The organism is Luteibacter sp. SVR4-7G, from assembly GCF_056755555.1.
In genome coordinates this window covers 1-50,887 of sequence record NZ_JBPGXO010000034.1, presented here as the reverse complement: position 1 = coordinate 50,887, position 50,887 = coordinate 1, and the positions used below count along the sequence as shown (strand labels likewise).

Sequence of the window (50,887 nt, the reverse complement as noted above, 5' to 3'; positions counted from 1 at the left end):
CTACAAGGAAGGCGACGACAGCCAGGCGCTGCTGAAGAAGATCGCGTGGGAAATGTACGCCGTGGCGCGCCCCAAAATGTAGGAGCGCGCTTGCGCGCGACAGCTTTTGGGGCCGTGAGCAACAGGGCCTGCTGCTTCTCGCGAAAAGCTGTCGCGCGCTACGCACGCTCCTACCAAGGGCCGTCGTGCGCAGGCGGGGCTCCTGCACCCCGGCAGCGTTCCGCCGCGACGCAGCAAGGCCGTCACGTGCCGGTGCGCTAAAATGGTCCTCTTTACGCGGAGAGTTCCATGGCACAGCAATCCTCGCCCGGCGCCCGTTTCCGGGCCGCGCTCGCGGCGGAACGGCCGCTGCAGGTGATCGGCGCGATCAATGCCAACCACGCCCTGCTGGCCAAACGGGCGGGCTTCCGTGCCATCTACCTGTCCGGCGGCGGCGTGGCCGCCGGCTCGCTGGGCCTGCCGGACCTGGGCATCAACACGCTCGATGACGTGCTCACCGACGTCCGCCGCATCACCGACGTCTGCGACCTGCCGCTGATGGTCGACATCGACACCGGCTTCGGCCCAAGCGCATTCAACATCGCGCGCACGGTGAAGAGCCTCATCAAGTTCGGCGCCGCGGCCTGTCACATCGAGGACCAGGTGGGTGCCAAGCGCTGCGGCCACCGTCCGGGCAAGGAAATCGTCACGGCCGGCGAGATGGCCGACCGGGTCAAGGCCGCCGCCGATGCGAAGACGGACCCCGATTTCTTCCTCATCGCCCGCACCGACGCCATCGCGGTGGACGGCGTGGACGCCGCCATCGAGAGGGCGATCGCCTGCGTCGAAGCCGGCGCCGACGCGATCTTCGCCGAGGCGGCCTACGACCTGCCCACCTACAAGCGCTTCGTCGACGCCGTGAAAGCGCCGATCCTCGCCAACATCACCGAGTTCGGCCAGACGCCGCTGTTCAGCACCGATGAGCTGGGCAGCGTGGGCGTCGGCATCGTGCTGTATCCGTTGTCCGCGTTCCGCGCCATGAACAAGGCGGCGGAGAACGTCTACACCGCCATCCGCCGCGACGGCCACCAGCGCAACGTCATCGACACGATGCAGACCCGAGAAGAACTCTACGACCGCATCGGCTACCACGCTTACGAACGTCACCTCGACGAACTGTTCTCCAAGAAGGGTTAAGGAGTCACGCAATGAGCGACACCACCACCACCAACCAGCCCAAGGCGAAGAAGTCGGTCGCCCTGTCGGGCGTGGCTGCCGGCAATACGGCGCTGTGCACGGTCGGCCGCAGCGGCAACGACCTGCATTACCGCGGTTACGACATCCACGACCTGGCCGCCAAGGGCTCCTTCGAGGAAGTGGCCTACCTGCTGGTCCACGGCGTGCTGCCGAACTGGATGGAGCTGAACGCCTACCGTGCCAAGCTCAAGCGCATGCGCGGCTTGCCGGCGCCGGTGAAGAACGCGCTCGAACTGCTGCCCGCCGCCACGCATCCGATGGACGTGATGCGCACCGGCGCCTCGGTACTCGGCACCGTGCTGCCCGAAAAGGACGATCACAACGTCACGGGCGCCCGCGACATCGCCGACCGCCTGATGGCGAGCTTCGGCTCGATGCTGCTGTACTGGTACCACTTCAGCCACAACGGCAAGCGCATCGAAACCGAGACCGAAGACGAGTCGATCGCGGCGCATTTCCTCCACCTGCTGCACGGCCGCAAGCCCAGCGACCTGCACTCGCACGCGCTGGACCGCTCGCTGGTGCTGTACGCCGAGCACGAATTCAATGCCAGCACGTTCACCGCGCGCGTCATCGCCGGTACCGGTTCGGACATGTATTCGGCCATCACCGGCGCGATCGGCGCGCTGCGCGGCCCGAAGCACGGCGGCGCGAACGAGGTGGCGATGGAGATCATCGCGCGCTACCGCAATGCCGCTGAAGCGGAAGCCGACATCCGCGCCCGCGTGGAGCGCAAGGAAATCATCATCGGTTTCGGGCATCCGGTGTATACCGTGTCCGATCCGCGCAACGAGATCATCAAGGAGATCTCGCGCAAGCTCTGCACCGACGGCGGCAACCCACGCCTGTTCGAAGTCTCGGAGAAGATCGAGAAGCTGATGTGGGAACTGAAGAAGATGTTCCCGAACCTGGATTGGTACTCCGCGTCCGCTTATCACATGATGGGCGTGCCGACGGCGATGTTCACGCCGCTGTTCGTCATCGCACGTACCTCCGGCTGGAGCGCGCACGTGATCGAACAGCGCGAGGACGGCAAGATCATCCGCCCCAGCGCCAACTACACGGGCCCGGAAGACCAGGCCTATACGCCGATCGAGAAGCGCTGATGAGCCGATGCCGCGGGTGACCCCGCGGCATCGCCCTGTAGGAGCGCGCCTTGCGCGCGACAGCTTTTGGGGCCGTGCGTAACCGGCCCTGCTGCTCTCACGCGAAAGTCTGTCGCGCGCAAGGCGCGCTCCTACAACGCCGCGGCCAGGCGCGTCGCCTGGTCGATTGCCCGCTTCGCATCCAGTTCCGCCGCCACGTCTGCGCCACCGACGAGGCGCACGTCCACGCCCCGTGCCAGCAGCGCGTCGTGCAGGTCGCGGTTCGGTTCCTGGCCGGCGCAGACGATGATGTTGTCGACGTCCAGCACCTGCGGCGTGCCGTCGACGACCATGTGCAGCCCGGCGTCGTCGATCCGCTCGTAGACCACCCCGCCGATCATCTGCACGTGCTTGTTCTTCAGTGTCGCGCGATGGACCCAGCCCGACGTCTTGTTGAGCCGCCCGCCCGGCCGTCCCGCCGTGCGCTGCAATAGCCATACCTGTCGCTCCGGCGTTTCCGGCTGCGCGGGCATCAGGCCGCCGGGCGTCGACATGGCCATGTCCACACCCCATTCCTTCGTCCAGCGCGCGATATCCGTGGTGGGGGAGGGGGCATGCTCGGTAAGGAACTCCGCGACGTCGAAACCGATGCCGCCGGCACCGACGATCGCGACCTTGCGGCCCACGGCCGCGCCGTTCTGCAGCACGTCGAGGTAGCTCAGCACCTTCGGATGGTCCGCGCCCGGTATGTCGAGCATGCGCGGACGGACGCCGGTGGCGAGGACCACGGTGTCGAAGCCCCCGGCAGCGAGAGCCTCGACCGGGGCATCCGCGCCGAGCCGACGCTCGACGCCGGTGGCATCCAGGCGATGGTCGAAATAACGCAGGGTTTCGTGGAATTCTTCCTTGCCGGGGATGCGCTTGGCCATGTTGAACTGACCGCCGATCGCCGGCGCACGGTCGAACAGCGTGACGGCGTGGCCGCGCTCGGCCAGGGTCGTCGCCGCGGCCAGTCCCGCGGGCCCGGCGCCGACGACGGCGATGCGCTTTTTCGCCGGCGCGGGCGCGACGATCAGTTCGGTTTCATGACACGCGCGCGGATTCACCAGGCAGGAGGCACGCCGGTTCTGGAAGACGTGGTCGAGGCAGGCCTGGTTACAGGCGATGCAGGTGTTGATCGATTCCGGGCGCGCGGCGCGCGCCTTGTTCACCCACTCGGGGTCGGCCAGGAACGGGCGGGCCATGGAGACCATGTCGGCATCGCCGCGGGCGAGGATCGCCTCGGCCACATCGGGCATGTTGATCCGGTTGGTCGTTACCAGCGGGATGGACACCGCGCCCTTCATCCGCCGCGTGACCCAGGTAAACGCGCCGCGCGGCACGCTGGTGACGATGGTGGGAACGCGCGCTTCGTGCCAGCCGATGCCCGTGTTGATGATCGTCGCACCGGCGGCCTCGATGCCCTTGCCCAAGGTGACGATGTCGGTCCACGACTGGGCCTCGTCGACGAGGTCGAGCATGGATAGCCGGTAGACGATGATGAAGTCCTTGCCTACCGCCTCGCGCATGCGGCGCACGATCTCGATGGGGAAGCGCATGCGATTCTCCGCGGAGCCGCCCCAGCGATCGGTACGCTTGTTGGTCCGCGCCGCGAGGAACTGGTTGATCAGGTACCCCTCGGAGCCCATTACCTCGACACCGTCGTAGCCGGCGTCGCGGGCGAGCTTCGCGCTGTTCACGAAGGCGTCGATGCTGCGTTCCACCCCACGTGCGGACAGGGCGCGCGGCGTGAATGGCGTGATCGGCGACTTCACCCGCGACGGCGCCACCGAGAAGGGTTGATAACCGTAACGGCCCGCATGGAGGATCTGCATGCAGATCTTCCCGCCCTCGGCGTGCACCGCGCGGGTGACCTTGCGGTGCCGGCCCACGTGCCACGGCATCGACATCGTTCCCGACAGTGGCTTCAGCCAGCCCCTGATATTCGGCGCGATGCCGCCGGTGACGATGAGGCCCACGCCGCCACGGGCGCGTTCGGCATAGAAGGCCGCCAGCTTGTCGAAGTCGGCTGCCTTGTCTTCGAGACCGACATGCATGGAGCCCATGAGTACGCGGTTGGGCAGGGTAGTGAAGCCGAGGTCGAGCGGGGCGAGCAGGTGCGGGTAGGCCACGGAAGGCTCCGTTCAAACGATCGTTCGAATGATGGTCGGAACCGCCGCGGAGGGCAAGCCTTCACGAAATCATCCGCATTAGTGGCGTTACGGCATGTATCACCGCCGTTACAGCGCAAACCGTTCATGAGCGGGGCGAGCACCTGTAAACCCGCGTGGCAGCACGTCTCGCGGTGCGCGCGACGGAAGGCACGCAATTTGCTCCCTGGATTGGACCCGGTGCGTTGGCAGGGCGCCCGGTCATCCCGAAAAAACAGGGGTTTCGCGTCGCTCACAGGAGACTCTCCCATGCGTAAGACTCTCATCGCCACGGCGATCTGCCTCGCTACCGGACTGGCCTTGCCGGCCATGGCGGACGACACCCAGACCGGAGGTGCGGGCGCCAGCGCGCAACGCCGGTCTGTAGCCATCCAGTATTCCGATAGCTCAACCAACACCAACACCAATACCAGTTCGTTCAACACCATCTCGACCACGGCAGTGGCCGAAAGCACCCTCAACGGCACCGTGACGGGCAATACCGTCCTCAGCCTCGGCAACGTCGCCGTCAATCTCGGCAACGCGAACGGCGCGCGCGGCGGAGCGGGCGGTGACGGCTACGGCGCGGTCGGCCGCGGCGGCGCCGGTGGCGACGGCGGAGACAGCGGCAATGCACGTGCGCGCGGCGCGGTTGGCGGCGACGCCACCGAGAGCAGCGGCGGAGCACTGGGCGTCAGCGTCGCCTACGGCGGCGACACCAGTGGCGACGGCGGCAACTCCAACGGCGACGGCGGCAATGCGAATGGCCGGGGCAGGGGCGCGGATACGGCGACCGGCGGATCCACCGCGGGCACTGGCGGTGCGTCCGCCAGCACGGGCGCGACCTCGACATCGGGCGATGCCTCGCCGACCTCCACGGGCGGAACGGCGACCGGCGGTGCGGGCGGTACCGCGACGGCGATGTCGGGCGACGGCGGTGCCGGCGCGACCGGCGGCGACGGCACGGGCGGCTCCGGCACAGGCGGCAGCGGCGGTTCGGGCGGGGCGGGCGGTTCCAACAGCGTCGGCACCGGCAGCTACAGCATGGCCAACAACATGGGTAGCGCGGGTTCCACGCTGGCCGGTATCGGCAGCTTCGCGGCCAACTCGGGCGCGTCCTCGCTGATCCAGCAGAGCGTCAACGTGCAGGCCAACCTGAGCGTCGGCGGTGCCACCCCGTAACGAAGCACGGTAGCGAGAAAGAAGCCACGGGGCGCGAGCGCGCCCCGTGGCATCCCGAGGGGATCCCCAACTCCAGGAGAACGCTCATGCCGATGTTTCGACCCCACACCGTGCTCATGACGCTGGCCTTGCTAGGCGCTCCGTGCCTGGCCGCCGCCCAGTCGGCACCGGCGAGCGAGCCCCCGCCGCCTTCCTTCGGTGCGCCCACCTCTGTGGAGGCGCTGCAAGGCATGACCGGCGGCACCGACGCGCACGTTACGAACAACCTCAACACGCAGGAATCCAATGGCACGGTGAGCGAGAACACGGCGAAGGGCACCTATAGCGGTGCGAACTTCGTCGGCGACTCGGCATTCGGCAATGCGGCGGGCCTGCCCACCGTGATCCAGAACTCCGGCAACAACGTGCTCATCCAGAACAACACCATCGTCAACCTGCGGATGAACCCGTGAGATCGATGCGTGCCCTCATCCTCGCGCTGTTCGCGGCGCTGGCCGCGCCGTGCGCCATGGCGGACCGGGTCGAGGTGCAGACGAGTCCCGGCACCTCGTATCCGCTGAGGATGACGAGCCTCAAGGAGGCGCGCTTCCGCAATACGATCCGGCAACAGTACGACTTCAGCTGCGGCTCCGCCGCGGTGGCCACGCTGCTTACCTACCAGTACGGCTACCCGGTGAACGAGCAGATCGCCTTCGACATCATGTACACCCACGGCGACCGCGCGAAGATCGGCAAGGAAGGCTTCTCCCTGCTCGACATCAAGCGTTTCCTCGCCTCGCGCGGCTTCGAAGCCGACGGCTTCGAAGTGCCGCTGGAACGGCTCGACGCGGAGGGAATCCCTGCCATCGTGCTGATCAACGAGCGCGGCTACCACCATTTCGTCGTAGTGAAGGGCTACAAGAACGGTCGCGTGCTGGTCGGCGATCCGGCCCGCGGCACGCGTGCCATGTCGAAGCGGCGCTTCGACGCCATGTGGACGAACCGCGTCGTCTTCGTCATCCACAACCGGCGCGAAAGCGCCATCTTCAACAGTCCGCGCGACTGGGCGGTCGCTCCCGCGGCACCCATCGGCGAAGGCATCGAGCGCAACGGGCTCGGCCCCATCGTCATGCCCAAGCGCGGACCGGGGGACATATGAAAACCCGAACCCTATTGATCGCCGCCATGCTTGGGGCCGGCGCCTGTGCCGGCGTGGGCGCGACGGATTTCCCTGTGAACCGGGCGATTCCCGACGCCCGGCTGGATCGCATCCGCGGCGGCTACGATTTCGGCGACAACCTGCGTGCCTCGTTCGCGCTGCAGCGCACGGTGCTCATCAACGGCATGGAAGCCATGCGCACCACCATCAGCGTGCCCGACATCGCGAAGATGTCGGCGGAACAGGCGACCGCGCTGCGCGATGCCTTGCGCACCACGGTGATCACGAACGGTGCCGGCGGTGCCGAGAGCGCGGTACCGAGCGTACCCGCCGTCGCGCAGACGCCTTCCGGGACACCGGATACGAGCGCGGCGACGAACGTGCCTGCCGCGGCGGCGCCCCCGGTATCCGCGGCACCGGCATCCGCGCCCGCGGCGTCGCCCATGCCCATGCAAGCGCTGCCGCAGGCGGTCGTCGCCACGTTGCCGTCGTCCGGGCTGCCGGGACTCATCGTGCAGAACTCGCTCGACAACCAGGCCATCTCGGCCACCACCACCATCGACGCTTCGGTCAACACGGCGAACATGTTGCAGAACATGCGTGTCGCGGAGTCGATCCAGAACGCAGTGATCCAGTACCGGGGGAACTGACGCATGTATCGCAATGGCAGGGTGATGCAGGCAAGGACGTGCGCGGGCGCGCTGGCACTTGCCACGCTTCCGTTGTGGGTGGGCGCCTGTCTCGCCCAGGAGTCGCCGGTCGATCCGGCATTGCGCGAAAAGATCGAGGCGCAGGGCAAGCGCATCGACGCGATGCGCAGCCGCATGGCGGAACAGCTCGCGGAACTCGAGCAGATGAAGCGCGAGCTCGCCGCGCAGGAAGTCCAGTACAACGACCTGCGACGGGCAATCGGGCTCAACGCGCTGGAGGAGGCTCGCGGCGGGTCCGCCGCGCTGGCCAATCCGAGGGCGCAGGCCGATCCTGCCCAGGAGCCACCGCCGGCGCCGCCTCCCGGCGCTCCGTCAGCGCCGGCTTCCGCGCCCGTGGCGGCCACACAGCCCGTGGGCAGGCGCCCCGAGCAGGACGAGCGCCCGCCGGAGGTCGCACCGATCTTCGACCAGCCTGGCGTGCTCACGCCGCGCGGCAAGCTGATCGTCGAGCCTTCGTACCAGTACGGCTACTCGTCGAGCGACCGCGTGGCGCTGGTCGGCTATACCGTGATCCCTGCGATCCTCATCGGACTCGTCGACGTCCGGCAGGTGAAGACCACCACGCAGACGGGTGCCGTCGCCTTCCGCTACGGCCTCACCAACCGGATGGAACTCGAAGTGCGCGTCCCTTACGTGGATACGCATACGGACACGATCAGCCGCGAGATCTTTACCGGCACGGCGCAGGATCGCCTGTTCACCACCAGCGGCAAGGGCATCGGCGACGTCGAAGCCACGCTGCGCTACCAGATCAACGACGGCGGGGCGGACAAGCCGTATTACATCGGCTGGTTCCGCGCCAAGTCGCGCACCGGCCGCGATCCGTTCGAGGTCACCAGCGACTGCGTCACGCGCTGCGTCGAAAACTTCACCGGGACCGGCCTGCCGCTGCGCAGTCCGACCGGCACGGGCTTCTACTCCGCGCAAGTCGGCGTCACCTGGCTGTATCCGTCCGATCCTGTCGTGTTCTTCGGCAACCTGAGCTATCTGCACAACTTCGAACGCAAGAACGTAAGCCGTAACATATTAGGCGCGGGACAGCAGTTCCTCGGCGACGTCAAGGCAGGCGACATCGCGGACATCAGCATCGGCATGGGCCTTTCGTTGAACGAGAAGGCGTCGATCAGCATCGGCTACGACCAGGCCTTCGTCGGACGTACGTCGCAGAACGGCCATCCTTTGCCAGCCTCCGCGCGTGCGACGCTCGGCTCATTGCTGATCGGCGGCTCGTATCGCTTCAACGACAAGGAGACACTGAACGTGACCCTGGGCGTAGGCATCACGCGGGATACGCCTGATACGACCGTCACGGTGCGCGTGCCGATCACGCTCTGAAGGTTCACGCTCGCTTCACTCCGACCTGAACGCGTTTCAAACACGCGGAGGTTCATGTGCACACGATGCACACGTAAGGGCTCATTAAGATTTCGTCCGGGGGTACGAACGAAAACTTAATTGCAGGGAGTTTTTCGAATGCGCACACGTTCACATCGTCATGCCAAGGCCGCGGCGGGCCTGGCCATCGCTTCGCTCGCCGTTCTTGGCGCCGCCGCGCATGCACAGGACAGCGGGAAGAAGTCGCAGTCGCCCGCGCTCGACAACGTCAGCATCTGGGTCGGCGGTTACTACACCAACAACGACACGACACTCGGCGCCCATACGGGCATCCTCAATTCCAGCGGTGACGTGAACCTCGAGGACGACCTCGATTTCAAGAAGCACAAGACCGTGCCTCGCGTCCGCCTCGACTTCCTCATCGGCGAGCACCAGGGCTTCTCCTTCGATTACTACGAAGTGGACCGCTCGCACTCGAAGACGCTTTCCGAGCAGATCAATTTCCTCGGCAATCCCATCGACGCCACGGCCCGGGTCAAGGGCGACCTGAAGTTCACGTTCGGCAGTGCCGCGTACAAGTGGTGGTTCGGCACCGGCAACGACGTATTCGGTCTCGGCCTCGGTGCGGCCTACTACAAGGTCCACGGAAGCATCTTCGGTTCGGCGACGGTGAATGGGCAGTCCTTCGCGGAAGGCTCGAGCACGAACACCAGTGCCTGGGCGCCCAACCTGCAGCTCGGCTGGCGGCACGCCTTCAACGACCAGTGGCGCATGTACGTCAACGCCAACGGGGTGAAGAAGAACGGCGGCAGGCTCAACGGCCACATCTGGGATGCCGCGGTCGGCGTCGAGTGGTTCCCGTGGCAGAACGTCGGCTTCGGTGCCGAATACGCATATACGCGGATCAAGTTGAACCAGGACAAGCGCAACTACGACCTGAACCTCGACATGAAGCTGCACGGTCCGGCGGCCTACGTCCGCTTCCGCTTCTGACCCGTGTAGGAGCGCGCCCTGCGCGCGACAGCCTCTGAGGCCGCGAACGACAGGGCTTGGTGCTCATCGCGAAAGCTGTCGCGCGCAGGCGCGCTCCTACAGCGCGCCTGCGTGCACCTCTACAGGAGCCCTCGGGTCAGGCCAGCGCCTTCCGCTGGCTCCTGCGCGCCCACAGCCAGCCACCCCCGCAGATCCCCAGCACCAGCAGCACGTCGAGCAGCCAGGGAGCCCACGGGCGCGCCTCGAACCAGGGGGCGACGAGGTGGTCGTGGGCGATCATCCGCGCGGCCGTCCAGGCGATGGCGGCGGCGCCGATGTAGATGATCACCGGGAAGCGATGGATGAGCTTCAGGATCAGGGTGGAACCCCAGACGACCAGTGGCACGCTGATGGCCAGGCCGAGTATGACGAGGCCCATGTGGCCCTTTGCCGCGCCGGCGATCGCCAGCACGTTGTCCAGGCCCATAAGCGCGTCGGCCACCACGATCGTGCGGATGGCGGACCAGAAGCTGGACGCGGCGGAAATCTCCGGGTCGTGCTCGCCCGGCTTCAACAGCTTCCACGCGATCGGCAGGAGCAGGATGCCGCCGGCGAGCATGAGTCCGGGCAGCTTGAGCAGCCAGATCACCGCGAAGGTGAGGGCGACGCGTACGGCGATGGCGCCGAACGTGCCCCAGAACACCGCCTTCTTCTGCAGATGGGGCGGCAGGTTGCGGGCCGCCAGCGCGATCACGATGGCATTGTCGCCGGCCAATACGAGGTCGAGCAGGATGATGGCTGCGAGGCCGGAGAAGAATTCGGGAGTGAGGAAATCCATGCGGTATGTGGCCCTTGCGCGCTGATGGACCATGCGGCGGCGACGGGTACGCGCGCCCGTCGTCACCGCAAAAGTCTCGTTCCCGGCGCAAAGCCGCCATGACGACCGGGGCGCATTGGCACCCGTACTGACGATCGCCACACACGGGCCGGGATGGCCCGCGGAACTACTCCCCTTCGGGTGGTAGTGGCGGGCATTGTCCCAGTTGGGATGCAGCGCGGCAAGACACTGACCCCGGGTGACCGGTTAAAATCGCCGGCTTTCCCAACCCCTCGCGAGTGAAGTCATGAGCGCACACGACATCCGTTCCGCCACGCGTCCCGATCCGGACCAGCCGCTGGTGGACATCGCCAACTACGTGGCCGACTACACGGTCGACTCGCAGGAGGCCTATGACACCGCGCGCTACATGCTGCTCGACTCGCTGGCCTGCGCGGCGCTGGCGATGAAGTTCCCGGACTGCGTGAAGCATCTGGGCCCCATCGTTCCGGGCGCGACGCTCGCCGGCGGTTCGCGCGTCCCGTTCACCTCGCACGAGCTGGATCCGGTCCAGGCGGCGTTCGCCATCGGCACGCAGATCCGTTATCTCGACTTCAACGACACCTGGCTCGCCGCCGAGTGGGGCCACCCGTCCGACAACCTCGGCGCGATCCTCTCGGTAGCCGACTACCTCTCGCGCAAGGCGGTCAAGGAGGGTGGCACGCCGCTCACGGTCCGCGACGTGCTGGGTTACGCCATCAAGGCCCACGAGATCCAGGGCTGCTACGCGCTGAAGAACAGCTTCAACCGCGTGGGCCAGGACCACGTCATCCTCGTCCGTCTCGCTTCCACGGCCGTCACCACGGCCATGCTGGGCGGCGACAAGGAGCAGATCGTCACGGCCGTCTCGCACAGCTGGATCGACAACGGCGCGCTGCGCACCTACCGCCACGCGCCGAACACGGGTCCGCGCAAGAGCTGGGCGGCCGGCGATGCCTGCCGCCGCGCCGTCACCCACGCCATCAACGCCGTTTACCGCAACGTGGCGGGCTACCCGTCGGCGCTCTCGGCGAAGACCTGGGGCTATTACGACGTGGCCTTCAAGGGCAACGCGTTCGAGTTCGAGCGCCCGTTCGGTAGCTACGTGATGGAGAACGTGCTGTTCAAGATCAGCTTCCCGGCCGAGTTCCATGCCCAGACCGCGGTGGAGTGCGCCATGGCGCTGCACGCCCAGGTCGGTGGCCGCCTCGACGAGGTGGAGAAGGTGGTGATCGAGACCCAGGAAGCGGGCTGCCGGATCATCGACAAGACCGGCCCCCTGGCCAACTACGCCGACCGCGACCACTGCATCCAGTACATGGTGGCCGTGCCGCTCATTTTCGGCAGGCTGACCGCCGACGATTACAACGATTCCGTGGCTGCCGATCCGCGTATCGATGCACTGCGCGACAAAATGACCGTGGTCGAGAATCCGCAGTTCACCAAGGACTATTTCGATCCCGAAAAGCGCTATATCGGCAATTCGGTCCAGGTGTTCTTCAAGGACGGCTCGTCGACGGAAAAGGTCTCCATCGACTTCCCCATCGGCCACCGCAAGCGCCGGGCCGAAGGCATTCCCGTGCTGCTGAAGAAGTTCGAATCGGCGCTGCGCGCCGAGTGGCCCGCCGAGCGCGTGGAAAAGCTTCTGGCGGTCACCTCGTCCCCCGAAAAGCTGGACGCCATGCCCATTCACGAATTCATGACGCTCTTCACGGCTTGATAATTGCTGTGACTCGAGTATGAACGGCGGTTTGGGGCATGTGCCCAATTGTTTGATTTTTGCTAAACTGCCGCCGCCCGTTGAAGGGGTATGAAAGCGAGGGACGGCTGAAGTCCCCGGATTCGACAAGAGTTCTACGCGCGATTTCCGTCTGGGGTGGAGCGCGGACGCGAATACCAATAATGAGGAGACACCGATGAAACGTAAGGGCTTGTTTTTGCTGATCGGCTTGGCCCTGGGCGGCGTGGGTGCCGTTCACGCGCAGGAGTCCGCTGACACCGCGGGTAACGGCTATGACGGCCGCTGGTACATCGCCCCCACGGTTGGCGGTTACTACAACGATACCGACCGCAACACGAACAGCCGCCAGGTTTACTACGGCCTGGGCTTCGGCAAGTTCATCTCCAACAACGCGTCGATCGACATCTTTGCCGACCGCACCAAGCGCGACAACGACGGCGTTGGCCACTGGTCGAACAACAGCTACGGCGTTGCCGCCCGCTTCTACGCCGGTGCGTGGGACAGCTGGCGTCCGTACCTGCTCGCCGGCGTGATGGGTTCCTACCACCACAACCCGTCGGACAACGGCTGGTCCCCGGCCGCCCAGCTCGGCGTCGGCGTGTCGAAGACCATCACCGACAGCTCCGACTTCCGCGTGGAAGCCGGTTACCGCTACGACTGGGACGACAAGACCACCGACAGCGAGAACGGCTACGGTGACTGGTTCCTGGGCTTCTCGATCGTCTCGCGCTTCGGCGAGCCGCCGGCTGCTCCGGCTCCGGCCGCTGCTCCGGCCCCGGCTGCTCCGGACTGCTCGACGCTCGACACCGACGGCGACGGCGTGAACGATTGCGACGACAAGTGCCCGGCCACGCCGGCTGGCACGATCGTCGGTCCGGATGGTTGCCCGCAGAAGGTCGTCATCGACCTGCGCGGCGTCAACTTCAAGTTCGACCGTCCGAAGAAGGGCGAGACGAACATCGGCCCGACCCTGCAGGAGCCGACCAGCGAGTCGCTGGGCGTCCTCGACCAGGCTGTCGATACCCTGCAGCGTTACCCGCAGGTCAAGGTCACGGTTGCCGGTTACACGGATAGCGTCGGTAAGGACGCTTACAACCAGGGCCTGTCCGAGCGTCGCGCGAAGATCGTGTACGACTACCTGACCTCGCACGGCATCGGTGCGGATCGTCTGGAAGGCCCGATCGGCCACGGCGAGAACAACCCGATCGACACGAACGACACGGCCGAAGGCCGCGCTCGCAACCGTCGCACGGAACTGCAGGTTCAGCAGTAATACCTGTACAAGCCGGTCGCAAGACCGGCGCAACGAGAAGGAGCCCGGCGGAAGCCGGGCTCTTTTTTTGTGCCCATCGCGCGCTGCGCTGGTACGCTTCGGACGGATAGCCGTACGGACGTCCGCAGGGGACCCATGAAACTCGCGCCAGTCATCCTTTTCCTGATCGCACTTTCCTGCGCCGGCTGCGCCGCGCAACCTCCGGCAAGCCCGACGGCCACCCTGGCGGGAGATGCGGCGCATCCGGCCGCCACGACCGGGTGGGTGCGTACGGAGCTGTACTTCGGGCTTGGCATGGCGGGCGCGAAGGGCGGGGTGGACGAGGCGGGCTGGCAGGCGTTCCTCGACACGGAGGTGACGCCGCGATTCCCCGATGGACTTACCGTGCTGGACGCGTACGGCCAATGGCAGGGCGCCGGTCAGCCGGCACCCGAGCGGTTACGGTCGAAGCTGGTCGTGCTGCTCCATCCCGACACGCCCGCACGGCGCGCGGCGATCGCCGCGATACGGACGGTATGGAAGGCGCGGACGGGCGACCAGTCGGTGCTCCGCGTGACCCAGCCGGCGGAGGTGTCGTTCTGATGGCGGCCGAAACGGTTCCGCGCCGCCGCTTCGGCGGCGGCGACCTCAACGGTTTCCTCGGGCTGGTCGTGGACAATCTCTCGCTGCTGGCCTTCATGGCGAGCGCGCTGGTCGGTATCTTCGGCATGCCTGCCGATATCGTCTTCCGCCGCATGTTTCCGGGTACGGCGCTGGGCGTCCTGCTGGGCAACCTTGCCTATACATGGATGGCGCGCCGGCTGGCCGCGCGTACCGGGCGCTCCGACGTCACCGCTATGCCCCTCGGTATCGACGCGCCGACCAGCATAGGGATGGCCCTGCTGGTATTGGGCCCGGCGTTCGCCGGATACCGGCATGCCGGCCTGGACGAGGTCGCCGCGGGCGAGGCGACATGGCGCCTGGGAATGGCCTCGCTGGTCGTCATGGGCGTGCTGAAGTTCGTGCTCTCGTTCTTCGGCGCGTGGGTGCAGCGTTCGGTGCCGCGCGCAGGGCTGCTCGGCTCCATCGCGGGAATCGCCTTGGTGCTGATGGGCTTCCTGCCCCTGGTCGAGATCATGCGTGTGCCGGTGGTCGGCTTCGCCGGGCTGGGCATCGTGCTGTACTGCCTGGTGGCGAAACGGCGGCTGCCGTTTGGCCTGCCGGGCGTGCTCGGTGCGTTCCTCGTCGGCGTGCTGCTCTATTACGGACTGGGCCCGATAGGCCTGTTGGGCAGCGGCTACGACGCGCCGGATCACTGGCAGTGGCGCCTGGGCTTCCCCTGGCCCAACCTCGGCTTCGTCGAAGGCCTCTCCGCGACGGTACCGTACCTTCCCCTGATCCTGCCGTTCGGCCTGCTGATGGTCGTCGGCGGCATCAACGTGACCGAAAGCGCGCGCGCGGCCGGCGACGATTACGCCACGCGCGACATCCTCCTCGTGGAAGCCCTCGCGACGCTGGTCGCAGGCATCTGCGGGGGCGTGGCGCAGACCACGCCCTACATCGGGCAGCCGGCGTACAAGGCGATGGGGGCACGCACAGGCTATACGCTGGTGACCGGTCTCGTGATCGGCCTGGGCGGCGTGCTCGGTTACCTGTCCAACCTGGTGGAGCTGCTGCCGGTGGCGGTGCTCGCGCCGATCCTCGTCTTCGTCTCCATCGGCATCACCACGCAGGCGTTCGAGGCCACGCCGCTGCGCTACGCCGGTGCCGTGGTCTTCAGCTTCTTCCCGGCCATCGCAAGGATGCTGGCGATCAAGCTGGGCGATCCGGCCATCGTGGAGCCGGCCCGCTTCGCCACCCTGTATGCGGACATGAGTCACGGCATGCCCGCGATGGCGGTCATCGTGATCCTCGGTAACGGTTTCATCATCACCTCGATGGTCTGGGCCAGCTTCGTCGTGGCGATGATCGACGGCCACGTGCGCAAGGCCGCGGGCATCGTTGCGCTGGGCGCGGTGCTGACAGCGTTCGGGCTGATCCATTCGGTAGAACCCATCGGAGCGGTATACCTGCCATGGCGGCTGGACGCCGCGGCGCAGGCATTGGTCTGGCCTTTCGTCGGCGCGTATGGGGCCCTTTCCGCCGTCTTGTTCCTGCTTTCCCTGAGCCAGAAGGATCACGATCCCCGGGTTAGCACGCAGGAGAACGCTCGCCGCTAACCGACGCTCACCGTGGGTGCGGACCGACCTTCCTTTCGCCTTCGAGCGGCAGTCTCGCGCAGGAGTGGATGCCTACAGTTGCGTCTCTCTACAGCAAGTGAGCGAGACCATGATGAAGCCTCCCGCACGCACGCCGTTGCGCATGATCGGTGCAGTGATGGCCACGGCCAGCACGATGTCTCTCGCCCAGGTGGCGCTCACCGAGGCGCAGCGCTACGAGACCTCCGATGCCGGTATTCCGGCGCATGCCACCGACCACGAGGCATGTCGCCTCAAGCGACCTCGCCGTCTGCCTGGATGGTCGCGCTCGAATTCGCCACGGCCGACGATGCCCAGGCGTTCGACGACATCGCCGCGAAAGCGGATGCGTTGCCGCCGCCCGATGCTCGAAGCGTGGCCAGGGCATTCATCCGCGAGCGCCTGGGCATCGAGGGCGACGATCATTTCGTCGCTCATTTTGCCTCGTCCGGCGATCGTAAGGCGGGCAAACCCGACCGCGTCGTTCCGCTCACCGAGGCGGTCATGGAGGCGTTTCCCGACCATTCGCGGCACACCACGTTCGCGATGATCGCGGACGGCGTCGGCGGGGTAAACGGGGGCGGCAGCGCAAGCCCGAGCGTGGTGCAGCTGGGTCAGCAGATCATGCATGCCGGCAGTGCGAAAGAGGTCTTTTCGAAGCTCGGGAAGTTCCTGTGGGGCCGTACCGGCCCGGGGTACCTCTACAACACGTTTTTCGCCAAGGGAAACGTCATCGAGACGGTGGAAGAAGACTGGCGCTCGCTGGACGATGCGTTCGGCATCTACACCGCGGGCGGCTTCACGCCATCCAACGAAAGTCCATTGCGGCTGTCCCGGCTCGTCGACGAATTCAAGGCGCCGAGTTCGTTTGCCGAACTTCCCTACGTCAAGAAGTTGAACGGCGAACTCGACAGGTACTGGAAGGAAAACGCGGCCGACTGGACCGTGATCGCCCGCTACCGGTTCGTTCTCCAGGCGCGGCTGGCGCATGACGCCGGTCTGCTGAACGATGACCAGTACGAACTGGTGATGCGCGGAGGCGCGCCGCAGGTTCCGCTCGACGGCCCGGTCACGATGGATCAACTGCGAAGCCCGATGCGCGACCGCAGCGTCGCCGTGCATCGTTTCGACATCAATGGCTACACGGCCAGCGACCTCGTGCGCTTCGTCGCCGCCGACGGAAGCGAGGTCATGTACGTCCCGGGCCGCGATCCGGCATTCGTCGCGGCCACCAGCGAGACCGCTCTTCGGCAGTGGGTCCTTACGCAGGCGCGCGATCCGCACGAGCTCGATGCCTTTCTCATGCACTTCTCCATCTATAACGGCCAGGACGGCGTGTTCTGGACCGGCGTGAAGCATGGGTTGGAAAACGTCGCCAACGGTCACTGGAAGGCAGACGGGCGCGCCATCGACCACAAGAATGCCAGCATCGATGGCGACGTCTTCGAGGACATGCGGGAAGTGATTAAGCAGCGCATGCGCCAGGACGCGGGCATGCAGAGCAGCACGGCGTGGGAGGCGTGGCGCACGACGCTGAACCGCACGTGCGCGTTGCTGGCTCCCCTCGGTTTCATCCGCGCGCTGGCCATTCCCATGCAGGTGGGTCTCGCCATCGTCCAGACGGGTACGGGAACCGAACAGGCCATCGATGGAAGAACGCTGGAAGAAAGAAAGAGTGGATGGGAACAAGCCGGATTGACGCTCGTGACGAACACCGCCCTGGCTGGCGCCTTCGGTCAGAAGGGAAAAGGCGGGGCCGCGGAAAAGCCCGTATCGTCGGCGGAACGGCAGCCGCTCCTGAAGCCTCCGCAAAGAGTCAACGGCGGCATCGGCTACCCGCTCGGACCGGTCAGGGCGCCCGGCTTCCCGACAGAGCCGGTCACCCGGCTCTATCGTACGCAGGCAGGCACGCTGGCCCGCTGGCAGTCGGACGACTTGTACACCCAGACCCTGGCAAGGCTTCCGCCGAACTCGAAGGAAGTAGCACCCGGTATCCGGGGCCTCGGCGCGCGCCGCTTCGTCCGGATGAAGGGGCAGAGGTGGGCAAACGTCGTTGCCGACGGCGATGGGTACAGGATCCGCCTGCGGAATCTCAAAGACGGGCCGCGGATCGTCAGGCAAAGAGACGGCCTCTGGGATCTTGCCTTCACCAATGGCAATTACGTCAAGGGCAGCATCCTCGCTCGCGTCGTCGATGAAGCGTACACGTCGCATCCGGACGCGCTGCATCGTGGCGCGGAGGTTCTGGACCAGCTTGGCTCCTCGGAAGCCGGCATCCTCGAGTCCGGGAGGAAAAACGCTGGTCCCCTCGCGGTGCTGTCGACTGGACACGGAGTCCTGGAGACCCTCTCCAGCCGCTTGCGTGATCCCTCGGCCATCTCGTGGACGCCGCGGGAAACGGAACTGCTGGCGCCGTCCATGGCCCGGGCGGTGAAACGGCCCATCGCCCTGTACCAGGAAGATGGAGCCTTCCAGTTCGGCGTGCTGGCCGATGGAAGCGAATTCAGCGCGGCGCAGCTTCCCGGCAACGCCATCCGCCTGCGTCTGCTCAATGGCAGGTACGTCGCCTTGCGCGACCACGCCCGGACCACCGGAAGGTACCAGTCGTCGGTGTTCCACCTGGTGAGGCGCGAGGCTAACCTGGACCCGCGGAATTACGACATGGATCGCGAATTCCGCCGCACGCTGGCCGATGCCATCGATGCCCGGTCGACGAGCTTCGAGCTCGAACTCATCCACAAGCGATGGCTCGACCCGATGCCGCTTTCCGAAGCGGATCGCGCCGTCATCCACGAGCTTTCCCGCCTGCGCCACGCGGTGTTCGCGAAGCATGCCGGCCTGACGCCGGAACAGGTGGCGATGCTCCGGCGTGCGGATGGCGTGCGTCGCGCCGCGTTGTTTCCCGGCGAGGCCGATCCGTATCCGGTCTTCGACGACCTCATGGCGAAGCTCGCTCGTCCGGAAAAGGAGGTGACGGTTGCCGAAGCGGCATACCTGGGCGACCTCCTCGTGAAGCTCGCCAACGAGCACGATGCCTTGCTCCCCCGCGGCCTCGGACACCTGGCCGTCAAGGATCCCGCCGTCCTGGCTCAGGCCGCACGCGAGCGCTCCGACCAGTGGACCATGAACGGCCGCGAGTACGTACGGCTACGACACCTGGACGGCCGTGTGCAGGTGGTCGAGACCGAGCCGTCCCATACCGGCGCTTACCATCAGATCCTTGCTCCGGGCACAGGCGCACGCCGCGGCACCGGGCGTTACCTCGTCGATGTCGATGGCAAGTGGTTCCCCGAGCCGGGCTTGCGCGACGGTCTGGCGCTCCTGCCTCCCGTACGCGATACCGAGGCACTGGTGACGGTCGAGGCCCGGCCGCCAGCGGAGGCCGAGGAAAACTTCACGATCATCGAGCGTATGCTGAATAGCATTCCGCAGCCCCTCCTGCGCCTCGTGGGGACGTCCCTGCCGACCGCGGAAGTGGCGCGCAACGGTGCCGTGGAGTTCTCCATCCGGCATCCGGAGTCGGGGCGTGCCATGCGATTTCCTACCCAGCTCGACGCCGAGGGACGACCGGTCCCGCGCGAACGACCCGCCGCCGCGCTTCCCGACATGTCCGCATCGGCGGCGGATCAGCACCTGGTGTTGCCTGCGCCCGACCGCAGCGCGCGTCCGGCAGTGGCCGCCGATCCGGCGAAATACATCGGCATGCTTCACGCCGAAGAGCCCATCAGCGCCTTCATCGAGGCAGGGTACGGCGACCGGCACATCAGGACGCTGGTGGAAACCCGGCGGCTTCGCGGGATGCTGCGGGAAGATATGAACATCGCCGTCGTAGGCGCCACGCCTGAGCATGTCTTCACTGTGGTCATGCCGGTGAACCCCGAGACCTTCGGGTTCGTAGCCTCCAGCGGGAAGGGTGAAAGCCTCGTGGATGCGCCGCCCGATGGTACGGTCATCGTCGACCAGCTGTTCGGTGTCAGGGCCACCGTGGCGGATTACCCCTCCCGTGTCCGTGCCGTGGCCGCCCGATGGGATGCCGAGGGCGTCAAGATGAGGCGCATCGAGCGGGATGGAACGGAACGCCAGGAATCGCCCGTCGCCTTCATCGACCGGCAGCTGGTTGCGCCGGTACGGCCCAATCTGTGGAACCCCGAGAACGATCCCATATCCGAAGTCCGCTACGCCAGGTACATGCGTCGCCGCTACGAGATGAACGGGCCGGTTCGGCATGCGGGGCTCGACTGGCTCGAGACACGCACGGCGCGGCGAGACTACATGAGTTATTTCGCCCCTCCTTACGACATCATGCCGACCTGGAGCGCGCCACCCCCGACGGACCTGCCCGCAACGACGATGCATAACCTCGTCCAGACGGCGATCGAGGTTGGCGCCTTGCCCTGAGAGCGAGCTGCGGCGGCAGGTTGATTTGGACGGCCTTAGCAGCCACCCTCTGGCATTGCCTCCAGATATCAGACCCATGCCGACGAACCTGCCGCCGGTCACCCGGAACCTGCTGATCGCGAACATCCTCGTATTCGCGTTGCAGTACCTCCTGCGCGACCAGGACACGCTGGCGCTGACGCGCTGGTTCGCCTTGTGGCCGTATGGGCACGACATCGCCGTCGACCTCGGCGGCGGCGACGTCGCCGGGATCGGTTTCCGCATCTGGCAGGTGGTCACCTACGGCTTCATGCACGGCAATCTCATGCACATTCTGCTGAACATGTACGCGCTGTACATGTTCGGCGGATTGATCGAGCGCGTGATGGGCACGAAGCGTTTCGTGACCTACTACTTCACCTGCCTCGTGGCGGCGGCGGTCGCGCAGCTCGCGGTGGTGTACCTGTTCGAACCGGAGCGCATGTACCCTACCGTCGGCGCCTCCGGCGCGGTGTTCGGCCTGCTGGGCGCGTTCGCGATGCTGTTTCCGCGCGAGAAGCTGATGCTGATCCCGATTCCCATCGGCATTCCCGCGTGGCTCTTCGTTACGCTGTACGGCGCCGCCGAGTTGATCTTCGGCGTCACCGGCACGCTTTCGGGCATCGCGCACTTCGCCCACCTCGGCGGACTCGTGGCCGGCCTGTGTCTCCTCTGGGCCTGGGGCGTCAGGCCACCCCGCCGCCTGTAGGAGCGCGCCTGGCGCGCGACATATTTTGAGGCCATGCCCCGGAGCTGGCGCGCAAACTCCGGGGCAGCTACGAAAACATGTCGGCGCTCCTACCGCAGCGCCAGAAAGTCCGGGCTGACCACGAAGCGCACCGCGTCCAGCCGTACGCGGGCTTCGGGAATGGCAGCCAGCAGGGCGTCCCGCTCGGCGGCGATGGCGTCCACCTCCTCGTCGGTGATCGAAGGATTCACCGCGTGCAGGGCGATCAGGCGGGCATGCTCGGTGTCCAGTTCGCGACGTGCGGCATCCAGCGCATCGGCCTTGAGCAGGTCGGCACGTGCGGCCGCGAGCTCCTGCGCGCGCTCCAGCATCGGCGGCACCAGCTTGGACAGGAACTTGCGATAGCGCGGCACTTCGATATTGCGGTCGGCCGCGCGGCGCAGGGCGACGTCACTCGGACGGAACTGCGGGCGCTCGCTCAGCTTCGTGTCCACCGTGAGCATCAGCGGCGTGGCCGGCAGGAAGCGGCCTGCGTCGAGCGTGCGGTCGGCGACGATCTCCAGCACGAACACCGCCTGCAGCAGCGCCGTGCGCACGGGCAGGGTATCGTCCACGAGGAAGGCGGCGTTGCCGTCCTCGCCGGAGACGAGCAGGTCGACCGCGGCGGAAACCATCGGATGATCGAGGCGGAGCAGGGGCAGGTCTTCGCGGGCCAGCGCGATCTCGCGCGAGAAGGTCACCGAGAGCGGGCCGTCGGCGAAGCCGGGCAGGCCATCCGTGGAAAGATATTGCGGATCGAGCAGCACGATGCCGCGCGCGAGTTCTTCCGCATGCACGCCGTAGGTTTCGAACAGGCGCTGCACGAAGAGGTCGCGCAGGGGATCTTCGTCTTCCGCCGCGAAGCTGCCGGCAAGGTCGCCGGCGTGCGGATCGCGGCTGGCCGCGAGTTCGAGCAGGTGGTCGCGGCCCGCATGGATGAGTGCGGACAGCTCTTCGTGCGCGCCGCGCGTCTCCGCGATGAGCGCATCCAGCTCCTGGTCGCGCTCGTCGTCCTCGCGCGCATGTTCGTCGGCGAGGTTGGAAAGCAGGCTGCCGAAGCGGCGCAGCAGTTCGCGGCCGTCGGCGGGGCTGGTGCGGAACGCGTCCAGGCCTTCGTCGTACCAACGCGCCAGCACGTGCTGCGCGCTTTGTTCCAGCACCGGCACGTGGATGACGATGTCCTGCTTCTGGCCGATGCGGTCGAGGCGGCCGATGCGCTGCTCCAGCAGGTCCGGATCCAGCGGCAGGTCCCACATCACCAGGCGATGGGCGAACTGGAAGTTGCGGCCTTCCGAGCCGATCTCCGAGCACAGCAGCAGGCGCGCGCCGTCGGGCTGGGCGAAGAAGGCGGCATTGCGGTCGCGCTGGACGATGCCGAGCCCTTCGTGGAAACGCGCCACGCCCACGCCGCTCTTCGTGCGCAGCGCGTCCTCGATCGCCATTACCTTGGCCTGGCTGCGGCAGAGCAGGAGGAACTTGTCGTCCGGATGCGCGTCCAGCAGGCCGATCAGCGCGGCAAGGCGCGGATCGTTCGTGTAGTCGAATTCGAGCGGTGCAGGTGGCTGCTGGATGTCCGAGCGGAATTCGGCAAGCAGCGCCTCGCGCCGGCCCGCATCGAGCACTTCCGGATCGATGATGAGGATGTCGGGCAAGCGCTTCGGAAAGCCCCCGATCCCCGCGCGGCGGTTGCGGAACATCGCCCGGCCGGTGCCGTGGCGGTCGATGAGCGCGGCAAGCAGCTCGGCGCTGGCGTCTTCGCGCGCCAGCAGGGCGGCGAGTTCGCGGTCGCCCCTGAAGCGCTCGCCCAGCGCCGCCCGCTGCGCGGCGTCGAGCGGCTTGCCCGCGGCGAGCGTGCTGGCGATGTCGGACAGCTCGGTATAACCGGCAGACTCCCCCAGGTATGCCTCGAGGTCCGCATAGCGCTGCGGATCGAGCAGGCGCAGCCGGGCGAAGTGGCCGGCGCGGCCAAGCTGTTCGGGGGTGGCGGTGAGCAGGATCACGCCGGGTGTGGCCGAGGCCAGTTCTTCCACGAGGCGGTAGCGCGGGCTGGCGCCCTCGGGCGTCCATTCGAGATGGTGCGCCTCGTCCACCACGATCAGGTCCCAGCCTGCCTCGACGACCTGGCCGGCGCGCTTCGGCGATGACTCGAGGAACGCGAAGTCGGCGATGACCAGCTGCTCGTCCTCGAACGGATTGCGCCCGTCGTTGGCCTGCTCGATGGCTTCGCAGCGCTCCTCGTCGAAGATCGCGAAGGAAAGGTTGAAGCGCCGCAGCAGTTCAACGAACCACTGGTAGACGAGCGTCTCGGGCAGCAGCACGAGCACGCGGCCGGCGCGGCCCGTGGCCAGCTGCCGCGCCAGGATCATGCCTGCCTCGATGGTCTTGCCCAGGCCCACTTCGTCGGCGAGCAGCACGCGCGGCGGACGGCGCGCCGCGGCGATGCCGGCCACGCGCAGCTGGTGGGGAACGAGGCCGATGCGCGCGGATTCGAGGCCCCAGGCCGCCGCACGGCGCGCGTCGGCACGACGACGCAGGGCCTCGAAGCGCAGGTCGAAGCGGTCGTTGGGATCGGTGCGGCCGCCGATCAGGCGATCGTCGGCCTGGGACAGTGCCTGCTCGTCGTCGAGCTGGCCTTCCTCGAGCTCGCGGCCCTCGCCGCGGTAGACGAACAGGCCCTCGCGCTCCTCGATGCGCTCGACGAGAAAGGCGATGCCTTTGCCGGAAACGCGCTGGCCGGCGCGGAATTCGGCGCGGATGAGTGGCGCGCTGTCGGCGGCATAGGGGCGGAGGACGCCGGATTTGGCGAACAGCACCTGCACGCTGCGTCCTTCCACGCGAAGAATGGTGCCGAGACCGAGCTCGGGCTCGGCAGTGGAGATCCAGCGTTGACCGGGTTGGAACATGCTTTGGGGAGCCGGGGACATCAGGGCTGCCGATTATCCGCTCCTGGGGTGGCTCCTGCCTACCTCGTCCTCAGGTTTCCGCCCAGCGCCGCAGGAGGTTGTGGTAAACCCCCGTCAGTTGCAGGATCGACGCCTGGTCGGCACCGCTAGCCGAGAGGCTGCGGATGGCCGTGTCCATTTCCAGCAGCAGGCGCCGCGCGCCGTCGTCGCGGATCATGCTCTGCACCCAGAAGAACGAGGCGACGCGCACGCCGCGGGTGACGGCGGTGACGCGGTGCAGACTGGACGAGGGGTACACGATCGCATCGCCGGCTGGCAGCTTCACTTCGTGCTCGCCGTAGGTGTCGCTGACGATGAGTTCGCCGCCGTCGTATTCCTCGGGTTCGCTGAGGAAGAGGGTGCAGGAAACGTCGCTGCGGATGTGCGTGTCGGCGTCGCCACCGGCCATCACCGCGCCGTCGATGTGGAAGCCGTATTCGCCGCCGCCCTCGTAGCGGTTGAAGCGTGGCGATAGCGTACGCAAGGGCAACACGGCCGAATGGTAGAGCGGGTGGCGCGCCAGCGCCGCGACGATGATCGAGCCGAGTTCCCGGCGCAGGGCGGAGGTCTCGGGCAGCTGCAGGTTTCGCTTCACCTGTGCGCCGAGTGGACCGACTGTCTGCCGACCGTCGGTCCACTCGGCGCCATCCATGGCCATGCGCATTCCGGCGACCTGTTGCTTGCTGAGGGCTTCCGGGATGTGCATCAGCATGGCGGCATTCTTCCTGCGATCAGAAGCGGACGTTGGCGGTCAGCATCGCCGAGCGGGGTGTGCCCGGAGTGTAGCGGTATCCGCTCTTGTTGATCGCCGCGACGTACCGTTTGTCGAACAGGTTGTACACGTTGAGCTGGATGTCGACATGCCGGTTGAGCGGGTAACTGGCCATCGCGTCGAACACCCAATAGGCCTTCGTATAGGCCGGCGTACCTACCGCGCCGTCGGTTCCGCGTTGCAGTTCGCCGGAATAGCGCGCGCCCCCGCCGATCGTGAGGTCGAACGGCAGGTGGTAGGTGGTCCAGGCGGTGAACGCGCGCTTCGGCGTGTAGGCGAGATCGTCCGAACCGCTTGCCGTGACGCCGGCGCCTCTCTCGACGGTGGCGTCCATGGTGGTGAAGCCCGCACTCACCGCCCAGTCGTCGGTGAGCTTGCCCAACGCGGAGATCTCCACGCCCTGCACGCGCTTCTTGCCGATCTGGTAGTAGAGGAGGTCGGTCGGGTCCTGCACCAGTTCGTTGGTGACCGTGGTGCGGTAGAGCGCCGCGGTGAGGAGCAGCTTCTCGCCGAGGAGGTCCCATTTCGTGCCGACTTCGGCAGTGCGCGCCTTCTGCGCGTCGAAGTTGGGGTTGTCCGCGCTGTTCGCCGACGAGGACAGCGTCAGGGTGTTGCCGCCGGGCGGCTCCTGCGACTGCGCGAAGTTGGCGTAGATGCTGCCGTTGGCGGCTGGCTTGTACAGCACGCCGAGCTTGTAGTTGACCAGGTTGTCGCTCTTCGTCGCATCGACGCCGGGAACGATGCTCCCGGTGGGCAGGGGGCCGCAGACCGGCGCGCCGCGTCCGCCGCACACCACGGTGCTGCTGAAATCCGTCTTGTAATGGTCGAGGCGCACTCCTGCGTTCACCTGCCAGTGCTCGCCAAACTTCACAGTGTCGAAGAAATAGGCCGCCGCCGTGTTGGTCTTGCCCTGGCTGGTTGCACCGGTTTCGCCATAACGCAGGCCGCCCACGTTCGAGTAGGGGCGATAGAGGTTTGCGGCGGGCCAAGTGCTGCCGCCGAGGGCGCCCATGCCGATCGTACGCGCACGTTCCTGGGTCAGCTCGATGCCGGTGCTGATGTCCTGCGTTACGGGACCGCTGCCGAAAGAGGCGGTGAGGTTGGTCTGGTTGGTGGCGATGCGATTGGACTGGTGCTTGAAGGTGGGATTGCTGCGCGCGATGGTCCAGGTGGACGGATCGGCCGGGTCCGGCGTCAGCAGGTTCGCTGCGGAGCCCATGAACGAGGTGAGCAGGTAATCCTGTGCGGTACGCCCGAACCGCGTCGTGTTGTGCAATGCCAGCGCGTCGTTGAAGTCGTGCTCGACGATCACCGTGAACATGTCCTGGGTGACATGGTCGTGGTCCTGCGTCGTGCCGTAGAAGTTGTCCGGATCGACCTTGGGTGCACGGGTGAGGAACGTGCGCCCGTCCGGGCTGCTGTAACCGGGCAGGCCGATGGTCGGCACGCCGCCATCGGGCACGTTGTTCTGCTTGATGTGCAGGTAGTCGAGGTAGACGCGGGTGGGTGTGCCCAGGCCGAAGGCCAGGGAAGGGGCGATGCCCCAGCGATTGGTCTCCACCTGGTCGCGGCCGTACACGCCGCTTTCCTGGCCCATGACGTTGAGGCGGAAGGCCGCGTCGTTACCCATCGACTGGTTCCAGTCGGCCGTGGCGCGGCGGCGCTGGCCGCTGCCCACCTGCACGGAACCGGAAACGCCATTGCCGAGCACGGGCTGCTTGCTCACGAGGTTCACCGCGCCGGTGGGCGCGGTGCGGCCGTATTCCGTGCCGTCGGGGCCCTTGGTGACTTCCACCTGTTCGATGTTGAACACGTCGCGCGAGACGGTGCCGAGGTCGCGCACGCCATCGACGAAGATGCTGCCCGACGTGTCGAAGCCGCGCATGTAGATCGAATCGCCGGTATTGGTCGAGCCGTTCTCGCCGACGAAGAACGTACCCACGCCCGGGCTGTTGCGCAGTGCCTCGGTGAGCGTGGTCGCGCCCTGCTGCTGGATCAGTTCCTTGCCGATGACCTGGATGGTCTGCGTGGTGTCGAGCAGGGACTGGGTGAATTTCGGCGAAGAGACCTTGTCCACGCGGTAATCGCTGGAGCGGTCCGCCTCGACCTTCATGCCGGGCAGCGCCTGCGCGTCGTTGACCCGCGCCTGCTGCGGCGGCGCGGCGACGTCGACCGGCACGTCGGTGGCGGCGGCGCCGTGGGCGAGGGTGAGCAGGACGGCGGCGCCTACCGTGCGCGCAGCGGGAGCGGCATGTTTGCGGCTCTTGATGAAGGCCATGGTTTCAATTCCTTGTGTGATCTGGACGAATGAAGGAACGGCCTTCGTTCGCGCATGCGCCATCCTTCGCGCGTCACCTCGGCGGTGGCGCGAGCGGGAAAAACTCCTGTTGTCCCTGGCATGAGGCCTGCGCGGGTACGGGACCCGTCTGGATCGCTATCGTAAATTTAATGAGAACGATTTGCAATCGTATCCACCGTAAGGACACGCTAAGCGGCCCGTAGGTTTACCGTCATCTTGCGGACAGCAAGACATAAGCTTGCAATGGCATCGTTGGCGGCACGTCCAAGAGCGTTCCATCCATGCCTCCCGTATCGCTTTCCACGGCTTCCTCCGTCGTTAACTCCCGCGAACCCCTGCATGGAAACGCCGCCACCTGGCGCAGGCGCGCCGCCGCATGGCTACTCCGCCATCTGCTGGCACCGCAGAAGAACCTGGTCGGCGCAGGCGCACTGCCGGCGTCCGGCATTCAGCGCATCCTCGTCTGCCGTCCCAACCACCGGCTCGGTAACACGTTGCTGCTGACACCGCTGCTGGTGGAAATCGAGCGGCGCTTTCCCGGCGCGGAAGTGGATCTGCTGTCGGCGGGACCGGCGGCAGCTTCGGTCTTCCGCGGGTTCGGCATCGTTGGCGACTGCGTCACGCTGGACCGCCGTGCGGCGCGGCGGCCATGGGCCACCTTCGTCGCCCTGCATACGCTCCGCTCGCGCCGGTACGATCTCGTGATCGATGCCGCCTCGGCTTCGTCCTCGGGCCGTTTCGCAAGCGCGATGGTGAAGGCGCGCTTCCAGCTTCGCGTGGACTCGCGGCCGGAGGGCGAAGCAGTCATGCATCTCGCGGCGCGACCGGTGCGTGCATTGCGCTGGGCGCTCGGTGTCGAGGACGACGCGGCCGTTCCGCCCCTGGACCTGCGCCTGAGCGATGCCGAACGCCGCAGCGGACGCGAGGCGCTGTCGCGCGTCCTCGGCGAGAGCGGGGAGGATGCGCCGCCGGTGCTGGCGATCTTTCCGAATGCCACCGGCTCCAAGCGCCTCGCGCCGGAGTGGTGGTCCGAGTTCACCCGGGAACTCGTCGCGCGGCATGGCGAGAGGCGTATCGTGGAGATCGTTTCCGTCGACGGTCTTTCGCGGCTTGGCGGCGCATACCCCACGTACTACACGAGCGACCCGCGCAAGCTCGCGGCGTTCGTCGACGCAGCCGGCACCTACGTCAGCGCGGACTGCGGGGTGATGCACCTGGCCGCGGCGACATCCGCGACGACGGTAGGCCTCTTCGGCCGGACCGACCCCGCGCGTTACGCTCCCTATGGCAGGAACAACGCGGCCATTGCCTGCGGGGATGGCGATCCGCGGCGCGCCGCGGCGCTGGTCGCGGCACACCTGGAGCGGATCGAAAAGCTCGCGCCGGCCTGAGGATGCCTCAACCGAGCTTTCTGGCCTGTTCCCTCATCGCATCGGCCTGGCGCGTCCAGTCGGCAATGCGCTGACGCTCTTGCTCCACCACCTCGGCCGGCGCGTTGGCCACGAAGTTCGCATTGCCCAGCTTGGCCTCGCACTTGCGGATCTCGTTCTCGACCCGCGCGATCTCTTTCGCCAGGCGCGCCTTCTCTGCGCCTACGTCGATGAGGCCTTCCAGAGGGATCAGCACGCGCATCCCGCCGACCACGGCGACCGCAGCGGCGGGTTCCTCACCGGCAACCCACGACGGCGGTTCCACGCGGCCGAGGAAGACGATCTGCGCGGCGAACTTCGTGGCGCGCGCGCGATCGGCGTCGTCGCCGTCGGCGAACAGGAGCGGAATGACCTTGCCCGGCGCTATGTTCATTTCGGCGCGGATGCGGCGCACGCCGGTAAGCACGTCCTTCACCCACTCGATTTCCGCGGTGGCAGCGTCGTCGGCCGCGATCTCGGAAGCCTGGGGGTAGGAGCGCAGCATGATCGTGTCGCCTTCGATGCCGAGCAGCGGGCGCACGTGCTGCCAGATCTCCTCGGTCACGAACGGAATCAGCGGATGCAGCGCGCGCAGCAGCGTCTCGAGCACGTGCACCAGCGTGTAGCGCGTGGATGCCACGGCGGCCGCATCGCCGCCGCTGAGCGCCGGCTTCGACAGTTCCAGGAACCAGTCGCAGAACTCGTTCCAGGTGAACTCGTACAGCGCCTGCGAGGCGAGGTCGAAGCGATACAGCGCGAGCTGTTCCTTCACCGTGTCGAGGGTCTGGCCGAGGCGGGTGAGGATCCAGCGCTCCGCTTCGGTCGACGGTTTCGCCGGTGCCACCACGCCGTCGCCAAGATTCATCAGCACGAAGCGCGAAGCGTTCCAGAGCTTGTTGACGAAGGCCTTGTAGCCGCCGCAGCGCTCGAGGTCGAACTTGATGTCGCGACCATGCGTGGCCAGCGAGGCGAAGGTGAAGCGCAGCGCATCGGCACCGAAGGCCGGAATGCCTTCGGGGAATTCCTTCCGTGTGGCCTTCTCGATCTTCTCGGCCATCTTCGGCTGCATCAGGCCACGCGTGCGCTTGTCCACCAGGGCCTCGAGGCCGATGCCGTCCACGATGTCGAGCGGATCGAGCACGTTGCCCTTCGACTTGGACATCTTCTGGCCATCCTTGTCGCGGATGAGGCCCGTGACATAAACGTCCTTGAACGGCACTTCGCCGGTGAAGTGCTCTGTCATCATGATCATCCGGGCAACCCAGAAGAAGATGATGTCGAAGCCGGTGACCAGCACGTTGGTCGGCAGGTAGCGGTCGAAGCCGCGCTCCGCCTGGGCCTTGGGATCGGGCCAGCCGAGGGTGGAATGGCTCCAGATGGCGGACGAGAACCAGGTTTCGAGCACATCGGCGTCGCGGCGCAACGCACCCGTGTAGCCCTGCGCGGCGGCCTTGGCCTCGGCCTCCGCCTCGTCGCGCGCGACGACCAGCGCGCCGGCGTCGGTGTACCACGCCGGAATCTGGTGGCCCCAGGTGAGCTGGCGGCTGATGCACCAGTCCTGGATGTTGCCCAGCCAGTGACGGTAAGTGTTGATCCAGTTCTCGGGCACGAACTTCACCCGGCCCTGCTCGACCAGCTCCAGGCCGCGTGCCGCGAGGGTTTCCATCTTCACGAACCACTGCCACGTGAGGTAGGGCTCGATCACCTGCCCGGTGCGGTCGCCGCGCGGCACCTGCAGCTTATGCTTCTTCGTCTCGACCAGCAGGTCCCCGGCCTCGAGATCGGCGAGCACGGCCTTGCGCGCGACGTAGCGGTCCATGCCGCGATACTTCGCCGGCGCCGCGTCGTTGATCTTCGCGTCGTCGGTGAGGATGTTGATCATCGGCAGGCCGTGGCGCTGGCCGATGGCGTAGTCGTTGAAATCGTGCGCGGGGGTGATCTTCACGCAGCCCGTGCCGAAGTCCTTCTCGACGTAGTCGTCCGCGATGATCGGGATCTCGCGCTCGGACAGCGGCAGCTTCAGCATGCGTCCGACGAGATGCGCATAGCGTTCGTCTTCGGGGTGCACGGCCACGGCCACGTCGCCCAGCATGGTTTCCGGACGCGTGGTGGCGACGACGAGTTCGCCCGAACCGTCGGCCAGCGGGTAACGGATCGACCAGAGCGAACCGTCTTCCTCCTCGCTGACCACCTCGAGGTCGGAAATGGCCGTCTTCAGCACGGGATCCCAGTTCACCAGCTTCTGGCCGCGGTAGATGAGGCCTTCCTCGTGCAGGCGCACGAAGGTCTCGACGACGGCCTTCGAGGGGCCTTCGTCCATGGTGAAGACTTCCCGGCTCCAGTCGCCGGAGACGCCGAGGCGGCGCATCTGCCGGCCGATGGTGCCGCCGGACTCCTTCTTCCACTCCCACACGCGCGCGATGAACGACTCGCGGTCGAAATCCGAACGCTGCTTGCCCTCGGCGTTGAGCTGGCGGGTGACCACCATTTCGGTGGCGATGCCGGCGTGATCCGTGCCGAGCTGCCACAGCGTGTCGAATCCGCACATGCGGTGGTAGCGGACCAGCGTGTCCATGATGGTGTGCTGGAATCCATGGCCCATGTGCAGCGTGCCCGTGACATTGGGCGGCGGCAGCATGATCGTGTAGGGCGTGCCCTTGCCCGACGGCTTGAAGTAGCCGTTGGACTCCCAGTGGGCGTACCACTTCGACTCGATCTGGCTGGGCTCGAAACTCTTGTCCATGCGTGGGCTCAGGGCGTAAAGACCGTCATTGTAGGCGATACTTGGCGGATGACTGAACTCGAAGCGGCCGCGATCCTCGGCGCGGAAGGCCCTTTCGCCCGCGAAGTGCCGGGTTTCGCGCCCCGCGAGGCCCAGCAGCGCATGGCCTCGGCCGTGGCCACCGCCATCGCGGACCGCGATGTGCTGGTCGCCGAGGCTGGCACGGGCACTGGCAAGACCTTTGCCTACCTCGTGCCGGCCCTGCTGTCGGGCCGCAAGGTCATCGTGTCCACGGGGACCAAGGCCTTGCAGGACCAGCTGTTCTTCCGCGACCTGCCGCGCGTGCACTCGGTACTGGGCAGCCGTGCGCGGCTCAGCCTGCTGAAGGGCCGGGCCAACTACCTCTGCCTCTACCGCCTGGACCAGGCCGTGCGCGAGGGCAATCCCGACCGCCAGCTCGTCTCGCAGCTTTCCGCCATCCGCGCCTGGTCGGCGCGCACGCGGCGCGGCGACCGCATGGAAATGGTGGATATCCCGGAGGATTCACCGGTCTGGCCGCGGGTAACCTCCACGCCGGAAAACTGCCTGGGTTCGGAATGCCCGTTCTTCGAGGATTGCCACGTGGTCAAGGCGCGCCGTGAGGCCATGGAAGCCGACCTCGTCGTGGTGAACCACCACCTGCTGATGGCCGACCTGGCGCTGAAGCAGGAAGGCTTCGGTGAAATCCTTCCCGGCGCCGACGCCTTCATCCTCGACGAGGCGCACCAGATTCCCGAACTGGCCGGGCAGTTCTTCTCGCAGAGCGTCAGTTCGCGGCAGATCGTCGACCTCGGCCAGGACGCGCTGGCCGAGGCGCAGGGCGTCACCGGCGCGATGAGCCAGCTGCTCGAGCCCGTCGAAGTCATCCAGAACCTGGTGAAGCGCCTGCGCCTCGCCATGGATCCGTTGCCGGCGCGCGGGCCGTTCGGCGCGCTCGATCGCGATGCGGACGTGCGCGGCCTGCTCGGCGAGTTGCGCGACGTGATGGCCGCGTTGTCCGACCTGCTGGGCGCCCTGGGCGAACGTTCGCGCGGGCTGGCCAACGTCTTCGAACGGGCACAGATGCTCAGCCTGCGGCTCGACCGGATCGCCGAGGAGCATTCCGCTAGCGACGTGCGCTGGTACGAGACCTGGCCGCGCGGGTTCGCGCTGCACGCCACGCCGCTGGACCTCGCATCGCCGCTGCGCGCGATGCGCATGTCCACCGATGCGGCCTGGATCCATACCTCCGCGACCTTGTCGATCGCCGGCGATTTCGGGCATTTCTCGCGCCAGCTGGGCCTCGAAGATCCGCACACGCTGCATGTGGAAAGCCCCTTCGATTACCGGCGCCAGGCGCTGGCCTACCTGCCCAAGGACCTTCCGGAACCTACCGCAAAGGACTACACCGACCTCGTCATTGCCGCGATCCGCCCCGTACTCGATGCGTCGGATGGCCGTGCCTTCCTCTTGTTCACCTCGCATCGTGCATTGCGGCGTGCCGCGGAGTTGCTGGAAGGTCGTGTGCCCTGGCCGTTGTTCGTGCAGGGCACCGCGCCGCGGCATCGCCTGCTCGAGGCTTTCCGCGCCAGCGGCCGCGGCGTGCTGCTGGGCGCCGCGAGCTTCTGGGAGGGCGTGGATGTCTCGGGCGACGCGCTGAGCGTGGTCGTGATCGACAAGCTGCCCTTCGCGATGCCCGACGATCCGGTGTTGCAGGCTCGCCTGGAAGCGCTGGAGGAAGCCGGCATCAATCCCTTCATGGGCTGGCAGGTACCCACCGCGGTGATCGCCCTGAAGCAGGGCGCGGGCCGGCTGATCCGCGACGTGCACGACCGCGGCGTGCTGGTGCTGTGCGACCCGCGCCTGAGCACGAAGGGCTACGGACGCCTGTTCCTCGCCAGCCTGCCGCCGATGCCGCGCACGCGCGAACTGGGCGACGTAGTGGACTTCTTCGCGTCCTAGGGTGTTCCTAGAGCGGCCCTAGCTCCCCGGCCGGCCGCTGCCCGCACGCGCAGTCCCTTTTTGCAGCGGTAACCCCGGCCGGCTTCGCTGTCGCGGCGCCGGGGCAGGGCGGCGTCCGGTGCGGCCGGGACGCGCAGCATGCGCAAGCCCCTGGCCGGTGCGGGCAGGTCCGGTGGTGGTGCGACGTCAGGTGTTCGGCTTCGCTGCGCGAGGGAGTGGTCGTGGCGGCGATGGCCGCACCGACCATGAGTGCCAGGGGCATCGCTAGCTGGACGGGAAACATCGGGCTGTCCTCGATGGGGTGGTGACCGCATGCTCCACGGAACGCCGGAGCGCGTCATGAGAACAGTCTCACTGTGGCCTGGCGGCACGGCACCGCGTTTCGCCAGCGCTTGCCCGTGCCGGGCCAGAAACGGACCACGCCCGTGGCCCTTCTTCGGAGGATCATTCAGGAACCACAGGAGCCGACGAGGAAGCCCATGTTCCGCTGGATGCAATCCATCACCGCGAAAGTGCTCGGTATCGGCATGCTTGCGCTCATCATGCTCATTCCCTTGTCGCAGGCCGACGGTCTCGTGCGCGAACGGCAGGCCATGCGCGAGGCCGCTTCCGTCCGGGTCGCCGAAGGCTGGGGCGGGCCGCAGACCATCGGTGGCTTCGTGCTGGGCGTTCCCATCCGGCAAGAGCTGCGCGGCAGCGACGGCAAGGTGGTCAGCGTCCGCGATGGCACGGAGATCGTGCTGGCAGATGAGTTGAACACCGTGGCCGACCTTTCCGTCGAACGTCGCCATGCCGGCATGTACGAAGTTCCCGCCTACACGGGCGAGGTGACGCTGCGCGGGCGTTTCCTTCCCGAAGACCTCCGCCATTTCGCGGCGGACAGCGGGGCCACGTGGTCTCCCGGCAAGGCGGAGCTTCGCCTGTTGATCGCGGATACGCGCGGCCTCCAGGCCATCACCGCACTTACCGTCGACGGGCACACCGCGAAGCTCTCCTCTTCCGCCGCGCGGATGGGCCCTTACACGGTCCTCGCGACGCCGGTGGCGTTCGACCTGGATCGACAGACGCCGCTCGACTTCGCGGTGACCTTGCGCATCGCCGGCACCGAATCGTTCTCCGTGTTGCCGCTTGCGCGCACGAACAGCGTGCGCATGCGCGCCCCCTGGCCCGATCCGAGTTTCACCGGCGCGCTGCTGCCGGGGAAGCGCAGCATCGGCGCGCAAGGCTTCGATGCCTCCTGGCAGGTGCTCGACCTCAACCGCACGTACGGCCAGCACTGGGACGCGGGCGATGCGGACGTTTCCGGGCGGCTTGTCGCATCGGCCTTCGGCGTGAAGCTGTACCAGCCGGGCGGCGTGTACCAGCAGAACGACCGCGCGGGAAAATACGGGCTGCTGTTCATCGCGTTGACCTTCGTCGCCTTCTTCCTCTTCGAGGTGCTGAAGGGCCTGCGCCTTCACCCGGTGCAATACCTCCTGGTCGGCGCGGCCATGACGAGTTTCTACGTGCTCCTGCTGGCCTTGTCGGAGCAGATCGGTTTCGGCGCCGCTTACGCCGTGGCGGCGGCGACCGTGGTGTTCATCGTCAGCGGCTATGCCATGGCCGCCTTGCGCGCGCGGAAGGCGGGAATGGCGCTGGGCGGCGTCCTCGCCCTGGTTTACGCCATACTGTATGGCCTGATCGGCGCCGAGCAGTACGCGCTGCTGATCGGATCGGTGGTGCTCGTCACGGTCCTCGGCGTGCTGATGTTCCTCACTCGCCGGATCGATTGGTACGCGCAGGCCGCGCCGCCCCCCATGCCGGATACGCCATGAACTTCCTCGCCATCGAAACCTCCACGGAAGCCTGCTCGGTCGCCCTCGTCCACGGCGACCAGGTGATCGAGCGCAGCGAAGTGGCGCCACGCCGCCACGCCGAGCTGGTGCTGCCGATGGCCGACGAACTGTTGGCCGAAGCAGGCCTGAAGCGCCAGGCGCTCGACGGCATCGCGGTCGGACGCGGTCCGGGTGCGTTCACAGGCGTGCGCCTCGGCGTCTCGCTCGCGCAGGGCATGGCGATGGCCTTGGATATCCCGGTCGTCACCGTCTCTTCGCTGGAAGCGCTGGCGCTGGAGGCACCTGAAGACGACGCCTCGATCCTCTCGGTCATCGACGCCCGCATGGGCGAGATCTACGTAGCCGCGTGGCGCCGCGAGGGCGACGGCAGCCTCACCCTCATCGACCGCGAACGCGTGGACACGGCCGCGGCGCTGGAGATGCCCGAGGCCGTGGCGTGGCACGTGGTCGGTACCGGCTGGGCCACCTACGAGCGGGTTCTGCGCGAGCGTATCCACGCCCCCCTGCGCTCATCGGACGGGGCGCGCTACCCGCAAGCCAGGCACGTCGCCGAAATCGCCGCGCGCCGCTTCCGCGACGGCGGGGCGGTGGCGCCGGAACTGGCCCTGCCTGTGTACCTGCGCGACAAGGTGGCGCTGACGCTGGTCGAGCAAGGCAAGGCCTGAGCCTCAGGCCGCGACGCGTGCGCCGCGCGCCTCGCGGGCTACCCGGTCGAAGAAGTCCGCGCTGCGCTCGATCAGCATGCGCCGTTCGCGGTCGATCGTGATCATGTGGTAGCTGTCGGCAAGGAGCAGCATCTCGACGGGCCCGCGCACATGCCGGGCGACGAGGTCGGCGTTGCCGGTGCTGGCGACTTCGTCGTCGAGGGCGTGCGCTATGAAGCACGGTGCCGATACGGCGGCCAGTCGCCGGCGCACGTCGCGGGCGAGCCTCACCGTTTCCGCCAACGCATGCCATGGATCGCCGGCACGGTCGGGGGATTCGCCGGGCGCCGAGGACATGCCCCGGCCGAACTGCTCGCGCAGGCGTTCATCGCGAAAGCCTTGCGGCGGCCATTGCAGGAAGCGGCGATGGCGCCCGATGCCCAGCCGCTTGAACAGCGGCAGCAGGAAGGCGATGCGCGTGGCCCATCCGGCGGACCAGCCGTCGTAGCGGAACGTCGCGCCGTAGACGCCGACGCCCGCCACCCAACCGGGGCGCACCGCGGCAAGGCGCAGGGCGAGCAGGGACCCCATCGACGATCCGGCCACGAAGACCCGGTCCACCTGTCCGCGCAATTCGTCCGCCGCGGCCTCGACGCTGGCATACCAGTCTTCCCAACGCGTCGCCAGGAGTTCGTCCTCGTCGCCGCCGTGACCGGCGAGCTGCACGCCCACCACGGTGAAGCCGGCGCGGTTCAGGCCCTTGCCTAGCAGGCGCATCTCCTCCGGGGTACGGCCGAGGCCATGCACCAGCAGGACCCCGTCGCGCCCGCCTTCGAACCGGAATGCCGGCGACCTGCCCACTGCCAAACTCCATCGTCGACCTTGCGATGAGGGCATGGTGCCGAGCGCCAGTTTCATAGGCCTTTCCTAAGCGGGAGGCGCCATCGCAGGAAAATGCAGTTCGACGCGGAGCCCGCCTGAGGCGGCGTGCAGGAAGGCCACCCGGGCGCCGTGCCGCTCGGCAATGCTCTCGACGATGGCGAGGCCCAGGCCCGTTCCGTCCTCGTCTACGCCCGGTACGCGGAAGAACCGCTCGCCGAGCTGGCCGAGGAACGCGTCGTCCACTCCGGGGCCGTCGTCCTCCACGGCCAGCAACACGTCGTTCTCACCGCAGGAAAGGGAAACCGTCACGGCATGGCCGCGTCCCGCGTAGTGGAAGGCGTTGTCCACCAGGTTGTCGATCGCTTCCTGCACCTGCAAGGCGTCGCCACGGATGACGCAGGGCGCGTCGACCCCTTCGTAACCCAGGTCCACGCCCAGGGCCAGGGCCTGGTGCACGCGCATCGCGACCGCTTCCGGAATCACCGACGCGAGATCGATTGCGGCCATGCCGTCGCGGTCGGGCAGGTCCGGCGACTGCGTGCGGGTGAGGGCGAGGAGCTGCGCCGAGGTGCGCGCTGCACGCGCGGCAAGCCGCTGCACGTGTGCCATCGCGTCGGCGCGCTGGTCAGGATCGGTCGTGTCGGCCAGCCGCTCCACGTGGAGCCGGATCCCCGCCAGCGGCGTGCGCAGCTGGTGTGCGGCGTCGGCGATGAAGCGCTCCTGCAGCCCGAGCATGTTGCGCATGCGGGCGAAAAGATCGTCGATGGTGCGGGTGAGCGGAAGGATTTCCACCGGCACGTCTTCCTCGCCGATGGGGCCGAGGTCGTGCTCGCGGCGGGCCAGGCGCGAAGTCAGCGGTTCCAGCACGCCCAGGCCATGGCTGACGCCGAGCCAGACGAGGAAAAGCACCGCCACGATCAGCAACGCCTGCATCGGCAGCGTGAGCAGCAGGATTTCGCGGGCGCGTGCGTGGCGGTCGCGCAGGTTTTCCGCCACCGTGATCGTGAGCACGTCGTCCGGATCGTGCCGGTTCGGCACGCGCATGGTGGCCGCGCGCAGTGCGCGATGACCCAGCGCGGTGTCGTAGAGCCAAGGCGGTGCGTCGACGGCGACCTGGGGGCCGTCGAGCATTGCGTTGCTGATCAGCGTGCCGTGGCGGGCGCTGGTCACCGTGTAGTAATTGCGGCCGTTGGGGTCGTACTCGAGGAGGAAGCGGGCCTGCTCGCTCAGTTCGCCGTGCAGTGCGTCGCTGCCGATCATCTCCGAGAGCGTGAGCGCGTTGTCGGAAAGCGATGCATCGTGCACGCGGTTGGAATACGCCAGCGCCACGAAGTAGCCGATGACGGCGTCGAGGAGCAGGACGCCCAGCACCGGAACGAGCAGGAAAGTAAGCAGGCGCCGCCGCAAGCTGGGACGCGCAGGCCGCCGCGGCGCACCCCGGCGGCGTTCAGGCATCCGCGGATTCTTCGAGCAGGTAGCCCAGGCCGCGGATGGTGCGCACGTTGGTGCCCGAGCCATGGAGTTTCTTGCGCAGCCGGTGCAGGGCGATGTCGAGGCCGTTGTCGGTCAGGTCCTCGTCCCAGTTGCACAGCGCTTCGACGAGCTGTGCGCGGCTGGTGACCTTGTCGGCACGGATGGCCAGCGCCTCGACGAGGCCGAACTCGCGCGCGGTGAGATCCAGCGCCGTATCGCCGATCCAGGCGCGATGACCGGGGATGTCCAGGCGCAACCGGCCGATGCGGAACTCCGGCGTGCCCTGGCTCGTGCGGCGGCGAAGCAGGGCGCGCACGCGGGCGTCGAATTCCGCCAGCGCGAAGGGCTTCACGAGGTAGTCGTCGGCGCCGAGGTCGAGCACGCGCACGCGCTCTTTCAGGCCTTCGCGCGCGGTGATTACCAGCACCGGAAGTCCCGCCCCACGCTTGCGCGCGCGGGAGAGTACGTCGCTGCCGTCCAGCAAGGGCAGGCCGAGGTCGAGCACGAGCAGGTCGTAGTCGTGGTCGCGCAGTGCATGGTCGGCGCTGGCGCCGTCGGTGACATGGTCGACGGCGTGGCCGCCCTGTTCGAGCGAGGCTCGTACTGCCGCGCCGATGGCGGCATCGTCTTCAGCAAGGAGGATGCGCATGAGGGCCAAGGATACGCTCCGGGAACGGACCCGCGCATCCTGTCGCGGCAGGCTTTCGCGCCGCTTTCCCGGACAGGCAATTGCGAACGATTCGCATTTGATTTAACCTTGCCGGACCGACTTACTTCAGGGTTCTCCGACACATGCGCGACACCGTCGACCGGCAACGCCGCGCGTTCTGGCTTAAACACCTGCACCGATGGCACTGGATCAGCTCCGCCGTATCGCTGGTCGTGTTGCTGTTGTTCTCGGTCACGGGGTTCACCCTCAACCATGCGGCTGGCATCGAAGCCGCGCCGCGCACATCGCAGCACACGGCCGCCCTGCCGCCGCCGTTGCTGCGTCAGCTCACCGATCCGGGCAGGACGCCGGTCCCCGTGCCCGCGGCAGTCGCCGCATACGTCCTCGCCGAAACCGGTGCGCGGATCGACGGCCGTGCCGCCGATTGGAGCGAGGACGAGGTGTACGTCTCGCTGCCGCGTCCCGGCGGCGACGGCTGGGTCGGCATCGACCGCCAGACGGGTGAGGTGCAGTACGAAGTCACCGACCGAGGCTGGCTCGCCTATTTCAACGACCTGCACAAAGGGCGCAACACCGGGCCCGTGTGGGGCTGGTTCATCGACGCGTTCGCACTGGCCTGCCTGCTCTTCGCCGCGACGGGCCTGGTCCTGCTCAAGATGCATGCCGCCCAGCGCGGCATGACCTGGCCTATGGTCGCCCTGGGTTTCGTGCTGCCGGCCGTCATCGCCCTCGTCTTCATCCACTGAAGGAACACCATGCGCCGGATCCTGCCCCTCGCTTTCTGCCTCGCATGCGCCGCGCCGGCGGCCGCGGCCGACATGAACATCACCGTTGAGATCCCGGCACTCAAGGTCGCCGAGTATCACCGTCCCTACGTGGCCGTGTGGGTCGAGCGCGAGGACCATGGCGTCGCCGCCAACCTCGCTGTCTGGTACGAGATGAAGAAGGGCGACGGCGAAGGCACCAAGTGGCTCAAGGACATGCGCCAGTGGTGGCGGCGCAGCGGGCGCGAGCAGAGCATGCCCATCGACGGCGTCTCCGGCGCCACGCGCCCCGCGGGCCAGCACCGCCTGCGTTTTACCGATGGCAAGCCGCCGCTCGGTACGCTCGCGCCGGGCCACTACGACCTCGTGATCGAGGTCGCGCGCGAAGTCGGCGGCCGCGAAGCCCAGCGCATCCCGTTCGACTGGCCCGCGAAGGCACCGGTGCACCTGTCCGCGCAGGGCACCGAAGAACTCGGCCGGATCGATCTCGACCTCAACCCTTGAATGGAGTCCTCCCGATGAAGCACGCATTCGTCCGCGCCGCCCTGTGCGCGGCCCTCCTCCTGCCGCTCGCCGCGCAGGCGCACAAGATGTGGATGCTGCCGTCGGCCACCGTGGTCTCCGGCGACGATGCCTGGGTGACGGTGGACGCCGCGGTGTCCAACGACCTGTACTACCCCGACCACTTCCCGGCCCAGCTCGACCAGCTCGTGATCACCGCGCCCGACGGCTCCAGCGTGAAGCCGGAGAACGCCGCCACGGGCAAGTACCGCAGCACCTTCGATCTCGCCGTGCCGCAGAAGGGCACGTACCGCCTCGCCCTGGTGAACCTGGGACTGTTTGCGAATTACGAGGTGGACGGCCAGAAGAAGCGCTGGCGCGGCAAGGCGGCCGACTTCAAGGAGGCAATACCTGCAAACGCGAAGAACGTGCAGGTGAGCGAGATGGCCTCGCGCGTCGAGACCTTCGTCACCCAGGGCTCGCCGAGCCAGGGCGCGCTCAAGCCCACCGGCAAGGGCCTGGAGCTGGTGCCCGTCAGCCAGCCCAACGACCTCGTGGCCGGCGAGAAGGCCACCTTCAGACTGCTGCTCGACGGCAAGCCCGCGCCGAACTTGAAGGTCGTCGCGATCAACGGCGCGACGCGCTACCGCAACACGCAGGACGAGATGCAGGCCACCACCGACAAGGACGGCAACTTCGCATTCACCTGGCCCACGGCCGGCATGTATTGGGTGAACGCCAGCACGGAGGACGAACGCACTTCGGTGAAGGAAGCCATGCGCCGCCGGCTCGCCTATACGGCGACGCTGGAAGTGCTGCCGCAGTAAGCAGGCATGCGCGTGACACGCTCCTGCATCGTCGTCGTCGCCTGTCTGCTGATCCCGTTCGCGGTCGTGGGCAAGGACGTGCGCCGCTTCGAAGGCGAGACGATGGGCACGACGTGGTCGGTGAACGCCGTATTGCCCGATGGGGCGGACGACCGTGTCATCCGTCGCGGCATCCAGGCCGAGGTCGACCGGGTGGTCGCGCAGATGAGCACGTATGACGACGACTCCGACCTCAGCCGCTTCAACCGTGCGCCGGCGGGTACCTGGCAGACGTTGCCGCCGGAGTTCTTCACGGTGCTGAGCTACGCGCTCTCGGTGGCGAAGGATTCCGGCGGTGCATACGACCCCACGGTAGGTCCTCTGGTCAACCTGTGGGGCTTCGGGCCGGGCAGGCGGGAGCACGATCCGCCCGAAGCAGCCGCCATCGCCGAAGCAAGGAAGCGCGTCGGCTGGCAGAAGATTCGCCTCGATGTCACGAACCGTCGCGCCTATCAGCCCGGCGGCGTCCATGTGGACCTTTCAGCCGTGGCGAAGGGTTTCGGCGTCGACCAGGTGGCGCGCTTCCTCGACCGCTCCGGCATCCGGTCCTACCTCGTCGAAGTCGGCGGCGAACTTCGTGCCCATGGCCACAAGCCAGACGGCTCGCCCTGGCATGTCGGTATCGAACGGCCCGGCGCCGCCGCCGGCGCCATCGACAACCCCGATGAAGTGGGCCGCATCCTCTCCCTCGAGGACAAGGCCATCGCCACCTCCGGCGATTACCGCCATTACTTCGTAAGCGGCGGCAGGTTCTTCTCGCATCACATCGACCCGCGCACGGGTTACCCCGTGGCCCATCGCGTCGCTTCGGTGAGCGTCGTCGCGAATGACTGCATGCACGCCGATCCGCTGGGCACCACCATGACGGTGCTCGGTCCAGAGGACGGCATGGCTTACGCCACGCATCATGGCCTCGCCGTGCTCTTCATTCTCCATGGCGAGGACGGCCGTTTCGAGGAGCGCATGTCGCCTGCCTTCAAGGCACTCCTGACGCCGTGATCCTCGCGGACCTGCCACGTCTCGCCACTGCTGGCGGCCTCCTTCTTGCCTGGGCCGCCTTCGCGGTGTTTTCCGCGCGGCGTGGCGGCAGGAAGGACATGGACGCTACCGGCGGCATGCTCGTCGTCCATGCATCGCAGACGGGCTTCGCCACCGAACTTGCCGGGCGGACGGCAGAGGCGCTGCGTGCAGGCGGCCGGGCCGTCGACGTGCTCGCCATCGACCGGCTCGCGCCGGATGCACTCGCGAAGGCGTCGCGCATCCTGTTCATCGTGAGCACGACGGGGGAGGGCGACGCACCGGATGCCGCTACCGGATTCCGCCGGAAAGCCATGAATGCGCCGGCCGCGCTGCACGGCCTGGCCTACGGCGTGCTCGCCCTCGGCGATCGCGATTACGAGGAGTTCTGTGCCTTCGGCCGCGAACTCGACGAGTGGCTGCGGGTCAGCGGTGCCACGCCGTTGTTCGACCGTGTCGACGTGGACAATGGCGATGCGGGCAGCCTGCGCCACTGGCAGCACCACGTGATGCACCTCGCCGGCGACGCCGGCATGGCGGACTGGACGCGCCCGGCCTATCAGTCATGGCGTCTCATCGAGCGGCACCTCCTCAACCCAGGCAGCGCAGGCGGCCCGTGCTACCACGTGGCGTTGGTACCGGAAGACGCCGCGCATCTCGCCTGGGATGCCGGCGATATCGCCGAGGTCGGGCCGCGCCGCGGCCGCGGCGATACCGCGATGCTGCCGCACCGTGAGTACTCCATCGCATCCTTGCCCGGGGACGGCGCCCTGCACCTCGTCGTGCGGCAGATGCGTGATGCGAACGGCGTGTTGGGTCTTGGCTCCGGCTGGCTGACCGAGCATGCGCAGCCCGGCGACATCATCGAACTGCGCGTGCGCCGCAATGCCGGTTTCCACGCGCCGCCCGACAGCCGGCCGCTCCTGCTGATCGGCAACGGCACGGGCATCGCCGGCTTGCGTGCCCTGCTCAAGGCACGGATGGCGTGCGGTCACCTGCGCAACTGGCTCATTTTCGGCGAACGTCATGCGGCCGTGGACCGCCTGCACGTGGACGAACTGGAGCGCTGGCATGACGGTGGCGGCATCGAGCGCCTGGACCTGGTCTGGTCGCGCGAAGGACGCGCCGCGCGTTACGTGCAGGACAAGCTGCGCGTGTCGGCGGACGAACTGCGCCGCTTCGTGGAAGACGGCGCCAGCGTGTACGTGTGCGGCAGTCTCGCCGGCATGGCCCCGGGCGTGGATGCGGCGTTGCGTGCCGTACTGGGCGACGGCACGGTCAACGATCTCGCCGCCACCGGCCGCTACCGCCGCGACGTCTACTGAACGACCAGACGCACTTTGCCGCCCTGGCTCCCGTCGAACCGCAGCTTCGTCAGATCCTTCACCCATTCGACATTCGCAGGCACTTCGCCCGGATGATCGCCCGCTATGGCGATGACTCGAGCGCCGGCGGCCAGACCCGCATCGATGCCTGCCTTCGCGTCCTCGAACACGACACAATCGGCCGGCGCCGCGTCCATGTGCCGGGCGCCCAGCAGATAAGCATCCGGAGCGGGCTTGCCGTTGAGCACCATTTCGCCTGTGACCATCCTGGGTGGGGGAACGATGCCTGTCGCGCGAAGACGCGCTTCGGCCAGCGGCCTGTCGGCTGATGTCACGATGGTCCAGCTCTCGCGCGGCAGGCTGGCGAGAAGGCGTGGTGCGCCGGGAATCGGGACGATGCCCTCGACGTCTTCCAGTTCCTCGCGATAGAGGCGTTCGTACACCGCTTCGACATCCATGCCCGGTTTCGCAAACATCTTCACCGAATCGAGCAGGCGCACGCCGTGCAGGCGCGGAAGTATGTAGTGCCAGTCGAGGCCGTTTTCCGCGCTCCAGCGCTTCCAGATCTTTTCGACCACCGCGCGCGAATCGACGAGCGTGCCGTCCATGTCGAAGAGCAGGGCCTTCGCTTCGATGAGCGTGCCCGAATCGAGTTGCATGGTGCCTCCGGTAGCGTGCATTCCTCTCACGATACCGCAGGCACGCTGCGCCGTCGAAGCGATTACCGGATGGGCTTCAGCGTGCTGCCTCCACCGCGTGGTCGCGGACGGCTTCGGTGACGATCGCCTGCACCTCGGCGTTGGCCCTCCGCGAGGCTTCCTCCGCGCGACGGGAAGCGGCCACATGTTCCTGTCCGAGAGCAGCGCGTCGCTTGTCGAGTTCGGCGATATCTTTCGCCAGTTCTGCCTGCTCCCGCCCGATGGCCTCGTGGCCCGCGGCGTATGCCACCGGATCGGGCGAGCGGCTGGGATCTGACTGCCGGGAAACCAGTTCGGCCTGCTTCATCGAAAGCCGCGCCATCTGCTCGTTGAAGGCGGCCTGGCGGCGATCGATCCCGGCCTGTTTTTCCGCGTCGGCCTGCGCGTTGTCGATGGGTATCCGGCTGCGGTCGAAGGCTTCACGGATGCGCTTCACATAGGCCGGATTCTTCAGTACCCAGGCGTGGCTGCCGTCGCGAAACCACGCGTAATCGCCGGGCCCGGTCCGTTCGGCCCGCGCGCGGCGGATGTCTTCGTCGCTGGCGTTCACGACGCGGGTGACGGCATCGCTGAAGAAGATGAACGTCTGGTCGGACGGGCCATGGCCAGGCCCGCCGAGTTCCGGCACAGGTGGTGCGGGTGGCGCAGCTGGCGGTGCAGGGGCCGCCGGCGCTGCCGGTAAGGGTGGCATCGGAGGCAACGGCGCCGGCGACAGGCGCGGGGTGGGCGGCATCGGAGCGGGCGAGAGCCGGGGAGCCGGAGCGGGTGCAGCTGCCGCCGCGGGTTCCGCCGCTGCGACAGGCCGGTCCTGCGCGCCATCCGCGGCGACGACGCGCCACGGCGTGACGCCGATGGCGGCGATGAGCGCGATGAGTCCGTAGGTAAGCACGCGCGATGGCGCTTCGCTGGCATGGCCGAGCATGTCGATCCTCCTTTTCAGGGTACGGAAGGTGGGCGATGCGCCGGGCAGCGCATGGTGCGGATGCGGCGCCACGCCGAGGCGGAGCAACAGACGTCCATACGTCCGCGGGGCCTGGCGGCCGCGCGACACCACCAGGGCATCGCATGCGGCCTCGCGGCACAGCGCGTATTCGCGCATAGCGAGGTGAACGAGGGGATGGAAGAAAAACAGCGTCCGCGCGAGTACCGGCACCCATCCGAGGACGAGGTCGCCGCGGCGCACATGCGCCAGCTCGTGCATCAGCGCCATGTCGAGCTCCTCGTCGTCGAGCCGGTCGTCCAGTGGCAGCAGGATGACAGGCCGCCAGAGGCCGATCACCTGTGGGGAGTCGACCTCGGCAGAGACGGCAAGACGGGGCGAGCGGCGCAGGCCGAGTTCTCGCGCGCGGCGCGCGCAGAGCGTGTCGACACGGATGTCGTCATGCGGCATCGCGCGACGGACGATGCCCGCGAGGCGAAACCCGCGCACGGCGCCGATGCCGAGCTGGAAGACGATGGCGGCGGCCCACAGCGCGAGCAGCAGCGAAGTCCAGGAGAGGATCGCGGCGGGCTCCGCGGCGGCCGCCAGTTTGTCGGCGTCGACAGCGGCGAAAGCGAAATCCTCGACGGCAACGCGCGCCGGCGCGGCGGCTGCCGGCAGCAACGGAAGAGCGACCGGCGTGGGACAGGCGAGACCGAGAACGAGCTGCGCGCCGAGCAACCACCACAGCGTGCTGCGCGCGGCAGCGGACAACGCGGGCATGAGGCGGCAGGCAGCGTAGACGATGGCGGCCAGCAGGACAGCCTGCAGGGATGCGTAGGCCAGGCGGGACAAGAGCGTATCGAAGAAGGCGTCCATGTCAGCGCCCCTTGCGCCGCGACTGGAGCGTGCCTACCAGTGCCTCGAGCTCCTTCAGTTCTTCGTCGCTCACCTGTCCACGCTCGGACATCCATGCGACGAAGGGCGAGACCGAACCTTGCAAGGTCTTTTCGACGAAGCGGGCCACGGCGCCGGTCATCACCTCGGCGGCGCCGTTGGTGGCGCTGTAGCGGAAGCTGTTGTCGATCTTGCGCCGGGTGAGGTAACCCTTGGCGCGCAGTCTTTCCATCATGGTGAGCACGGTAGATCGCGCCAGCCCGCGCGCCTCGCCGTAGCCTGCGCATACCTCGGCCACGGAACTCTTCGGCGCTTCCTCGATGTATTGCAGGAGTGCCAGTTCCTGGTCGCCGATCGTCTTCTTGCTCATGCCGCCCCTCCTGACTACAGGTGTAGGCAGGATGCGCCTGACGACAGGTGTAGTCAAGTAGGAGCGCGCCTGCGCGCTCCTACAACAAAAAAACCCCCGCCTCACGGCGGGGGTTTCGTCGACTTCCTGATCGCGGTGGCTATGCCACCGCGATGGATCAGGCGGCGGCGTCCTTCAGCTTCTTCAGCGGACGGACCTTGACCTTGACCGAAGCGGGCTTGGCGGCGAACCAGCGCTCTTCGCCCGTGAACGGGTCCTTGCCCTTGCGCTTCGGCTTGGCGGCGACGGCGACCGAGGTGATCTTGAGCAGGCCGGGCAGCGTGAACGTGCCGGCGCCCTTCTTGTGAACCGATGCGGAGATCGCGCCTTCGAGCGAGGCCAGGACGGCCTTCACGCTCTTGCTGTCCACGCCGCTCTGCTCGACGATGTGCGAGACGAGCGAGGACTTCGACAGCGGATCCTTGATGGGCTTGAGGGCGGCAGGCGCCTTCGTAGCCTTGGCGGGAGCCTTGGCAGCCTTCTTCGCCGCCGATTTGGTGGTCTTGGCCATGGTTATCCTTGTCACTTTGATCGAATGAGGCGGCCTTACCGGCCGATGCCCAGCGGGCGACTCACTCTAGCGTTGCTTTCGTCCGCTGAAAATAGGGTCGGCGAAGATTTTTCGCATTTCGGACCCTTTTTTTCAGGGTTCGTGTGACGCATTGCGGAAAAAAGGCATCAGATGCCCGCGTACCACTCGTATCCGTTGTCCTCCCAGTACCCGCCGTTGCCCTCGCCGATGTCGGCGAAACTGGCCACGACTTCGATCCCGCGAAGGTATTTGGCGTGCTTGTAACCCAGCTGCCGCTCCACGCGCAGCCGCAGCGGCGCGCCATTGGCGACGGGTAGCGTCTGGCCGTTGAGGGCATAGGCAAGCAGCGTCTGCGGGTGCCGGGCCTCGTCCATGTCGATGCTTTCGTAGTACGGAGTGTCTTCCTCGTAGTTGTCGAAGCAGTGGAAGACGACGTAGCGGGCGCCGTCCCTCACTCCCACATGGTCCAGCAGTGCCGCGAGAGGCGTGCCCGTCCATTTGCCGATGGCGCTCCAGCCCTCCACGCAGTCGTGGCGGGTGATCTGCGTTCGCGCTCCCAGAGCCTTCAATTCGTCCAGCGAGATGCGTACCGGCCGCTCCACCAGGCCGCTGACCTCCAGCCGGTAATCGGCAAAGCCGCTGCGCAGCAGCGCCTGGTACAGCGGGGTATCTGGCATGGTGCTGCCGTTGGGCCTGAACACGGCGGATATGTCGGCTTCCGTGTATTCCTTCGCCAGGGCACGCGACGGCGAGAGGAAACGCTGGACGCGCCGCGTGACCGCCTCGGCGGACTCGAGCACCTTCGCGCCGGTATCGCTCCCGGAAATGCGGTCGCAGCCCGCGAGTGCCGCGCCCCCGAGGGCCAGCAAAGTCTTGCGCAGGAAGCGGCGGCGGTCACTCATGGCGGGTCTCCTCCTTGTCCTCGTCGATCCGGTACCAGCCGGTGATCATGCCGCGCAGCTGGTTGAGGGGGCCGCTCACCAGCACTTCGAACACATGGACCAGGATGAAGGCGACGAAGGCGGTGGCGATGATGAAATGGATCGTCCGGGCCGATTGCCGGCCGCCCACGAGGTCGAGCAGCCAGTGCAGCACGGCATCCATGCGGGGCGACATGGCGATGCCCATCAGCACGATGCCGCCGCCGAAGACGAAGATGGCAACCAGGTAGGCGAGACGCTGGAGCACGTTGTAGCGTGCCGCCTCATTTCCCTGGGGGTGGCGGAAACGCAGGTGGTCGACGATGGATCGGCCGACGCCGCGCCAGTCGCCGCGCGTAGGTACGAGATCCCTGGAAAGGTGGCGGCTGGACAGTGACCAGCCCACGTAAGCGATGCCGTTGGCGACGAACAGCCAGGCAAAGAAGAAATGCCAGCGCCGGCCCATCGCGAGCCATTGGGGGCCCGGAATGGTTGCCCACGAAGGAAACCCGCGGGCCGTCCATTCACCGTTCGACTTCGACGCGCCGAGAACGCCGGTGGTGTCGAAGGCATGGCTGCCGATACGCGTGGTGCCCCTGGGGTTGCCCTGCGCGTCCATGCCCCCTTCCAGCGCAAGTACCGCCTTGCCGGGATCCGAGCGCTCTCCCCAGTACAGCGCGGGATGCGCGTTGAAAATCTGCAGGCCACTGCCGAGCAGGACGAAAAGGCACACCACGTTGATCCAGTGCATCACCCGCACGGGCCAGCGGTGGCGATAGACGAGGCGGGTGGTGGACATGGGACCTCCCAGGCGACCGACCTGGAGTATGACCGCGCTTGGCCGGGTTTTCTTGCAGGTGAGAAGGGGCCGCGACTTCCGTGCCTAGGGGTCGACCAGACCGGCGGCCATGGCGCGGCGCAGGTCGGTCTCGTCGTCCAGATCGTCGCCCAACTCGTCGGCACGTACCCGGCGCAGCTCCATGTCGCTCCAGAGCCTGCGAAAACCCGTATCGCCTTCCAGCTCCATGGCGCGCGACAGGGTGGATGGGCGAAGGATGGCGGGGACGCCCCAGGCCTCGCGATAGGCGGTGACAGTATCCCGGTCGTCCTGGTGGGCCGCGATCAGCTCAGCCAGGTGGCTTGCTTCCAGGGCAGGCTGGTCGATCACGGTGACCAGCGTCGGCCGCTCCCGTCCTGCCAGCGCGCCCGCGGCCATGCGCAGGCTGGATGCCATGCCGGTGGGCCAGAGTTCGTTGACCACGATCTGCACCGAGAAACCATCCAGCGCCGCAGTCACTTCGTTCCCGTGCGCCCCCACGACGACGATCGTCCGCTCGGGTCTCGTCGCCAGTACCAGTCGCGTCACGCGCGCGACGAGGGTTTCATCATCGCGGGTGAGCAATTGCTTCGGTCGGCCGAGCCGCCGGCTGCCGCCAGCAGCGAGGATGACCGCGTCGTGGTGCAGCTTCATGCCTGGCGCGCGCGGTCGCGCTGACAGACCTGGGCGAGGATGGAGAGAGCAATGCCGTGCGGCGTCTGTGCGCCGATGGGCAGGCCCGCGGGCAGTTGCAGGCGCTGAAGCGCGTCCTCGCCCAGGCCCTGTTCGCGCAGCCGCTGCATGCGCGCGCCAATCTTGTTCCGGCTGCCGAGCACGCCCACGGCGAAGGCGGGCGACGCGAGCGCGTGCGCGGCGACCGCGTGGTCCACTTCGGCGTCGTGGCTCAGGGAATAAACCGCCGTATGCTCGTCCAGCGCGAGGTCGGCCAGCGCCACCGGCAGCGATCGCGGATCGTAGGCGGCCAGGGTCACGTCAGGCGGCGGCGAGGCCGGTCCATGCGGCCGCAGCAGCACGACTTCCATGCCCAGCAGTGGGGCCAGCCGCGCCACGGCAAGCGTCACCGGATCGCCTCCTGCCACGACCAGACGCAACGGCGGGCGATGGACGATCGCGTAATTATTTCCGTTGCCGTTCCGCACGCCTTTCTCGATGCGCCAGTCGCCCGTGGTGGCATCGACGAGCGAGGTCACCGTGCGCCGTTCCCGCCGTGCCATGCCCAGCGCATGAACGTAAGCGGACGGTTCGCGCACTTCCCGCACGAAAATGCCGATGCGCCCGCCGCAGCTGAGCTGGATGTCGAGCACCTCGCTGCCCACGCCGTAATCCAGCAGGCGCGGCCGGCCCTCGGCGAGCACAAGCGCAGCCTCGCTCGCCACGGCGGCCTCCACGCAGCCGCCCGATACGTAACCCGCCACGGCCCCATCGGCCGCGATCGCCATCTCACTCCCGACCGGCCGGGGCGACGGCCCGTCCACGGTCACCAGGGTCGCCAGCGCCACGCGTCCGCGCTGGGCGAACTCCCGCAACGACGGCAGGAGGTCTTCCACGAGGGCGTAGTCAGGCCATGCGGGCCAGGCGGGAGCGGTGGAGGGGGCCAAGGCACTCATGGACGAAGTCTGGCACGATTTCGCTCCGCCATCCTGTCCGCTCATGCAGTCACATCGAGGGCACGACCGGAACGCAGGTAATCGATGATGTCGCGCAACCCGCTGGCTGCCTCGAGGCTCTCGCGGTATGCCTGCAGACTGTCGTGGTAGAAGCGATCGTGAGGAGCCCAGCGCGCGCGCTCGACCGATAGCTGCAATTTTTCCAAAGCATCGAACTCACGGTCTCCCGGTTCGTCGGACCCCAGGCTGTACAGGTCGCTTACGATACCGCGACTTATCTGGCCATCGAAGTACAGTTGCGAAGCAATGTTCCTTAACTGCTGGGGCTTCACCTTGCTCAGGTCCAGGCCTTTCATGAGGTCGAGCGTTTCGAGCGAAAACCGGGAAATCGCCGTGTCCAGGTACCGCCGTCGCTCGACGCCTTCCACTTCCCACGACGCCGTTGAGGTAACGCGCCCGGGGGAATACCTGGCTTGATTCAGCGAGATCAGGGTCTGCGGACCAATGCGCATAAGGGGTTCTCCCATCTAGGTGCATCCATCGTGCGCGCCGTCGCTGCTGGCTGCCGTCAGGCGAGGGAGTTTACTGAGGAAGGGGTTGAGAGGTCGGAGTGTCGGTTTTGCGGAGTATGGCGAGCTCGCGGAGACGATCGATGTAAGCGGTGAACGTGCCGACGGTAGGACGCGAAACAGGCTCATGCCTTCGGGATACCTTGGCCACGCGCATCCCGCGCGTGATCGAGGAATCAAGCATGCGAACAGTGAGCTCGAAGCGGCTGGCAAAGGCGATGGCTGGTCTTTCTGTAGCAGCACTATTGATGGGAATGGTGTGGTCGCCCCAGGCAAACGCGCGCAAGTGCATGTTCTCTTTACCCCAGGCCACATATCAGC

At 67.2% G+C, this 50,887-nt stretch carries 42 protein-coding genes; 23 read left to right on the top strand and 19 right to left on the bottom strand.

The features are described from left to right. Positions 1–288: 288 nt before the first annotated feature. Positions 289–1,176 (top strand): methylisocitrate lyase, encoded by an 888-nt coding sequence (gene prpB, locus ACR9ZH_RS13440; protein ID WP_481291258.1) that lies wholly within the window; start codon positions 289–291, stop codon positions 1,174–1,176. A gap of 11 nt (positions 1,177–1,187) precedes the next feature. Further along, positions 1,188–2,342: a bifunctional 2-methylcitrate synthase/citrate synthase gene (gene prpC / locus ACR9ZH_RS13435; protein ID WP_481291257.1), complete on the top strand. Its 1,155-nt coding sequence runs from the start codon at positions 1,188–1,190 to the stop codon at positions 2,340–2,342. A gap of 131 nt (positions 2,343–2,473) precedes the next feature. On the opposite strand, the gene ACR9ZH_RS13430 is transcribed toward prpC, so the two are convergent. Further along, a complete protein-coding gene (locus ACR9ZH_RS13430) occupies positions 2,474–4,492 on the bottom strand; it encodes an FAD-dependent oxidoreductase (protein WP_481291256.1) in 2,019 nt (672 codons plus the stop codon). A gap of 288 nt (positions 4,493–4,780) precedes the next feature. On the opposite strand from ACR9ZH_RS13430, the gene ACR9ZH_RS13425 reads away from it, so the two are divergent. From ACR9ZH_RS13425 to ACR9ZH_RS13400, 6 genes are all read left to right on the top strand, one after another. Beyond that, on the top strand, positions 4,781–5,692 hold the full coding sequence (locus ACR9ZH_RS13425; RefSeq protein ID WP_481291255.1) for a hypothetical protein: 912 nt from the start codon (positions 4,781–4,783) through the stop codon (positions 5,690–5,692). An 86-nt stretch (positions 5,693–5,778) separates the two neighbouring features. Beyond that, positions 5,779–6,144, top strand: a complete 366-nt coding sequence (locus tag ACR9ZH_RS13420; RefSeq protein ID WP_481291254.1) for a hypothetical protein — start codon at positions 5,779–5,781, stop codon at positions 6,142–6,144. A gap of 5 nt (positions 6,145–6,149) precedes the next feature. Then, positions 6,150–6,830 (top strand): C39 family peptidase, encoded by a 681-nt coding sequence (locus ACR9ZH_RS13415; protein WP_481291262.1) that lies wholly within the window; start codon positions 6,150–6,152, stop codon positions 6,828–6,830. Continuing rightward, positions 6,827–7,480 carry a hypothetical protein gene (locus tag ACR9ZH_RS13410; protein WP_481291253.1) on the top strand — a complete coding sequence of 218 codons (654 nt, stop codon included), beginning with the start codon at positions 6,827–6,829 and terminating at the stop codon, positions 7,478–7,480. Before ACR9ZH_RS13415 ends, ACR9ZH_RS13410 begins: the two co-directional genes overlap by 4 nt. Positions 7,481–7,483: 3 nt before the next feature. Further along, entirely contained in the window at positions 7,484–8,875 is a 1,392-nt protein-coding gene (locus ACR9ZH_RS13405; RefSeq protein ID WP_481291252.1) for a coiled-coil domain-containing protein, read from the top strand. Between the two features lie 138 nt (positions 8,876–9,013). Continuing rightward, positions 9,014–9,868 (top strand): outer membrane protein, encoded by an 855-nt coding sequence (locus ACR9ZH_RS13400; RefSeq protein ID WP_481291251.1) that lies wholly within the window; start codon positions 9,014–9,016, stop codon positions 9,866–9,868. Positions 9,869–10,004: 136 nt separating this feature from the next. Here ACR9ZH_RS13400 and ACR9ZH_RS13395 read toward each other — a convergent pair whose 3' ends face one another. Further along, the gene (locus ACR9ZH_RS13395; protein WP_481291250.1) at positions 10,005–10,685 is read right to left on the bottom strand and encodes a TerC family protein; all 681 of its coding nucleotides are present in this window, start codon (positions 10,683–10,685) and stop codon (positions 10,005–10,007) included. A gap of 286 nt (positions 10,686–10,971) precedes the next feature. Here ACR9ZH_RS13395 and ACR9ZH_RS13390 point away from each other — a divergent pair, with 286 nt between their 5' ends. From ACR9ZH_RS13390 to ACR9ZH_RS13375, 4 genes are all read left to right on the top strand, one after another. Further along, complete coding sequence (locus ACR9ZH_RS13390) at positions 10,972–12,423, top strand: bifunctional 2-methylcitrate dehydratase/aconitate hydratase (protein ID WP_481291249.1); 1,452 nt, start codon at positions 10,972–10,974, stop codon at positions 12,421–12,423. A 196-nt stretch (positions 12,424–12,619) separates the two neighbouring features. Next, positions 12,620–13,717: an OmpA family protein gene (locus ACR9ZH_RS13385; RefSeq protein WP_481291248.1), complete on the top strand. Its 1,098-nt coding sequence runs from the start codon at positions 12,620–12,622 to the stop codon at positions 13,715–13,717. Between the two features lie 135 nt (positions 13,718–13,852). Next, positions 13,853–14,299 (top strand): DUF3574 domain-containing protein, encoded by a 447-nt coding sequence (locus ACR9ZH_RS13380; RefSeq protein ID WP_481291247.1) that lies wholly within the window; start codon positions 13,853–13,855, stop codon positions 14,297–14,299. Continuing rightward, the gene (locus ACR9ZH_RS13375; RefSeq protein WP_481291246.1) at positions 14,299–15,915 is read left to right on the top strand and encodes a hypothetical protein; all 1,617 of its coding nucleotides are present in this window, start codon (positions 14,299–14,301) and stop codon (positions 15,913–15,915) included. Before ACR9ZH_RS13380 ends, ACR9ZH_RS13375 begins: the two co-directional genes overlap by 1 nt. A gap of 72 nt (positions 15,916–15,987) precedes the next feature. Here ACR9ZH_RS13375 and ACR9ZH_RS13370 read toward each other — a convergent pair whose 3' ends face one another. Next, complete coding sequence (locus ACR9ZH_RS13370; RefSeq protein ID WP_481291245.1) at positions 15,988–16,116, bottom strand: hypothetical protein; 129 nt, start codon at positions 16,114–16,116, stop codon at positions 15,988–15,990. Between the two features lie 63 nt (positions 16,117–16,179). Here ACR9ZH_RS13370 and ACR9ZH_RS13365 point away from each other — a divergent pair, with 63 nt between their 5' ends. Both ACR9ZH_RS13365 and ACR9ZH_RS13360 read left to right on the top strand, forming a co-directional pair. Continuing rightward, entirely contained in the window at positions 16,180–20,331 is a 4,152-nt protein-coding gene (locus ACR9ZH_RS13365) for a dermonecrotic toxin domain-containing protein (RefSeq protein ID WP_481291244.1), read from the top strand. A gap of 76 nt (positions 20,332–20,407) precedes the next feature. After that, positions 20,408–21,058: a rhomboid family intramembrane serine protease gene (locus ACR9ZH_RS13360; protein ID WP_481291243.1), complete on the top strand. Its 651-nt coding sequence runs from the start codon at positions 20,408–20,410 to the stop codon at positions 21,056–21,058. Between the two features lie 89 nt (positions 21,059–21,147). Here the strand turns inward: ACR9ZH_RS13360 and rapA are convergent, their stop codons facing one another. From rapA to ACR9ZH_RS13345, 3 genes are all read right to left on the bottom strand, one after another. After that, entirely contained in the window at positions 21,148–23,979 is a 2,832-nt protein-coding gene (rapA, locus tag ACR9ZH_RS13355) for an RNA polymerase-associated protein RapA (RefSeq protein WP_481291242.1), read from the bottom strand. Between the two features lie 70 nt (positions 23,980–24,049). Beyond that, on the bottom strand, positions 24,050–24,730 hold the full coding sequence (locus ACR9ZH_RS13350) for a Fe2+-dependent dioxygenase (RefSeq protein WP_481291241.1): 681 nt from the start codon (positions 24,728–24,730) through the stop codon (positions 24,050–24,052). 19 nt (positions 24,731–24,749) lie between these two features. Further along, on the bottom strand, positions 24,750–27,068 hold the full coding sequence (locus ACR9ZH_RS13345) for a catecholate siderophore receptor Fiu (RefSeq protein WP_481291240.1): 2,319 nt from the start codon (positions 27,066–27,068) through the stop codon (positions 24,750–24,752). 302 nt (positions 27,069–27,370) lie between these two features. On the opposite strand from ACR9ZH_RS13345, the gene ACR9ZH_RS13340 reads away from it, so the two are divergent. Further along, positions 27,371–28,480, top strand: coding sequence for a glycosyltransferase family 9 protein (locus ACR9ZH_RS13340; RefSeq protein ID WP_481291239.1), 1,110 nt, complete (start codon positions 27,371–27,373; stop codon positions 28,478–28,480). Positions 28,481–28,487: 7 nt separating this feature from the next. Here ACR9ZH_RS13340 and ACR9ZH_RS13335 read toward each other — a convergent pair whose 3' ends face one another. Next, positions 28,488–31,241, bottom strand: coding sequence for a valine--tRNA ligase (locus ACR9ZH_RS13335; RefSeq protein WP_481291238.1), 2,754 nt, complete (start codon positions 31,239–31,241; stop codon positions 28,488–28,490). Between the two features lie 48 nt (positions 31,242–31,289). Between ACR9ZH_RS13335 and yoaA the strand changes: the two genes are divergently transcribed. From yoaA to tsaB, 3 genes are all read left to right on the top strand, one after another. Continuing rightward, positions 31,290–33,200, top strand: a complete 1,911-nt coding sequence (gene yoaA, locus ACR9ZH_RS13330; protein WP_481291237.1) for a DNA repair helicase YoaA — start codon at positions 31,290–31,292, stop codon at positions 33,198–33,200. 479 nt (positions 33,201–33,679) lie between these two features. Further along, positions 33,680–35,014 (top strand): cell envelope integrity protein CreD, encoded by a 1,335-nt coding sequence (gene creD / locus ACR9ZH_RS13325; protein WP_481291236.1) that lies wholly within the window; start codon positions 33,680–33,682, stop codon positions 35,012–35,014. Further along, on the top strand, positions 35,011–35,700 hold the full coding sequence (tsaB, locus tag ACR9ZH_RS13320) for a tRNA (adenosine(37)-N6)-threonylcarbamoyltransferase complex dimerization subunit type 1 TsaB (protein ID WP_481291235.1): 690 nt from the start codon (positions 35,011–35,013) through the stop codon (positions 35,698–35,700). Before creD ends, tsaB begins: the two co-directional genes overlap by 4 nt. Before the next feature lie 3 nt (positions 35,701–35,703). Here the strand turns inward: tsaB and ACR9ZH_RS13315 are convergent, their stop codons facing one another. From ACR9ZH_RS13315 to ACR9ZH_RS13305, 3 genes are read right to left on the bottom strand one after another with little or no spacing between them, the layout of a single operon-like run. Then, entirely contained in the window at positions 35,704–36,576 is an 873-nt protein-coding gene (locus ACR9ZH_RS13315) for an alpha/beta hydrolase (protein ID WP_481291261.1), read from the bottom strand. 30 nt (positions 36,577–36,606) lie between these two features. After that, positions 36,607–38,016, bottom strand: coding sequence for a sensor histidine kinase N-terminal domain-containing protein (locus ACR9ZH_RS13310; RefSeq protein WP_481291234.1), 1,410 nt, complete (start codon positions 38,014–38,016; stop codon positions 36,607–36,609). Beyond that, entirely contained in the window at positions 38,009–38,683 is a 675-nt protein-coding gene (locus ACR9ZH_RS13305; protein WP_481291260.1) for a response regulator, read from the bottom strand. The genes ACR9ZH_RS13310 and ACR9ZH_RS13305 overlap by 8 nt, the downstream gene beginning before the upstream one ends. Positions 38,684–38,826: 143 nt before the next feature. On the opposite strand from ACR9ZH_RS13305, the gene ACR9ZH_RS13300 reads away from it, so the two are divergent. From ACR9ZH_RS13300 to ACR9ZH_RS13280, 5 genes are read left to right on the top strand one after another with little or no spacing between them, the layout of a single operon-like run. Then, positions 38,827–39,450 (top strand): PepSY-associated TM helix domain-containing protein, encoded by a 624-nt coding sequence (locus ACR9ZH_RS13300; RefSeq protein WP_481291233.1) that lies wholly within the window; start codon positions 38,827–38,829, stop codon positions 39,448–39,450. 9 nt (positions 39,451–39,459) lie between these two features. Next, the gene (locus ACR9ZH_RS13295; RefSeq protein WP_481291232.1) at positions 39,460–39,972 is read left to right on the top strand and encodes a DUF2271 domain-containing protein; all 513 of its coding nucleotides are present in this window, start codon (positions 39,460–39,462) and stop codon (positions 39,970–39,972) included. Between the two features lie 14 nt (positions 39,973–39,986). Then, positions 39,987–40,796 (top strand): DUF4198 domain-containing protein, encoded by an 810-nt coding sequence (locus tag ACR9ZH_RS13290; RefSeq protein ID WP_481291231.1) that lies wholly within the window; start codon positions 39,987–39,989, stop codon positions 40,794–40,796. A 51-nt stretch (positions 40,797–40,847) separates the two neighbouring features. Then, entirely contained in the window at positions 40,848–41,834 is a 987-nt protein-coding gene (locus ACR9ZH_RS13285) for an FAD:protein FMN transferase (RefSeq protein WP_481291259.1), read from the top strand. Next, complete coding sequence (locus tag ACR9ZH_RS13280) at positions 41,831–43,177, top strand: sulfite reductase subunit alpha (RefSeq protein ID WP_481291230.1); 1,347 nt, start codon at positions 41,831–41,833, stop codon at positions 43,175–43,177. The genes ACR9ZH_RS13285 and ACR9ZH_RS13280 overlap by 4 nt, the downstream gene beginning before the upstream one ends. Here ACR9ZH_RS13280 and ACR9ZH_RS13275 read toward each other — a convergent pair. The 9 genes from ACR9ZH_RS13275 to ACR9ZH_RS13235 all read right to left on the bottom strand — a co-directional run bounded on the left by ACR9ZH_RS13275 (position 43,171) and on the right by ACR9ZH_RS13235 (position 50,509). Beyond that, positions 43,171–43,836, bottom strand: coding sequence for an HAD-IA family hydrolase (locus ACR9ZH_RS13275; RefSeq protein ID WP_481291229.1), 666 nt, complete (start codon positions 43,834–43,836; stop codon positions 43,171–43,173). The two genes, ACR9ZH_RS13280 and ACR9ZH_RS13275, sit on opposite strands and share 7 nt — an antisense overlap. 76 nt (positions 43,837–43,912) lie before the next feature. After that, positions 43,913–45,673, bottom strand: coding sequence for a M56 family metallopeptidase (locus tag ACR9ZH_RS13270; RefSeq protein WP_481291228.1), 1,761 nt, complete (start codon positions 45,671–45,673; stop codon positions 43,913–43,915). Position 45,674: 1 nt separating this feature from the next. Next, on the bottom strand, positions 45,675–46,061 hold the full coding sequence (locus ACR9ZH_RS13265; RefSeq protein WP_481291227.1) for a BlaI/MecI/CopY family transcriptional regulator: 387 nt from the start codon (positions 46,059–46,061) through the stop codon (positions 45,675–45,677). Between the two features lie 157 nt (positions 46,062–46,218). Beyond that, positions 46,219–46,611 carry an HU family DNA-binding protein gene (locus ACR9ZH_RS13260; RefSeq protein ID WP_413625629.1) on the bottom strand — a complete coding sequence of 131 codons (393 nt, stop codon included), beginning with the start codon at positions 46,609–46,611 and terminating at the stop codon, positions 46,219–46,221. Between the two features lie 167 nt (positions 46,612–46,778). Further along, positions 46,779–47,534, bottom strand: coding sequence for a molybdopterin-binding protein (locus ACR9ZH_RS13255; RefSeq protein ID WP_481291226.1), 756 nt, complete (start codon positions 47,532–47,534; stop codon positions 46,779–46,781). Continuing rightward, positions 47,527–48,351, bottom strand: coding sequence for a cytochrome b/b6 domain-containing protein (locus ACR9ZH_RS13250; protein WP_481291225.1), 825 nt, complete (start codon positions 48,349–48,351; stop codon positions 47,527–47,529). The genes ACR9ZH_RS13255 and ACR9ZH_RS13250 overlap by 8 nt, the downstream gene beginning before the upstream one ends. Positions 48,352–48,435: 84 nt before the next feature. After that, a complete protein-coding gene (locus ACR9ZH_RS13245; RefSeq protein ID WP_481291224.1) occupies positions 48,436–49,023 on the bottom strand; it encodes a nucleotidyltransferase family protein in 588 nt (195 codons plus the stop codon). Continuing rightward, positions 49,020–49,997 carry an XdhC family protein gene (locus tag ACR9ZH_RS13240; RefSeq protein ID WP_481291223.1) on the bottom strand — a complete coding sequence of 326 codons (978 nt, stop codon included), beginning with the start codon at positions 49,995–49,997 and terminating at the stop codon, positions 49,020–49,022. The genes ACR9ZH_RS13245 and ACR9ZH_RS13240 overlap by 4 nt, the downstream gene beginning before the upstream one ends. A 41-nt stretch (positions 49,998–50,038) precedes the next feature. Beyond that, entirely contained in the window at positions 50,039–50,509 is a 471-nt protein-coding gene (locus tag ACR9ZH_RS13235) for a hypothetical protein (RefSeq protein WP_481291222.1), read from the bottom strand. Between the last annotated feature and the right edge of the window lie 378 nt (positions 50,510–50,887).

Bases quoted from the DNA above. Each gene is read 5' to 3' on its own strand.
- prpB (WP_481291258.1), top strand. From the start codon at position 289: ATGGCACAGCAATCCTCGCCCGGCGCCCGTTTCCGGGCCGCGCTCGCG.
- prpC (WP_481291257.1), top strand. From the start codon at position 1,188: ATGAGCGACACCACCACCACCAACCAGCCCAAGGCGAAGAAGTCGGTC.
- ACR9ZH_RS13425 (WP_481291255.1), top strand. From the start codon at position 4,781: ATGCGTAAGACTCTCATCGCCACGGCGATCTGCCTCGCTACCGGACTG.
- ACR9ZH_RS13420 (WP_481291254.1), top strand. From the start codon at position 5,779: ATGCCGATGTTTCGACCCCACACCGTGCTCATGACGCTGGCCTTGCTA.
- ACR9ZH_RS13415 (WP_481291262.1), top strand. From the start codon at position 6,150: ATGCGTGCCCTCATCCTCGCGCTGTTCGCGGCGCTGGCCGCGCCGTGC.
- ACR9ZH_RS13410 (WP_481291253.1), top strand. From the start codon at position 6,827: ATGAAAACCCGAACCCTATTGATCGCCGCCATGCTTGGGGCCGGCGCC.
- ACR9ZH_RS13405 (WP_481291252.1), top strand. From the start codon at position 7,484: ATGTATCGCAATGGCAGGGTGATGCAGGCAAGGACGTGCGCGGGCGCG.
- ACR9ZH_RS13400 (WP_481291251.1), top strand. From the start codon at position 9,014: ATGCGCACACGTTCACATCGTCATGCCAAGGCCGCGGCGGGCCTGGCC.
- ACR9ZH_RS13395 (WP_481291250.1), bottom strand. From the start codon at position 10,685: ATGGATTTCCTCACTCCCGAATTCTTCTCCGGCCTCGCAGCCATCATC.
- ACR9ZH_RS13390 (WP_481291249.1), top strand. From the start codon at position 10,972: ATGAGCGCACACGACATCCGTTCCGCCACGCGTCCCGATCCGGACCAG.
- ACR9ZH_RS13385 (WP_481291248.1), top strand. From the start codon at position 12,620: ATGAAACGTAAGGGCTTGTTTTTGCTGATCGGCTTGGCCCTGGGCGGC.
- ACR9ZH_RS13380 (WP_481291247.1), top strand. From the start codon at position 13,853: ATGAAACTCGCGCCAGTCATCCTTTTCCTGATCGCACTTTCCTGCGCC.
- ACR9ZH_RS13375 (WP_481291246.1), top strand. From the start codon at position 14,299: ATGGCGGCCGAAACGGTTCCGCGCCGCCGCTTCGGCGGCGGCGACCTC.
- ACR9ZH_RS13365 (WP_481291244.1), top strand. From the start codon at position 16,180: ATGTCGCCTCAAGCGACCTCGCCGTCTGCCTGGATGGTCGCGCTCGAA.
- ACR9ZH_RS13360 (WP_481291243.1), top strand. From the start codon at position 20,408: ATGCCGACGAACCTGCCGCCGGTCACCCGGAACCTGCTGATCGCGAAC.
- rapA (WP_481291242.1), bottom strand. From the start codon at position 23,979: ATGTTCCAACCCGGTCAACGCTGGATCTCCACTGCCGAGCCCGAGCTC.
- ACR9ZH_RS13350 (WP_481291241.1), bottom strand. From the start codon at position 24,730: ATGCTGATGCACATCCCGGAAGCCCTCAGCAAGCAACAGGTCGCCGGA.
- ACR9ZH_RS13345 (WP_481291240.1), bottom strand. From the start codon at position 27,068: ATGGCCTTCATCAAGAGCCGCAAACATGCCGCTCCCGCTGCGCGCACG.
- ACR9ZH_RS13340 (WP_481291239.1), top strand. From the start codon at position 27,371: ATGCCTCCCGTATCGCTTTCCACGGCTTCCTCCGTCGTTAACTCCCGC.
- ACR9ZH_RS13335 (WP_481291238.1), bottom strand. From the start codon at position 31,241: ATGGACAAGAGTTTCGAGCCCAGCCAGATCGAGTCGAAGTGGTACGCC.
- yoaA (WP_481291237.1), top strand. From the start codon at position 31,290: ATGACTGAACTCGAAGCGGCCGCGATCCTCGGCGCGGAAGGCCCTTTC.
- creD (WP_481291236.1), top strand. From the start codon at position 33,680: ATGTTCCGCTGGATGCAATCCATCACCGCGAAAGTGCTCGGTATCGGC.
- tsaB (WP_481291235.1), top strand. From the start codon at position 35,011: ATGAACTTCCTCGCCATCGAAACCTCCACGGAAGCCTGCTCGGTCGCC.
- ACR9ZH_RS13315 (WP_481291261.1), bottom strand. From the start codon at position 36,576: ATGCCCTCATCGCAAGGTCGACGATGGAGTTTGGCAGTGGGCAGGTCG.
- ACR9ZH_RS13310 (WP_481291234.1), bottom strand. From the start codon at position 38,016: ATGCCTGAACGCCGCCGGGGTGCGCCGCGGCGGCCTGCGCGTCCCAGC.
- ACR9ZH_RS13305 (WP_481291260.1), bottom strand. From the start codon at position 38,683: ATGCGCATCCTCCTTGCTGAAGACGATGCCGCCATCGGCGCGGCAGTA.
- ACR9ZH_RS13300 (WP_481291233.1), top strand. From the start codon at position 38,827: ATGCGCGACACCGTCGACCGGCAACGCCGCGCGTTCTGGCTTAAACAC.
- ACR9ZH_RS13295 (WP_481291232.1), top strand. From the start codon at position 39,460: ATGCGCCGGATCCTGCCCCTCGCTTTCTGCCTCGCATGCGCCGCGCCG.
- ACR9ZH_RS13290 (WP_481291231.1), top strand. From the start codon at position 39,987: ATGAAGCACGCATTCGTCCGCGCCGCCCTGTGCGCGGCCCTCCTCCTG.
- ACR9ZH_RS13275 (WP_481291229.1), bottom strand. From the start codon at position 43,836: ATGCAACTCGATTCGGGCACGCTCATCGAAGCGAAGGCCCTGCTCTTC.
- ACR9ZH_RS13270 (WP_481291228.1), bottom strand. From the start codon at position 45,673: ATGGACGCCTTCTTCGATACGCTCTTGTCCCGCCTGGCCTACGCATCC.
- ACR9ZH_RS13265 (WP_481291227.1), bottom strand. From the start codon at position 46,061: ATGAGCAAGAAGACGATCGGCGACCAGGAACTGGCACTCCTGCAATAC.
- ACR9ZH_RS13260 (WP_413625629.1), bottom strand. From the start codon at position 46,611: ATGGCCAAGACCACCAAATCGGCGGCGAAGAAGGCTGCCAAGGCTCCC.
- ACR9ZH_RS13255 (WP_481291226.1), bottom strand. From the start codon at position 47,534: ATGAGTGACCGCCGCCGCTTCCTGCGCAAGACTTTGCTGGCCCTCGGG.
- ACR9ZH_RS13250 (WP_481291225.1), bottom strand. From the start codon at position 48,351: ATGTCCACCACCCGCCTCGTCTATCGCCACCGCTGGCCCGTGCGGGTG.
- ACR9ZH_RS13245 (WP_481291224.1), bottom strand. From the start codon at position 49,023: ATGAAGCTGCACCACGACGCGGTCATCCTCGCTGCTGGCGGCAGCCGG.
- ACR9ZH_RS13240 (WP_481291223.1), bottom strand. From the start codon at position 49,997: ATGAGTGCCTTGGCCCCCTCCACCGCTCCCGCCTGGCCCGCATGGCCT.
- ACR9ZH_RS13235 (WP_481291222.1), bottom strand. From the start codon at position 50,509: ATGCGCATTGGTCCGCAGACCCTGATCTCGCTGAATCAAGCCAGGTAT.